Source organism: Tsukamurella tyrosinosolvens (assembly GCF_900104775.1).
Classification (GTDB): Bacteria; Actinomycetota; Actinomycetes; order Mycobacteriales; family Mycobacteriaceae; genus Tsukamurella; species Tsukamurella tyrosinosolvens.
In genome coordinates this window covers 2,599,278-2,653,338 of the sequence record NZ_FNSA01000003.1, presented here as the reverse complement: position 1 = coordinate 2,653,338, position 54,061 = coordinate 2,599,278, and the positions used below count along the sequence as shown (strand labels likewise).

Annotated in this window: 64 protein-coding genes (1 of these 64 running past the window's edge); 33 read left to right on the top strand and 31 right to left on the bottom strand. The window is 68.3% G+C overall.

Annotated features, from left to right (window positions below; all coding sequences use genetic code 11):
• Nucleotides 1-733 precede the first annotated feature (733 nt).
• The 3 genes from BLW32_RS14460 (at nt 734) to BLW32_RS14450 (ending at nt 5,484) form a co-directional block, all read left to right on the top strand.
• Nucleotides 734-2,566, top strand: a complete 1,833-nt coding sequence (locus BLW32_RS14460) for a hypothetical protein (protein WP_068739976.1) — start codon at nt 734-736, stop codon at nt 2,564-2,566.
• 276 nt (nt 2,567-2,842) lie between these two features.
• Complete coding sequence (locus BLW32_RS14455) at nt 2,843-4,393, top strand: FtsK/SpoIIIE domain-containing protein (RefSeq protein ID WP_068739974.1); 1,551 nt, start codon at nt 2,843-2,845, stop codon at nt 4,391-4,393.
• Between the two features lie 86 nt (nt 4,394-4,479).
• On the top strand, nt 4,480-5,484 hold the full coding sequence (locus BLW32_RS14450; protein ID WP_068739972.1) for a helix-turn-helix domain-containing protein: 1,005 nt from the start codon (nt 4,480-4,482) through the stop codon (nt 5,482-5,484).
• Nucleotides 5,485-5,508: 24 nt separating this feature from the next.
• Here the strand turns inward: BLW32_RS14450 and BLW32_RS14445 are convergent, their stop codons facing one another.
• Nucleotides 5,509-6,729 carry an AAA family ATPase gene (locus BLW32_RS14445; protein ID WP_068739971.1) on the bottom strand — a complete coding sequence of 407 codons (1,221 nt, stop codon included), beginning with the start codon at nt 6,727-6,729 and terminating at the stop codon, nt 5,509-5,511.
• Between the two features lie 242 nt (nt 6,730-6,971).
• On the opposite strand from BLW32_RS14445, the gene BLW32_RS14440 reads away from it, so the two are divergent.
• Nucleotides 6,972-7,577 (top strand): hypothetical protein, encoded by a 606-nt coding sequence (locus BLW32_RS14440; protein WP_068739968.1) that lies wholly within the window; start codon nt 6,972-6,974, stop codon nt 7,575-7,577.
• Between the two features lie 54 nt (nt 7,578-7,631).
• Here BLW32_RS14440 and BLW32_RS14435 read toward each other — a convergent pair whose 3' ends face one another.
• The gene (locus BLW32_RS14435) at nt 7,632-8,156 is read right to left on the bottom strand and encodes a hypothetical protein (RefSeq protein ID WP_068739967.1); all 525 of its coding nucleotides are present in this window, start codon (nt 8,154-8,156) and stop codon (nt 7,632-7,634) included.
• 130 nt (nt 8,157-8,286) lie between these two features.
• Entirely contained in the window at nt 8,287-9,735 is a 1,449-nt protein-coding gene (locus tag BLW32_RS14430) for a hypothetical protein (RefSeq protein ID WP_068739965.1), read from the bottom strand.
• Nucleotides 9,736-9,972: 237 nt separating this feature from the next.
• Here BLW32_RS14430 and istA point away from each other — a divergent pair, with 237 nt between their 5' ends.
• Together istA and istB are read left to right on the top strand one after the other, a co-directional pair.
• The gene (istA, locus tag BLW32_RS14425) at nt 9,973-11,730 is read left to right on the top strand and encodes an IS21 family transposase (protein WP_231703188.1); all 1,758 of its coding nucleotides are present in this window, start codon (nt 9,973-9,975) and stop codon (nt 11,728-11,730) included.
• Nucleotides 11,727-12,554 (top strand): IS21-like element helper ATPase IstB, encoded by an 828-nt coding sequence (gene istB, locus BLW32_RS14420; protein WP_068526535.1) that lies wholly within the window; start codon nt 11,727-11,729, stop codon nt 12,552-12,554. The genes istA and istB overlap by 4 nt, the downstream gene beginning before the upstream one ends.
• On the opposite strand, the gene BLW32_RS27105 is transcribed toward istB, so the two are convergent.
• From BLW32_RS27105 to BLW32_RS27100, 12 genes are all read right to left on the bottom strand, one after another.
• Entirely contained in the window at nt 12,551-12,802 is a 252-nt protein-coding gene (locus BLW32_RS27105) for a hypothetical protein (RefSeq protein ID WP_133298647.1), read from the bottom strand. The two genes, istB and BLW32_RS27105, sit on opposite strands and share 4 nt — an antisense overlap.
• 291 nt (nt 12,803-13,093) lie before the next feature.
• Nucleotides 13,094-13,417, bottom strand: a complete 324-nt coding sequence (locus tag BLW32_RS14415) for a hypothetical protein (RefSeq protein ID WP_068741683.1) — start codon at nt 13,415-13,417, stop codon at nt 13,094-13,096.
• A gap of 19 nt (nt 13,418-13,436) precedes the next feature.
• Nucleotides 13,437-13,679 carry a hypothetical protein gene (locus tag BLW32_RS14410; RefSeq protein WP_139286175.1) on the bottom strand — a complete coding sequence of 81 codons (243 nt, stop codon included), beginning with the start codon at nt 13,677-13,679 and terminating at the stop codon, nt 13,437-13,439.
• On the bottom strand, nt 13,676-13,849 hold the full coding sequence (locus BLW32_RS27600) for a hypothetical protein (RefSeq protein WP_156486405.1): 174 nt from the start codon (nt 13,847-13,849) through the stop codon (nt 13,676-13,678). Before BLW32_RS27600 ends, BLW32_RS14410 begins: the two co-directional genes overlap by 4 nt.
• On the bottom strand, nt 13,846-14,439 hold the full coding sequence (locus tag BLW32_RS14405; RefSeq protein WP_068741685.1) for a hypothetical protein: 594 nt from the start codon (nt 14,437-14,439) through the stop codon (nt 13,846-13,848). The genes BLW32_RS27600 and BLW32_RS14405 overlap by 4 nt, the downstream gene beginning before the upstream one ends.
• Nucleotides 14,439-15,017: a hypothetical protein gene (locus BLW32_RS14400; RefSeq protein ID WP_068741686.1), complete on the bottom strand. Its 579-nt coding sequence runs from the start codon at nt 15,015-15,017 to the stop codon at nt 14,439-14,441. Before BLW32_RS14400 ends, BLW32_RS14405 begins: the two co-directional genes overlap by 1 nt.
• Nucleotides 15,017-15,622: a hypothetical protein gene (locus tag BLW32_RS14395; RefSeq protein ID WP_068741687.1), complete on the bottom strand. Its 606-nt coding sequence runs from the start codon at nt 15,620-15,622 to the stop codon at nt 15,017-15,019. Before BLW32_RS14395 ends, BLW32_RS14400 begins: the two co-directional genes overlap by 1 nt.
• Nucleotides 15,619-15,993, bottom strand: a complete 375-nt coding sequence (locus tag BLW32_RS14390) for a hypothetical protein (RefSeq protein WP_068741688.1) — start codon at nt 15,991-15,993, stop codon at nt 15,619-15,621. Before BLW32_RS14390 ends, BLW32_RS14395 begins: the two co-directional genes overlap by 4 nt.
• A 3-nt stretch (nt 15,994-15,996) precedes the next feature.
• Complete coding sequence (locus tag BLW32_RS14385) at nt 15,997-16,569, bottom strand: hypothetical protein (protein WP_068741689.1); 573 nt, start codon at nt 16,567-16,569, stop codon at nt 15,997-15,999.
• Nucleotides 16,566-17,036, bottom strand: coding sequence for a hypothetical protein (locus tag BLW32_RS14380; RefSeq protein ID WP_068741690.1), 471 nt, complete (start codon nt 17,034-17,036; stop codon nt 16,566-16,568). Before BLW32_RS14380 ends, BLW32_RS14385 begins: the two co-directional genes overlap by 4 nt.
• Nucleotides 17,037-17,166: 130 nt before the next feature.
• Entirely contained in the window at nt 17,167-17,904 is a 738-nt protein-coding gene (locus tag BLW32_RS14375; protein WP_068741691.1) for a hypothetical protein, read from the bottom strand.
• An 82-nt stretch (nt 17,905-17,986) separates the two neighbouring features.
• Nucleotides 17,987-19,027: a helix-turn-helix domain-containing protein gene (locus tag BLW32_RS27100; protein WP_068741692.1), complete on the bottom strand. Its 1,041-nt coding sequence runs from the start codon at nt 19,025-19,027 to the stop codon at nt 17,987-17,989.
• A gap of 303 nt (nt 19,028-19,330) precedes the next feature.
• Here BLW32_RS27100 and eccB point away from each other — a divergent pair, with 303 nt between their 5' ends.
• From eccB to BLW32_RS14355, 3 genes are all read left to right on the top strand, one after another.
• A complete protein-coding gene (gene eccB / locus BLW32_RS14365) occupies nt 19,331-20,920 on the top strand; it encodes a type VII secretion protein EccB (protein WP_068741693.1) in 1,590 nt (529 codons plus the stop codon).
• A 13-nt stretch (nt 20,921-20,933) separates the two neighbouring features.
• Nucleotides 20,934-25,238: an FtsK/SpoIIIE domain-containing protein gene (locus BLW32_RS14360; protein ID WP_068741694.1), complete on the top strand. Its 4,305-nt coding sequence runs from the start codon at nt 20,934-20,936 to the stop codon at nt 25,236-25,238.
• A 163-nt stretch (nt 25,239-25,401) separates the two neighbouring features.
• On the top strand, nt 25,402-27,198 hold the full coding sequence (locus BLW32_RS14355) for a helicase HerA domain-containing protein (RefSeq protein ID WP_068741695.1): 1,797 nt from the start codon (nt 25,402-25,404) through the stop codon (nt 27,196-27,198).
• A gap of 22 nt (nt 27,199-27,220) precedes the next feature.
• On the opposite strand, the gene BLW32_RS14350 is transcribed toward BLW32_RS14355, so the two are convergent.
• The 5 genes from BLW32_RS14350 to BLW32_RS14325 form a co-directional block, all read right to left on the bottom strand.
• Nucleotides 27,221-27,658 (bottom strand): DUF6283 family protein, encoded by a 438-nt coding sequence (locus BLW32_RS14350; RefSeq protein ID WP_068742301.1) that lies wholly within the window; start codon nt 27,656-27,658, stop codon nt 27,221-27,223.
• Between the two features lie 267 nt (nt 27,659-27,925).
• A complete protein-coding gene (locus BLW32_RS14340; RefSeq protein WP_139286173.1) occupies nt 27,926-28,183 on the bottom strand; it encodes a hypothetical protein in 258 nt (85 codons plus the stop codon).
• Complete coding sequence (locus BLW32_RS14335) at nt 28,176-28,712, bottom strand: hypothetical protein (RefSeq protein WP_068741698.1); 537 nt, start codon at nt 28,710-28,712, stop codon at nt 28,176-28,178. The genes BLW32_RS14340 and BLW32_RS14335 overlap by 8 nt, the downstream gene beginning before the upstream one ends.
• A 105-nt stretch (nt 28,713-28,817) precedes the next feature.
• Nucleotides 28,818-29,609 (bottom strand): LppX_LprAFG lipoprotein, encoded by a 792-nt coding sequence (locus BLW32_RS14330; protein ID WP_068741699.1) that lies wholly within the window; start codon nt 29,607-29,609, stop codon nt 28,818-28,820.
• A 48-nt stretch (nt 29,610-29,657) separates the two neighbouring features.
• Complete coding sequence (locus BLW32_RS14325) at nt 29,658-30,434, bottom strand: HNH endonuclease family protein (protein WP_082791409.1); 777 nt, start codon at nt 30,432-30,434, stop codon at nt 29,658-29,660.
• A 633-nt stretch (nt 30,435-31,067) separates the two neighbouring features.
• On the opposite strand from BLW32_RS14325, the gene BLW32_RS14320 reads away from it, so the two are divergent.
• The 24 genes from BLW32_RS14320 (at nt 31,068) to BLW32_RS14205 (ending at nt 46,729) form a co-directional block, all read left to right on the top strand.
• The gene (locus tag BLW32_RS14320; RefSeq protein WP_068741700.1) at nt 31,068-31,847 is read left to right on the top strand and encodes a hypothetical protein; all 780 of its coding nucleotides are present in this window, start codon (nt 31,068-31,070) and stop codon (nt 31,845-31,847) included.
• 3 nt (nt 31,848-31,850) lie between these two features.
• Nucleotides 31,851-32,102, top strand: coding sequence for a hypothetical protein (locus tag BLW32_RS14315; RefSeq protein WP_139286172.1), 252 nt, complete (start codon nt 31,851-31,853; stop codon nt 32,100-32,102).
• Nucleotides 32,099-32,326, top strand: a complete 228-nt coding sequence (locus BLW32_RS14310; RefSeq protein WP_068741702.1) for a hypothetical protein — start codon at nt 32,099-32,101, stop codon at nt 32,324-32,326. Before BLW32_RS14315 ends, BLW32_RS14310 begins: the two co-directional genes overlap by 4 nt.
• Entirely contained in the window at nt 32,326-32,577 is a 252-nt protein-coding gene (locus tag BLW32_RS14305; protein WP_068741703.1) for a hypothetical protein, read from the top strand. The genes BLW32_RS14310 and BLW32_RS14305 overlap by 1 nt, the downstream gene beginning before the upstream one ends.
• Nucleotides 32,578-32,615: 38 nt before the next feature.
• On the top strand, nt 32,616-33,185 hold the full coding sequence (locus BLW32_RS14300) for a hypothetical protein (RefSeq protein WP_139286171.1): 570 nt from the start codon (nt 32,616-32,618) through the stop codon (nt 33,183-33,185).
• 392 nt (nt 33,186-33,577) lie between these two features.
• The gene (locus BLW32_RS27590; RefSeq protein ID WP_083379597.1) at nt 33,578-34,342 is read left to right on the top strand and encodes a hypothetical protein; all 765 of its coding nucleotides are present in this window, start codon (nt 33,578-33,580) and stop codon (nt 34,340-34,342) included.
• A gap of 151 nt (nt 34,343-34,493) precedes the next feature.
• The gene (locus BLW32_RS14290; RefSeq protein WP_068741706.1) at nt 34,494-35,048 is read left to right on the top strand and encodes a hypothetical protein; all 555 of its coding nucleotides are present in this window, start codon (nt 34,494-34,496) and stop codon (nt 35,046-35,048) included.
• 74 nt (nt 35,049-35,122) lie between these two features.
• A complete protein-coding gene (locus tag BLW32_RS27900; RefSeq protein WP_074850583.1) occupies nt 35,123-36,757 on the top strand; it encodes a DNA cytosine methyltransferase in 1,635 nt (544 codons plus the stop codon).
• Nucleotides 36,758-37,055: 298 nt separating this feature from the next.
• Entirely contained in the window at nt 37,056-37,301 is a 246-nt protein-coding gene (locus BLW32_RS14280) for a hypothetical protein (protein ID WP_068741707.1), read from the top strand.
• Between the two features lie 30 nt (nt 37,302-37,331).
• A complete protein-coding gene (locus BLW32_RS14275; protein ID WP_068741708.1) occupies nt 37,332-37,607 on the top strand; it encodes a hypothetical protein in 276 nt (91 codons plus the stop codon).
• Between the two features lie 28 nt (nt 37,608-37,635).
• Nucleotides 37,636-38,016: a hypothetical protein gene (locus BLW32_RS14270; RefSeq protein ID WP_068741709.1), complete on the top strand. Its 381-nt coding sequence runs from the start codon at nt 37,636-37,638 to the stop codon at nt 38,014-38,016.
• On the top strand, nt 38,013-38,429 hold the full coding sequence (locus tag BLW32_RS14265) for a hypothetical protein (protein WP_139286170.1): 417 nt from the start codon (nt 38,013-38,015) through the stop codon (nt 38,427-38,429). Before BLW32_RS14270 ends, BLW32_RS14265 begins: the two co-directional genes overlap by 4 nt.
• Entirely contained in the window at nt 38,429-38,890 is a 462-nt protein-coding gene (locus BLW32_RS14260) for an SLOG family protein (RefSeq protein WP_082791410.1), read from the top strand. The genes BLW32_RS14265 and BLW32_RS14260 overlap by 1 nt, the downstream gene beginning before the upstream one ends.
• Before the next feature lie 15 nt (nt 38,891-38,905).
• Nucleotides 38,906-39,517 (top strand): hypothetical protein, encoded by a 612-nt coding sequence (locus BLW32_RS14255; protein WP_068741711.1) that lies wholly within the window; start codon nt 38,906-38,908, stop codon nt 39,515-39,517.
• Nucleotides 39,514-39,957 (top strand): hypothetical protein, encoded by a 444-nt coding sequence (locus BLW32_RS14250; protein ID WP_068741712.1) that lies wholly within the window; start codon nt 39,514-39,516, stop codon nt 39,955-39,957. Before BLW32_RS14255 ends, BLW32_RS14250 begins: the two co-directional genes overlap by 4 nt.
• A 32-nt stretch (nt 39,958-39,989) precedes the next feature.
• A complete protein-coding gene (locus tag BLW32_RS14245) occupies nt 39,990-40,250 on the top strand; it encodes a hypothetical protein (RefSeq protein ID WP_068741713.1) in 261 nt (86 codons plus the stop codon).
• Nucleotides 40,250-40,420, top strand: coding sequence for a hypothetical protein (locus BLW32_RS27585; RefSeq protein ID WP_156486406.1), 171 nt, complete (start codon nt 40,250-40,252; stop codon nt 40,418-40,420). The genes BLW32_RS14245 and BLW32_RS27585 overlap by 1 nt, the downstream gene beginning before the upstream one ends.
• Complete coding sequence (locus BLW32_RS14240) at nt 40,420-40,668, top strand: hypothetical protein (protein WP_068741714.1); 249 nt, start codon at nt 40,420-40,422, stop codon at nt 40,666-40,668. The genes BLW32_RS27585 and BLW32_RS14240 overlap by 1 nt, the downstream gene beginning before the upstream one ends.
• Complete coding sequence (locus tag BLW32_RS14235; protein ID WP_139286169.1) at nt 40,665-41,600, top strand: DNA adenine methylase; 936 nt, start codon at nt 40,665-40,667, stop codon at nt 41,598-41,600. Before BLW32_RS14240 ends, BLW32_RS14235 begins: the two co-directional genes overlap by 4 nt.
• Before the next feature lie 31 nt (nt 41,601-41,631).
• Nucleotides 41,632-42,168, top strand: coding sequence for a hypothetical protein (locus tag BLW32_RS14230; protein ID WP_068741716.1), 537 nt, complete (start codon nt 41,632-41,634; stop codon nt 42,166-42,168).
• Nucleotides 42,165-43,139, top strand: a complete 975-nt coding sequence (locus BLW32_RS14225) for a hypothetical protein (RefSeq protein WP_068741717.1) — start codon at nt 42,165-42,167, stop codon at nt 43,137-43,139. The genes BLW32_RS14230 and BLW32_RS14225 overlap by 4 nt, the downstream gene beginning before the upstream one ends.
• A gap of 200 nt (nt 43,140-43,339) precedes the next feature.
• Nucleotides 43,340-44,350, top strand: coding sequence for a hypothetical protein (locus BLW32_RS14215; protein ID WP_068741718.1), 1,011 nt, complete (start codon nt 43,340-43,342; stop codon nt 44,348-44,350).
• 61 nt (nt 44,351-44,411) lie between these two features.
• A complete protein-coding gene (locus tag BLW32_RS14210; protein WP_068741719.1) occupies nt 44,412-45,707 on the top strand; it encodes a hypothetical protein in 1,296 nt (431 codons plus the stop codon).
• The gene (locus BLW32_RS14205) at nt 45,704-46,729 is read left to right on the top strand and encodes an asparagine synthase-related protein (RefSeq protein WP_068741720.1); all 1,026 of its coding nucleotides are present in this window, start codon (nt 45,704-45,706) and stop codon (nt 46,727-46,729) included. The genes BLW32_RS14210 and BLW32_RS14205 overlap by 4 nt, the downstream gene beginning before the upstream one ends.
• A gap of 247 nt (nt 46,730-46,976) precedes the next feature.
• Here the strand turns inward: BLW32_RS14205 and BLW32_RS14200 are convergent, their stop codons facing one another.
• The 11 genes from BLW32_RS14200 to BLW32_RS14145 all read right to left on the bottom strand — a co-directional run.
• Complete coding sequence (locus BLW32_RS14200; protein WP_068741721.1) at nt 46,977-47,306, bottom strand: hypothetical protein; 330 nt, start codon at nt 47,304-47,306, stop codon at nt 46,977-46,979.
• A 135-nt stretch (nt 47,307-47,441) separates the two neighbouring features.
• The gene (locus tag BLW32_RS14195) at nt 47,442-48,065 is read right to left on the bottom strand and encodes a 5' nucleotidase, NT5C type (protein ID WP_068741722.1); all 624 of its coding nucleotides are present in this window, start codon (nt 48,063-48,065) and stop codon (nt 47,442-47,444) included.
• Between the two features lie 268 nt (nt 48,066-48,333).
• Nucleotides 48,334-48,696, bottom strand: a complete 363-nt coding sequence (locus BLW32_RS14185; RefSeq protein WP_068741724.1) for a hypothetical protein — start codon at nt 48,694-48,696, stop codon at nt 48,334-48,336.
• Entirely contained in the window at nt 48,693-49,547 is an 855-nt protein-coding gene (locus tag BLW32_RS14180; RefSeq protein WP_068741725.1) for a hypothetical protein, read from the bottom strand. Before BLW32_RS14180 ends, BLW32_RS14185 begins: the two co-directional genes overlap by 4 nt.
• A 66-nt stretch (nt 49,548-49,613) precedes the next feature.
• Nucleotides 49,614-50,027, bottom strand: coding sequence for a hypothetical protein (locus tag BLW32_RS14175; protein WP_139286167.1), 414 nt, complete (start codon nt 50,025-50,027; stop codon nt 49,614-49,616).
• Nucleotides 50,024-50,494: a hypothetical protein gene (locus BLW32_RS14170; RefSeq protein WP_139286166.1), complete on the bottom strand. Its 471-nt coding sequence runs from the start codon at nt 50,492-50,494 to the stop codon at nt 50,024-50,026. Before BLW32_RS14170 ends, BLW32_RS14175 begins: the two co-directional genes overlap by 4 nt.
• Entirely contained in the window at nt 50,491-51,654 is a 1,164-nt protein-coding gene (locus BLW32_RS14165; RefSeq protein WP_068741728.1) for a hypothetical protein, read from the bottom strand. Before BLW32_RS14165 ends, BLW32_RS14170 begins: the two co-directional genes overlap by 4 nt.
• 70 nt (nt 51,655-51,724) lie before the next feature.
• The gene (locus BLW32_RS14160; protein WP_139286165.1) at nt 51,725-52,615 is read right to left on the bottom strand and encodes a hypothetical protein; all 891 of its coding nucleotides are present in this window, start codon (nt 52,613-52,615) and stop codon (nt 51,725-51,727) included.
• Nucleotides 52,612-52,965 (bottom strand): hypothetical protein, encoded by a 354-nt coding sequence (locus tag BLW32_RS14155; protein ID WP_068741730.1) that lies wholly within the window; start codon nt 52,963-52,965, stop codon nt 52,612-52,614. The genes BLW32_RS14160 and BLW32_RS14155 overlap by 4 nt, the downstream gene beginning before the upstream one ends.
• 2 nt (nt 52,966-52,967) lie before the next feature.
• Nucleotides 52,968-53,369, bottom strand: a complete 402-nt coding sequence (locus BLW32_RS14150) for a hypothetical protein (protein WP_068741731.1) — start codon at nt 53,367-53,369, stop codon at nt 52,968-52,970.
• Nucleotides 53,366-54,061, bottom strand: the 3' portion of a protein-coding gene (locus BLW32_RS14145; RefSeq protein ID WP_068741732.1) for a tRNA(His) guanylyltransferase Thg1 family protein. 6 nt of this gene lie beyond the right edge of the window; the window shows 696 of its 702 coding nt (coding positions 7-702); its start codon lies off the right edge, out of view; its stop codon occupies nt 53,366-53,368. Before BLW32_RS14145 ends, BLW32_RS14150 begins: the two co-directional genes overlap by 4 nt.

Here is a 54,061-nt window from a genome sequence, read left to right as displayed (position 1 = left end):
CAACAAAGCAACATCTTCTCGTGGCACGTCGCACGTTCCGGAACCGTCGCGCCACAGGGGGGACCCTCTGCGGGAGCCTGTGAAACAACTTCGAGATCCGTAGAACGTTCAAGATCGCCAGTGTGAATCTCCGCGGGCGGGTGTGCTCGAGCAGCTATATGCGGGAAACCTTTTTATTAGCAAGAGTAAAGATAGGTATCTAGCAGCAGCGACTCGAATTGTCGCGCGGATCGAGTCGAGCTGGTTGCGATAGACGAAATCGGACATGTGTGCAGTCCGGCGGAGGGGCCCCCATCTGACGCGACGGCCGTGAATTCGTGCAGTTGAGCGTGGTTTCCGTCTTCTCGTTGTCAGTTTTCGCAGGTCAACGAGGGAACTTCCGTGTAGGTCGCGGGATGATTGCGCCGGAGTCTCGGAGCTCACGTACCCGTTCCCGGAGTATCGAATGGATAATCGAATCGGCTTCGCAGATGCGAACGCGACTTGCAAGCTTCGCGAGGCTGTGTACAGGTGGCTTTCCGGCTCGCCTGGGCATCCGTGTGTGCGCCTCGTAGCGTTGATCGCACAGCGCCAGACCACGGCGCCCGGCCTCCGGAACATGACCCTCGCCCCGCCCGGCGACGGCCCCGGAAGCAGAGCCGGTTGAAGGTTCCTCGCGGATCGGTCGCACTCGACACGCCTTCCGGCGGCCGGGGGCGGACGGTCGCGCACACGGAAAGGTGGTGACCGGCCCATGAGCCGCACCCCGAAGATCACCCGCGCCGCTCGGCGCATCCGCGACACCTACTCGATCCCGCTGACGGCGGCCAAGTCCATCGCCCAGGCGCTCAACGCCCGGGGCTGGCTCGACGGCGACCACGAGGACGCGATCCGCTACACCGTCGACGTCGCGCTGGCGCGTGGCGGGCGGATCACTCTCGCCGAAGCCGAGGCCTGCCTCGTCCGAGCCAGCGCGATCGGCACGCTGGTTCCGCAGGAGCTGATGCTCGGACGCGGCGGCTCCGGCAAGCCGGTCTACGTGGACCTGTCTGCGGCCGCCGATCCGGTCACCCTCACTGGCCGCCCCGGTGTCGGCAAGGTGAACATGCCGCTCACCTCCGCGCTGCACACGATCGAGCACTACCCGCTCGCGCAGGTGTACTTCTTCTCCGAGACCGGCAGCCGACCGGACCCGGTGCCGGATCGCCTGCACATCTACGATGCGTCCACCGGAACGGACGCCGCAGCGGAGTACGTCCGCGACGTGACCGCGGAGATCGCCCGCCGCGAGGCGCTGGTGAACGAGGACCCCTCGCTGTTGCGCCACCAGCCGCTGCTGCAGCTGATCGCGCCGATCGAGCTGCTGAAGAAGATCGACGACTTCGGATCCCCGCGCGCCGGAGTCATGCCGTCGGGGTACGCCAGCGACCTCGCGCTCGACCCCGGCACGAAGTGGTTCGCAGACATCGCGCCCGCAGAGCCGGCGAAGCTGGCGGATCTCGAGGACTCCGAGGAGCTCCTCCTCCGCGTGGAAGAGATCGTGCGCGGCGAGCGCAGCTCCAGGATGCACACCGTCCCGGACGCGCATGACAGCCCGGCGCCGCACTGGCTCGCGGACCAGATCCCTCCCCAGCCGAACGGCGCGGCGGAGTACCGGCGCCTGATCCTGGGGCGGTCCGCCGGCGACAGTTCGACTCCGCACGCGATGGTCGTGGGGCCGTCGCCCAAGACCTCGGGGCGATCGGCCGCCGCCGCGAAGGCGATGCTGGACCACTACCCTGACGCGACCGTGATCTACCTCGGGCGGGTGGACGAGGCGGACGCCGAGCTGCTCGTCGGTGCCGACACCTTCGACGTGCGAGACGGCGAACTCACGTACAGGCTCTTCTTCGACCTCCTCGACGAGCTCGTCGGCGACGGCAACGAGGCCCTGAAGGAGGGTGGGAGCCCTCCGCTCGCGCTGGCCATCATCGGGCCGGAGGCGAACCTCCCGAAGTACCTCGCCGCGTACCCCGAGCGCGCCGACCGGACGCGGGCCGTCATCGCACGCGCGGCCAACGGGTGGAGTGCCGGTGTGCGCCTCTGGGTCGAGGTGCCGACGTACGACACGATCGGCATCGCCGAGCGCGAGGAATCGGAGACGAACTTCTCGCTCCGGGTCTCCCTGGGGGAGCTCGATCACGAATCCGTGTCGGAGCTCTTCCCTGCCAGCGGTGTCGAGAACAAGTCCCGGGACCCCCTCCAGCCGGAGACCGACCACCACGTCGAGGTCGCCGCCGACGGCACGCTCACGTTCTCGTGCACCGCACCGGTCGGTGCTTCCTGCCGCGAGGTCTGCGCGAACGGCTGCGAGGAGTACCACGCCGCGGACTGCGACCGCACCATGATCGACGGCGGCGAGTGCGCCGGTCTGCTCTGGCTGAACGGATCGGGCACCGAGCTCCAGGCGTACACCGGTGAGCTCACCGACCGCCGCGTGTGGGTGTCCGGGCCGATCGAGGCGTGGTGGGACGACTACCAGGAGATGTTCCTGTGGCGGTTCGCCGGCGAGGAGGGCGACGAACCGAGTCTCGATCTCGGCTTCTAGCGCGGACACGCAACGGCCCCAGTACCAGTTTCAGGTGCCGGGGCGGGTGCTGAATCGGTTCGTGTCGCGTGCCGGTGATCCGGTGCCGGGGGTGCGACAGTTCGGCCAGCGCCGGACCGCGGCGCCCCGCCCCGGACACCGGCACGTCGACCGCCCCATGACGAGCCGCCGGATCAGAGCGGGTCGAAGGTCGTTGTAGCGATCGGTCGCGAGTAACCCCGCCTCTCCGGCGGCCGGGGGCGGCCGGTCGCACAACGGAAAGGTGGTGACCGGGCCATGACCCGCACCTCGAACATCGGCGACGTCGCACGCCGGATCCGCGACCAGTACAAGATCCCGCTCACCGCGGGAAAGTCCATCGCCCGCGCACTAGCTGCCACCGGCGCGCTGGACCTCGCGCTGGGCAGCCACCCGATGCAGCGTGCCGTCAACGTCGCGCGGGAACACGGCGGGAAGATCACCCTCGAACAGGCCACCGCGGCGGTCGGCGTCTTCCTCCAGGACGGCAAGGGCCTGGACTACTCCCAGTACTCGGGTGACCTGGACTGCCAGGCCACCGTGGAGTTCATCCAGCACACCTTCGAGCACATCACTCACCGGTATTCGCTGCGGTCCAGCCCGGAGCAGATCGCCGCGCAGTGGAAGGCCAACTGCGACGTGGAGCCGCGCCTGACGCTGGGCCAGTTCCAGGCCTCGCTCGGAGAGCGCCTCGCCCTCACCGGGTCCCCTGGCACCGGCAAGAGCTACGCCCTGCAGAACATGCTCCTGACCCTGTGCTCCGACCACGGGCCCGACCAGGTGCAGCTGCTGATCGGAGAGTCGTGGCTGCCGGCGATCGGCCACCACCTGGCGCACCTGCCCCACACCATCCGCGCCTTCGACCACATGGAGGACGACCCGGAACCGTTCCTGCGCAAGCTCCGCTACGAGCTCGCCAAGCGACGCAAGCTGTGGCGCCTGCACCGCGACCAGGGCGACGACAGGTACGAGAAGCTGCCCGCCTTGCTCGTGGTTCTCGACGGCTTCACGGACACCGACGCGCTGCGCAAGGACGTGTTCCGAGTGCTCGACAACATCCGCGGTTACTGGGATGACACCAGCGTCCTGATGACCCAACACCGTGAGGGAGCGCGCCAGCTGCGAGGTGCTCCCCGGCACTGGCTGCACTTCGGCGACCACGCCAGCTGGATGGATCAGACTCTGCGGGAACAGCTCGGGCATCCGCAGCTCAGGTACTTCGCACGAGACTCCGACGCCAGCCACGTGGCGATCCACACCGCCCGCGCTCGCAGCGCGTTCCCGTCCACCGCACCGGCGGTCTCACGGGTCGTCGACAGCCCCCGGTTCGACGACACCTTCGCGACCGCCATGGCCGCCGGCATCCGTGCGGCCGGTGACGTGAATGATCCCCACGCGGTGCCACCGACCCCGCGGCCGGAGATCCACGGTCCCGAGCAGTACGGGGAGGACCGGGTGCCGCGGGGCGCACACATCCACGACGTGCTCTTCCCGGGCCTGGCGGTGCGCACCGTCATCGGGACCGCGAACGATCCGCAGGTGACCATCGAGGAGATGGACCTCCCCGCTCTGCTGCCCGAGCACGCTCCGGGCGACGACGCGCTGGTCGTGGTCTGGCTCAAAGAGCGGGTCTACCAGCCGAACTGGGAAGACCGCGTGTGGGTGCGCGCCCACGCGGCGGGTGCCGTCGACCCGGCGGCGGTGAAGAAGGCAGTTCGTGAGGCGCAGATCGGTGTCCGGCATCCAGACACCGATCGCGAGTCTGCGCTGTGGGAAGAACTGAAGGGCCAGATCCGCGGCTTGAGATGACCTCTCCAACTCGCTGAGGTGGGCATATTGAGCTGCGAACTTGACGTATCGCGTCAAGTGATTGACGCGATGTGTACAGTTGAGGCATGAACGCGGCACAGTCGAATCTCTCCGAGGTCATCGACCAGCTCCGCCCCGCGGACACGTCACGGGCGGAGCTGGCGGCCCAGCTCGGCGTTACGCCGCAGACGCTCAGCCGCTGGACGGACCGGATGCCGCCGCCGGAGACCGTGCGCAAGCTCGCTGGAGTGCTGGGTGCGCCCTACAGCGTGGTGCTCGCCGCGGCGCTACGCAGCGGCGGATACGTCGAAACCCGCGCGGACCTCCTTGAGGGGCAGCAGGTCACCGTGGTGTCGCGGGACCCCGACTGCGCTGAGCTTGAGGACGCCAACGAGGGCGTAACAGCCGCGGCTTTTGTCGACGAGGCCAAGGCTCAGGAATGGGCACGAGTTCGCGGTGCTCTCGACCTCATCGACGGCGGGTACGGGACCCGTGAGGTTTCCGTCAGTGAGGTCACCGTTGGTCAGGTGAGATCGCCGGAGTTCGCGGAGGTCTTCACGGCGCGATGGGACCACGCCTCGGACGTGATCACGGTCGGAGAGCCGTACGTGCTCCCCGAAGTGCCTACGCGGCTGGCGCAGTCCGAGGACGGCGCAGGTGCGGTGGATGTGAATGAGCTGCGCTCGAACGGCAAGGTGTTCGAGGGCCGTGTCGACGCGCTCGATCCCGCCGCCGCGCGGGTCGCGCTCGGAGCAGCGATCGCTCGCTTGCGTAGCGAGGGAAAGCTGCTGGGGCCGGCCGAAGCAACGGGCCTGCAGTTCACGGATCGGATCGCCCACGTAGGGAGCCGTGTGATGTACGACGCGACCCGAGACTCGGGGGAGCCTGCGCCGGAGCTCACGCCCGCACTTCAGGCACTGCTGAAGAAGCTGGAGAAGGCCCCGTACGAGCTGGGCGGGCACGACGGTCAGGACCTCAGCGGACTCGCGAGGCGCCAGATTTCGTACGTCTGGGGCGGTGGAGGGGCGGTGGATGCGACCTCGGGGCCGGACCCGATCGTCTCGCGAACGTTGGACGACGAGAGGAGGTAGCTCACTGGCGCGCGGACGCGGTGATCAGAGGGCGAAGCGCCCTCGTGTGTTCACCGCCGGCAGCAGCTCGAGCCGCGCGACCTTGTACTTGGCGTACTCCTCGGGCGCGTCCCCGAGGTCGACCCGTCCGTCTCCGGACCGCGCGCTCTTGAGGAGCTCCTGCTCCCACTCGGACAGGCCCTCCAGGCCGCGCTGGCCGTACCCGAAGTCGAGCTCGGTCTTCTGGATGTCATGGCCGTCGAGCGCCAGGACGCCGGTGCGGTCGTTGAGCACGACGTCCGACGGGGCGAACGTAACGCCGAGCTCCTCAGGGGACATCCCCTTCTTGGTCGCCGGAAGGTCGACCCACAGAAGCTGCTCCTGTGCGAAGAGGTCGACCTCGAGGCTCTTCTGCTTCAGCGTGGTGCCGTCGGCGAGGTACAGCGTGACGTCGAAGACGAGATCGACGGTGTCGCGGATGTTCAGGTCCGCAACCAGCTCGGAGACGGCGGCATCGGGCCCGGCGATGGTGATCTCGGTCGCGATCGCGCGAAGGTGGTCGTAGTTCAACCGGGCCCGGTAGGCGAACGAGACCACATCGGAGACCTGCTTCGCCGAGGCGCCTGCGGCCTCATTGGTGATGTAGTCCCGCACCGCCTGAGTGTCGGGATAGTCGAAGGAGATCAAGTAGTGCAGCCGCCCCGGCCTGTTCAACAGGTACTGGCTCAGCTTCAGTGTGTCGTTGACCGTGAGGATGTAGAGCCGCTTGGTCGAGTCGGTCCCGTCGAACAGGGTGAGGAACTGTGCCTGCTGGTCGCCGTTGTCGTCGGAGCGGGGGAAGTTCTTCTCGAACTCGTCGAAGACGATCACGACCTCCCCGAGGGAGCCGAGGAAGTCCGACAGGCCCGGAGTGGCGTGGTTGACCAGGATGACGGGCAGCTGGAACTGGTCGCGGGCCTGGCGGGCCAGCTCGACGGTGGTGGACGACTTGCCGATGCCCTTGTCGCCTTCGAACAGCACGCCGAGTGCGCGAGTGCTGTGCTCGTACGTCCGCAGCACCTTGGCGATCGTGGCGTCGCGGCGGCCGTAGACCCGGTAGGTCGGTGGCTGGAGGTCGGGCAGCGTCACGATGCTGTAGCCGGCGAGCTGGCTGAAGGTGAGCGTGTATGTACCGGGCTGCAGCTCCTGGGGAGCTGCGTGTGCGGAGGTGACGCGGTACGTGCCACCACCGTGGTCCAGCACCGTGGTCGGCGTGCTTACGGCCATGTGCAGCGTTCTCCAATCACTCGAAGTCTCTAAAATAGAGAGTAGAGCAAGTGGGATCGCTGGGCAACACGGTCGTCACAAGGCATCGCGGGCGTGCGGCCTCGTTCTGGACCACCGTCCGGCGGACTCCCGCCTGCGCCATGTCGCCGGCCTATCGGCAGAATCGTGTCCGTGAGCGATGACGTGAAGAACCAGCATCTCGCGGCCGACGATCCAGCGCGCAACCGCTGTGGAAGTGAGACGTGGTGAAGGGGCGCCTGGCGTTCGCGGCGGTCGGAGTCGCTGGCGCGGGGATCGGCTTCGTGCTCGGGTGGCTGATCACCGGGCGCTACGCGGCCGCCAACGTAGCCGCGGCGGGGACCTGGGTGGGCGCCTTCGCGACGATCACCACCATCCTGTGGGCCATCCACTCCTTCCGCGCCGACACCGAGGCCAAGCGGCGCGAGCGACTGGAAGCCGAGGAACTGTCGGCACAGGGTGTGCGGTACCGGCTCCTGGGCGGTGGTGGCCATGGGGTGGACGGCGAACTGACGATGACCTCCGTTACTGTGCGCATGACCAACGAGAGCACGGAGTTCGTCAGTTGGAACGGGATCGGTATCGAAGGTGTGAGTCCACGGACAGGATTGCCGCAGGTGGACGTCATGGCTCCGGGTACGACGCAGGTGGTCCAGATTCAGACGGACCCGTTCGTTGCTCCGGAGGACCAGTTCAGCGGCCGGCCGCTCGAACGTAAGTCGCGCCTGCACTTCCGGGTCGCCGGGGCCGCGTGGGTCCGTGACGGCGAAGAGGACCCGGTGCGGGGCGCCGAGGCTGGTCCTCTCCCGTGGTTTACCGGGACTTCCTGAGGTAGCCGAGGACCGTCTCACGCCGGCAGCGGCTCGTTCGCTCGCGGTGCCGGTCTACTCGGCGCGTCCCACCAGCTGGCGGAACCCGCTCCAGAGACGTGAACGGAGGTTGGGCTCCACAGCCTGAAGTCGGCCAGCCGTGTCCCGCGACCACTGCCGCCCGCTCGCGTCGACGAATTCGAGTCGAATCTCGACCTCTTCGGGGCGCATCGAGCGGTCGGGAATCTCGAAGCGATACTTCGACGTGCTGCCTGGGCGAAGGACTGGCGCCTCGTCTTCGGTTGGGACGGGCACGACAGCGAAGGTAGGGAGTTTCGCGCCGAGCTCGCGAACGTCGATGACGACGTTCGCGTACATGATCGGGAGCTCGGAGTGGTTGAAGACGGACCCTCGGATGACCGCGATGCTGTCGTCGACCGGGTCCCGCGCCGTGGTCACCGTGAAGGTCACAGACGACGATTGCTCTCGGCGTCGATCCGCCTGGTTGATCTGCAAAATGCGGTATCCGAGGAGCAACGAACCGCCGGTCAGAAAGGATCCGACCCACTGGCCGACCGTTCCCCACTCTATCGAGAACACGGTGGGTAGCCGATTGCCTGGGGCATCATCCACGTCCTCCTGCAGCGTCAGCGCGGTCTTCTTCGGTGACAGCGTAGAGGGCGATCACCGGCCCGTGACGTTCGCCCCAGGTGGAGCCGACCGCGGCCTCTCACGCGGCCTGAGCGGTGACACCCTCCAGTCCCCAGGTGTGCGTAGCGCGCCGAACACCAACCCCCAGCAGAGCCTCGAGCACGGTGCGCACGCCCTCGAGGCCGACACACTCGAGCGCGGGTCGATTGCTCCGCCCGAGGAGCTGCGTCAGCTCGAAGACGGGATGGCCAGCCTCATCGGCGCAGACGCGGATGTGGCCGTTGAGGAGGATCTTCTCCTGACGGCCCGCGACGGGGGAGTGCAGCGCGAACAGCACTGATCGCTCGAGCTCCTGGGTATAGGTGCCGATGCAGTTCCCCATAGCCGCGCCCCACTCCCGCAGCTGCTCTCCTGAGGCGGCGATCTCGAGCCGCATGCCGGCGAACGCGGCCGGCTCGAGATCATTGAGCTGCGCCTTCAGGTGCTGTGCGGCGGTGATCGCCGCAGCGTCACGACGACGCTGTTCCAGGCGAAGCTGTTCCGCCCGTACCTCCCGCTCAGCCTTCTGCCGCTCGCTCTCGATCCGAAGCCGTTCCGCCCGCGCCGCCTGATCGGCCATGGCGGCCTCCAACAGAGTCGGGTCAGTCCGCCAGGTCTCCCAGTCGATGACCGGCAGGCCGCGCAGCTGGCGGTCGTAGTTGAACTCCTCGAGCATCTGCGACGCCTCGCGCTCCTTCAAGCGGGCTTCGGCCGCGGCGACGCGGCGGGGCGTCCAAAGGAGCGACTTCGGCTGGTCGAGGCGCAGCGCAAGCACGAGGTCGTGCAGATCCCCGGGCGTGCGCACGTTCCGGGCGCCTCGCGCTTCGATCAGCGCGGGAAGGCGCTCGAGGTCGATCCGTAGCTCCTTGCGCGAGCGGACCGCCCGGGCGGCGTCCAGCAGGGCGTGTTGGTGCTGGCCGTACGGCGCCGCGATGACGCGCCGGAGCACCGAGGCAGGGGTGCGCACGAGGATCTGCCGGACGGTGCGCATCTCCGATGACGCGGCCCGCAGGTACACCTCGGTGTGCTCTCGAGGTATCGAGCCGAGGGCCTCGAGGATCCGCTCGGGGTCGACCAGGCCGCGGTAGAGGGAGAACCAGGACAACATCCCCGCTCCGTGGCGAACCACCTCCCGCGCGAGCGGCTTGCGGTAGGCGCGCCGGCCGAAGAGGTTCTGCGCGACCTGGCGTGCGTCGCGGGCATCGAGCCACGGGTCCTGGACGAAGGCCTGAGCGTTCGAGATCACGTCGAGGTTCGCGGTGAAGCCATCGGAATCCGATGACGCGAGCAGCGGGAATCGTTCGCAGAGTCGCGGTCGGGGCCCGAGCAGGTCGTTGATCCGGTCGCGGAGCTCCTCGCTCTCCGTCCGGGGGACGCCCGAGAGCGGGACGCCCCGGCGGTCGATCGCCTGGTGCGCGTTGAGTGATCCGTCGTCCCACAGCCGGTCGCACTGCGTGTAGACGCCGCCGGTGCTGCGGCGAATGAGCAAGCCGCGCGCGGTTCGGTGATACGCAGTGACGGAAGCGTTCTCCCAGTACGTGGCGATCTTGCCTGAAGCGCGTCGGACTGCCTGGCGGTGGCTATGACAGCTTGAAGAGGCCCCGGCTCGACGGCTAGACCTGGCCCCGTTTGCGACTCGCCGGTGGTGTTGCGACGGTTTGATCTGGCCCCACCTGATGGTTGCTCGTGAACATCGTTTCCGAGCCGAAGCAGGTGGTGGCCAATGATGGGATCGAAGGTGGAGCTGTTCGCGCAGATCCGGCGGGACGCCCGGGTCGAGGGCATGAGTATCCGGGCGTTGGCTCGCAAGCATGGCGTGCACCGGAGGACGGTGCGGCAGGCGTTGTCATCGGCGGAGCCGCCGCCGCGGAAGACGCCGGAGCGGTCGTCGCCGCGGTTGGACCGGTTCAAGGCGGCGATTGATGAGATGTTGCGGTCGGATCTGGATGCTCCGCGTAAGCAGCGGCACACCGCGACGCGGATCCGGGAACGCCTGGCGATCGAGCACGATGCGGTCGAGTTGTCGTATTCGACGGTGCGGGACTACGTGCGGGTCCGGCGGGCGCAGATCGAGGTGGAGGCCGGCCGCCGGACGGAGGTGTTCATCGCCCAGGACCACGCCCCGGGCGCGGAGGCGGAGGTCGACTTCGGCGAGGTCTGGGTGATCCTGGGCGGGGTGAAGACCAAGTGCCACATGTTCGTCTACCGGCTCTCGCACTCGGGCAAGGCCATTCACCGGGTCTATCCGACCGGCGGGCAGGAAGCGTTCCTCGAAGGGCACGTCGAGGCGTTCCGCGAGCTCGGCGGGGTCCCGACCCGGCATATCCGCTACGACAATCTCACCTCGGCGGTGGTCGCGGTCCTGCAGGGCGGAGACCGGCGGCGACAGGAGAACCCGCGGTGGACGTTGTTTCACTCGCACTACGGATTCGATCCGTTCTACTGCCAGCCCGGCATCGCCGGGGCGCACGAGAAGGGCGGCGTTGAAGGCGAGGTCGGATGGTTCCGCCGCAACCGGCTGACCCCAATGCCGCAGGTCGAGTCCCTCGATGAGCTCAACGAGCAGATCAAAGCCTGGGAGGACCGCGACGAGGGCCGCCGGATCGACGGACGACTGCGCACCATCGGCCAGGACTACGAGCACGACCGAGCAGCGCTCGCGCCGCTGCCGGTGGAGGATTTCGACCCGGGCCTGATCCTCACACCACGGGTCGATCGGTCGGCGATGATCACCGTTCGGATGGTGAAGTATTCGGTGCCGGCGCACCTGATCGGCCGCCGAGTCCGCGTCTCACTACAAGCCTCCCAGCTGCTGGTCTACGACGGCCGGACCCTGGTCGCGCGGCATCCACGGGTCGCCGGCCGCGGCACCGCGAAGATCGACCTCGACCACTACCTCGAGGTGCTCAAGTTCAAACCCGGTGCCCTGCCGGGATCAACGGCGTTGGCGCAGGCCCGCGCTGCCGGGGTGTTCACCGCCAGCCATGATGCGTTCTGGGCCGCCGCCCGACGAGTCAACGGCGACACCGACGGCACCAGCGAGCTGATCGACGTCCTGCTGCTGCACCGCAGCCTGCCCGCCGCGGCGGTGATCGCCGGCATCGATGCTGCATTGCGGGTCGGGGCGGTGAGCGCCGAGGTCGTCGCCGTTGAGGCTCGCCGCGCCGAAGCCCGCCTGCTCGCGCACGCCTCGGTCGCTGCCGACCAGACAGGTGGGGCCAACGCTGGCCGTCATCTCGATCGCCATGCCGAACGACGCGAGCAACGAGTTGTCAGCCTCACCCAACGACGGCTCGCAGACCCCGCGGCGGTGATCGCCGGCCTGCCACCCGACCGGCGACCGCTGCCCAGCGTTACGGCCTACGACCGCCTGCTCCCGCAGCACCGGCGACGCACTGCCTCCGACGCGCTACCTGCGTCGCTGGACCCACCACCGATTGAGTCGCTGGACCCACCACCGATTGAAAGGCCCACCCGGCTATGACCGCAACCGCCAATAAGAACCAGACGAATGCGCTGGCCCCGTCGTTGCGCCGCCGGGGCGGCCTCACCGAAGAAGCCGCCCTCGCCGCCGTTGACCAGGCCTGCCGGCGCCTACGCCTGCCGACAGTGCGGTCGATGATCGACCAGCACCTCACCGCCGCCGCCAAGCAGCAATTGTCCTACCAGGGGTTCCTCGCCGAACTCCTGCTCGCCGAAGTCGACGACCGGGACCGCCGCTCCACTGTTCGCCGCGTCAAAGCCGCGGGGTTCCCGCGGGAGAAGTGGCTGGCGGACTTCGACTTCGACGCCAACCCCGACATCGAACCCGCCACCATCCACCAGCTCGCCACCGGCGACTGGATCCGCCACGGACTGCCGCTCTGCCTCATCGGCGACTCCGGAACCGGCAAATCCCATCTGCTGATCGGATTGGGAACCGCTGCCGCCGAGCAAGGCTTTAGAGTCCGCTACACCCTCGCCACCAAACTAGTGAACGAGCTGGTCGAGGCCGCTGACGAGAAGCAGCTCGCGAAGACCATCAACCGCTACGGCCGCGTTGACCTGCTCATCATCGACGAGCTCGGCTACATGGAACTCGATCGCCGCGGCGCCGAACTGCTCTTCCAAGTCCTCACCGAACGCGAAGAGAAGAACAGCGTCGCGATCGCTTCCAACCAGTCCTTCTCCGGCTGGACAGACACCTTCACCGACCCACGACTCTGCGCCGCGATCGTCGACCGGCTCACCTACCGCGGCACCATCATCGAAACCGGCACTCACAGCTACCGCCTGGCTCACACCGAAGCAGCAGCTACCGCGGGCTAAGCGCGGCGTTCGTCCTTGACTACCGACAGATGCCGGCGCAAGGCCCGGTTCTGGTGAGTGACATAAACCACGGTCCACCGGGTCGTCAGGTTCGGCAGTGGCTCCCCGTCTTTAATCTTCACCCGGACCGATACCTGATCACCGAGCTGATCATCACGCGCGATCACGAACTCGGCATACGCACGCACCGACTCGCGATCCCAACCAGTCGGCGCAACCACACTGCGCACCCGCGGCCGCCCATCCACACCCCGGACTCTAGCGGCTCAGGGCCCCACTCAGGTGGGGCCGAATGAAACCGCCCTACCGGGGCCAGATCAACTTGACATAGCCATGGCGGCGTCCCTGTGCAAGCGTCACGGTGATGCCGCCGCCTGCCCCGTTGAACGCGGCAACGCGCGTGCATCCGCCGATGTTGATGGGGGAGAGTGTTGGCGTTGTCGACAGCATCTCTGCGAGGTCGGCATCCGTGGGACGCGCGGACACGGACGAGTAGAGCACCTGCGCGTCAGCCCCTCCGCTCGCGGTCCTTGTGCCGGTCACCGAGCGCCCTCCTCAGCGGCGGAAACGGACAGGCGGACGATCCGGCCGTGTCCTCGGCGCACCTCTTCTGCGGAGCCGTGCGGGAAGCTGATGTCGAAGATCCGCTCGTGCTGGATCATGACCGGCGGCTCGTTCTCGTGCCCGGTGCGCACCCAACCGAGGTGATCGCCCGTAGGGTCTTCGGTCACGGTGACCCGTGTGTTGAGGGCGGCGAAGTGAATCCGGTCCTCGGGGATGGCGACGTCGACTCCGGTGTACGGGGCACCTCCTCCGGATCCCTTGCGTGCGAATCCGGGCCAGGTCTTGGGTGCGTCGGTCATGGGTCTCCTTGTTCGATGCTCAGTACCCTGGGCGGGGCCCGGATGTGAAGTAGGTCCAGGCCTTCCACGCCTGGCGCGCGGCGCACGCCCTATCGGGGCTGCTGAACTCGTTGCATACGTTCGGACGCCCGACGTAGCTCGCCACCCACCCGTGCCCGAGTTCCCTCCGGACGTGGCCGATCCGCGCGTGGGTGGCGAGGTCGATGAGCGTTCCGTCCGCGGTGATGGCGTACGGCGGGTCGAGCTGCTCGGTCATCGTCACGCTCCGAGGTTCCCGGCGAGCTGGAACCCAGCCGCGGCGAAGAGGAGCAGCGCCCCGACGACGATCACTGCGGCCGGCCAACGCGCCTTCCCGTCGGCGAAGACGCCGGCGATCCCGCCGAACACCACGATGAACCCGATGATGACCAGGGTGTTTCCGACAGTGCTCATGCTGCAGCTTCCATCCGCGGCAGCGCGTGCACCAGACTGCGCAGGGCGTGCGCCCGCGCGACCGCGTCGACCCACTCGGGAGAGTTCACCGGTGCACGGCGGGCGGCGGCGCTCCACGGTGTCCGCGCCGAGCGCCAGCCCAGGTGCCGATCCTCACACGGAGTCCGTAGCGCCAGTGCGTGTTCGCTGCGGTAGGACGAAGCGAACAGCGCGCTGCTCGCCGCGCTGGGGATGGTCGAAGCGAGTGCATCCAGGCCGCCGGCGAGGGCGAAGGCGTACGCGTGCCGGCTGGTGACGAGATCGAGCTCCGCGTCGAGGAACCCGGTGACCATGCGGTCGGCACCGGCGGCGCGGTACTGGCGCTCGACTTCCTCGGCCAGGGCGAACTCGAACGCCCGCAGGGCGCCCGCGGTCGCGTGGGCGCCGCCGTCCCATCCGCTTGAGGCGTGCGCGTCCCAGAGGTGCAGGCAGATCGCGGTCCCCTGCGACTGGGAGGCGCGCCCGTTTCGGGTGCGGTTCCAGCGCGCGAGCATCGGCTCGCGGCCTACGGGGTCTGCGTCGAGGGAAATGACGGTGTCTGCGGTGATCATCAAGCTGCCCGTACCTTCGCCGCGTGCACGATCGCGATTCCGTACCCAACGAAGACCACTCCCGTGGCCGTCGCGGAAGCCGGATGCGCAGGATTGTGGGTGGTCAGCCACCAGCTCAGCCAGCCGCCGAATACGATCGCGATCACGCCGACGGCTCCCACGAGCGCAGACGGCACCGCCCGTACCAGCCGCCGGATGGGGAGCTGCTCACGCTTTCGTTCGGACCGTTCCCAAGCTCGAGCAGCGAGTTCCCCACCCCCCAAGGCGGCGAACATGAGCGCGAGCGTCCCGAGGAGTGGAAGAGCGCCGAGCACGAGCCCTGTGACTCCTTCGCCAGGACCGGAAGTCGCCTGGAAGAAGAACGCGAACGGCACGAGCGCGAGCGCTGCGACTGCTACTACGGCAGCCACGCTGTGGATCCACGCGATGGCGTTGCAGCGGGGAGACTTGATCATGGATTCCTCCTGGGATTCTCTGTCACTGCGATACTCGGTCGGGTTCGACTCGTGACCTGTGGCGCGCTCGATCTGCCGGCGCCGGTCGCGATTGTCCGGCGTCAGGTGCTTGGTGCGCCCCATCAGAAGGCTCCGATCGGCAGGAGCTCGATGCCGAGTCCGTCGCCGGCCGCAGCCGCGAGCACCACGTCGCGGACGGCGGTGTGGAGCTTGCCGAAGGCGTCGAACAATCCGAGCGACTCGATCACCTCGTGGGTGCCGGCGAAAAGTTGACGCTCCGGGTCGCGGGCCAGGTACACCAGCTCGACGAACGCGACCAGATTCGACTCGAGAAGATGCTCCATCACGACGTAGGTCGTCATGCGGATCGAAGCCGGCACGCCAGCGGCGGCGGAGCGGTACTCCGGCCGGTCCTGGGGCGCCTCGGAGTTCTGGGAAGACGACGTCGCCGGATCTGTGTCCGGCCCGGCCGGCAGTGCCCGCAGGGGTTCGACCACTTCGCCGTCGATCACGTCGTGGGACATCCGCCCCCGACGAGTGAACTCCTCAGCGTGTGCGTGGATGCGCGTGCTGTGCGACTTTCCGCCTCCTGCGTTGCCCGAGAACATCGCGTAGATGCCGGTCTTCCCGCTTCCACCCTTGAGCGTGAGGATGGGGATGTACGCGGGTAGGTTCTGGGCCGCGGGCAGATGCCGGATCGCTGGCAGGTTCTGCTCGTCGGAGCTCATCGCGTCCTCTCCTTCGAGGTCGCCCGCTCCATCACCGTGCCATCGGCGTTGAGCGCCCGGCCCGCCACGTAGCGGCCTTCGGCTGGCACCTGGTCGGCGGGCAGCCAGCGAATCGCGTGCACGTCGAAGTACGGCGGATCGTCGCACCCGAGGTCGCACTGATGCTCCGGGTAGCCGATGCGGAGGTAGAACCAGCCGTCGGGATCCGGTTCGGAGGTCCAGGTGTCGGCCGACTCGGCGAAGAACCGCGCGGTGTCACGCTCGCCGACCGGATCACGCAGCTCGTAGAGCCACGAGACCGGGCCGTCGACGGTGTCGGAGCGGCCGCGGCGAGCCTCGCGAACGAGAGCAGCGGAAGCGGGATTGATCACGCGTCAGTCCTCTCGCAGCAGGATTCGGGGGAGCTCGAGCAGCTCCTTCAGGTGTGCGTCGCACCGGTCGTGTTCTGCGATCTGCCCACGGAAGAGCTCCTCGTTGCCGTTCGGGTCGAGCTCGCCGACCGCGAGAGAGCCGTCCTCGACCGCGCCGTAGCCTCCCGGCTCGAGATAGCAGGACCTGCCCTCGAACAGAGCACGCACCGGCGCCAGATCCGGCCCGACATACTGACTGCGCTTCTCGCGACCCAAGCGCGGCATGGGACTGTTCCGGGGTGAGTGCAGCATCGGGGCCGCGCCAACGCGAGGGAGATTGGCGATCGCGAGGTCGCCGCGCTTGTCTCGACCGACGAGAACGGTGACGTACCCGTACTGTCCGGGCCCGTACACGCTCGAGGTGTGCCGGTAGACGTCCAGCCGGCCGAAGGCCTCGAGCTCATCCAGACGGACCTTGTCGAGCTGAGCTGCCATGCGCGGGGTCAGCTTCACGGATCCGGTGTCGAGCACTCGCACCGTCGCGGTGTGCTCGCCGACGCGGGCGGTGGTCTCTGAGATGGGGTTGTTGTCGGTCACGCTGCCGCCTCCTCGACCCACGATGCGTTGTCAGGTAGCTGATGTCGAAGGGCGTCGGGGATGGAACCCTGCTTCCAGACGTCGTTGCTGGCGCGGACCACGCCGGTCTCCAGGTCGCGCCACTGGAAGTGGCGTCCGCCGAATCCGACGAAGAGGTGGTGTTCGTGGACGGCCGGGTCAACGCCGAGGTAGCTGGCGACGAAGTGCTCGCCGTCCACCCGCAGCACGTATCCGCCGTCGGGAGTACGGTCGCCGGCCGCGTGCCATGCGAGCTTCTCGTCCCACGCCCGCGCGATGATCTCGAGGCGGGCGGCCAGTTCGATGCTCGCCGCCTTCTCGGTGAAGTGCCAGGACGTGGAGCAGCCTCCGTCGCCTGCGACGTGCGCAGCGAAGCGATAGCCGTCGCCGTAACCCTGGTCGTCGGGGTCGAGTGTGTAGACCCGCGTTTCCGGGTGTTCGGTGCACATCGCTTGCCTCCGGTCGAATCTCGCAGGTGCGCCGGCTACCTGTGCCACGCACACTCGTACTCTCTAAAATAGAGAGTAGAGCAAGGTGGCGAGATGCGCCAGTCGCGAAGGCGCCGGAGTGCCTACCGGGTCAGGCCGCGGGGTCGGCCTCTTCGCTGATCTCCGGGAACACTCCGTCGGCGAACGCCCGCAAGAACACCGTGTCCACGTCAGCGGGCGCGATCGAGACCGCAGACGTGGTCGAGCCGCCGGCCAGTGTGCGGGCGAGGATGGCTTCGTGTGCGCCGACGGTGAAGCTGTACCTCCCGGCGCCGTTGCCGTGCGGGCGTACCCACGAGAGCGTTATGCGCGTGCCCGCCGCCGATACCCGCGGGGGCGCCGCCCACGCGTTGTCGTCCAGGGCGCCCAGTACGCGAAGCGCTGCCCGGACCGCGGTGGTGCTCACAGCGTGAGCTCCCGCGATCACGGCGATCTGCGCGACCGTGTCCGCGATGTTCTCCAGCGGGGGCGTCTGCACGAGGCCGCGACGGGTGAGCTCGTCCGTGACCTGCGCTGCGGTGAGGCGGTGGGCCTGCATCGCGCCGGCCGCGGTGTCATGGACCCAGAACACGGCTGCGTCGGTGGCCAGCGCGCCGATCGCTTCCAGAGCCGCGGCGACCTTCGCAGTGTTGCGGAAGAGGCGACTACCCGGGACCAGATCGCGCGCCATGGCGCAGGATCCGTCACGCGTGAGGGCATCGACACACGATTGGACGCCGGCCGCGGTGGCGAGCTGCTCGGTGTCGAGCGTGTCGGCGACGGTGCGCATACGCACCTGCCCGGCGGCGTCGCGGGGGTGATCGACGTCGATGACGTGGACGTCGTACATGGGGTGCTCCTGTTCTCGTAGTCGCGCGTGAAGACACGCAGTCTCCAGACGACGACGAAGTGCCGGCGAAGTCGAGCAGCGACTAGAACGCCGCGCGCACGGCCTCTTCGAAGTTCCGGATGGTCGCTGAGACCAGCTGCCGGCGGACGCGGTCGGAGCCCTTCACTTCCTCGGCGAGGCGATCGAGGAGGAATCGGAGCAGGTCGCGCTCGGCGACCGGGCTCAGCGGATCGATGCCCTGCACGAAGTCGCGGAAGGACTCGGAGATCTGCTCGATGCCGTCCCAGCTGTCGGCCATCGCCCGGGTGGTCGCGATCGTGGCTGGCGTCGCCTGCTCGGCGGTCAGCTCCTCGAGGCGGTCGCGATCCGTCTGCCGACGAGTGCGCGCGTACTCGATCGTGCGGGCCGCTTCCTCGGCGATCTGCCCGAACGTCTGGAGCTTCGGAATCCGCGGGTCGCGGCTTCGGATCACCTCGAGGGCGCGGTCGAAGTCGGCCTGGATCCGGTCTCGCTCGGCTGCAGCCTCGGCGTCGAGGCGCTCCGCCTTGGCGGCAGCATCTTCGACGATCTGCTCCGCCTGGGCCTGGGCTTCGTCGATCTTCGCCTTGTTGGCCTGCTCGGACTGGTAGTGCCGCAGCGCGGACTTCATCCCGAGCCGGTCCGCGAGAAGGTCCTCCTGCGAGGCGCCATCGGCGTGCAGCTCGTCCCAGGTGCGGGGGCGCGGGGGAGCGTTCTCGGGTGGTGCGCTCCGGCGAGCGTCCTCGGGCTCGGTCACGCGGTACCGCGTGATCGCCCGTGCCACGCGCATCAGTTGGTCCGCCGTCGTGCCCAGGGCGGTCGCGATCTCGGGGAGCTCGGTCGCGCGGACCGGTCGCTCGCCGCGTTCGATGCGCGAGAAGACCCGCTCGTCGATCTCGACGATGCTGGCCAGCGCATGTTGCCGGACGCCCAGAGCCTGCCGGCGTGTGCGGATCGCGGCGCCCAGCGCCACGTCGGTGATGTAGCTGTCGGATTGCTCGACCGCGGTCAGGTCGGACCGCGCCGCGAGCGAGTCGTTCGAACGGTGTTCGATTCCACCAGCAGGGGTGTCGGCGCTCTGGGCGCTGGATGTCGGCGATGCCATGTAGTGCGCACTCCTTCTCGTCGCTCTCTGTTTTAGAGAGTAACGATGGCGGTGAGGCGCATCAAGCTGTGCGACAGAACCACCTGACGACACTTGGCTACATCTGGCCACATCTGCAGCACCTGTGAACGGCGCGCGCGTATCCCGGGCGCGCGACTCGGGCGCACTGCTCGCCTCCATGTGCGAGCTCCGTTGGAGATCGCGCCGCACCACCGCGGACGAAGGGATCGCTGCCAACCTCGCTCGGCGAACGGACACGCCAGGCGCTTCTCGCCGGCGACGCACCGAAGGAGGTAGGGGCCCGTGCCCTGGTATCTGACAACCAAGCGAGGCCGCAAGGGGTACATCCGCGAGCTGCTGCGCCTCGATGAAGCGCTCTCGCGGCATGACCCGCGGGGACTCGGTTCCCCGCAGACCCGCATCCGCAGCGGGGAGGGCTTCGGCTACGTACTCGGGATCCTGCTGGTCCTGGTCGCCTTCCTGGTGGGACTGCTCAGTCCGAAGCCGGACTCAAGTCTTTCGGAGATCGTGATCACCCGCGAGGGAGGCCTGTTCGTCCAGTTCAACGGCGCGATGCACCCCGTCAGCAACCTGGCCTCCGCGCGCCTGATTGTCGGGAAGGCCGCCGACGCGAAGGTGATCAGCGCGAGCACGCTGTCCTCGATGCCGGCCGGTGAGCCGATGGGCATTCCGAACGGGCCGCAGACCCTCGTGCCGCGAACGGACGACGACGCGGTCTGGTCCGTCTGCGACTGGCGGGATACCGCGGTTCCACTGTCCCTGGTCAAGGCCGGCGACATCACTACCGCCGTGATCGCCGGCACCGACCTGCTCGACCGCGGCACCGACCTCGGAGACTCGCGGGCCATCCTGGTCAAGTCCGCCAACGATCGCGACAAGCTCTGGCTGATCTACCGGGACACCCGCGCCGAGATCGGCAGGGACGACTACGCCGCGCAGGCCGCACTCGGACTCACTCCCGCAGTGATCGATGCGGCCATCACCGTCTCCTCCTCGCTTCTCACGGCGATCGGCACTTCGCCGGTGCTCACGGCGCCGAAGCTGGCGGATCAGGGAACGCCGAGCACCAAGGTCACCGGCTCGAACGTCGGCGATGTCCTCACGGTCACCACGACCTCGGGCGGACGCACCTTCTACCTCGTCGGAAAGACCGGCGTCCAGCAGGTCTCGCCCGTGCTTGCGCAGATGATGGTCAACACCGGCTCGGCGCAGCGCCTGGTCGACGACCCCGCATCCGTGCAGGCGCAGCCGCGGGTGAAGCTCGTCGACGACGGACGGTTCCCCTCCTCTGTCCCCACCCTCGTCACCGATTCTGCGATCTGCTGGAACTGGGCCAAGACCCGGGGCGACCTCGTTGCGCGGGCCTCGATCTTCACCAAGCCCCGCATGCCGCTTACTCAGTCGGGACGCACCGCCGCGGTGACGCTCGTGCCGAACAACGGCTCGACCGACCAGGCCACGGCAACCGTGACGCGCCCCGGCGCCGGGTTCTACGCCCGCGTCGTCGGCAACGGTGACGACTCGGTCGCGCAGGAGCAGCTCGTCTGGGTCGACCCGACGGGGTGGCGCTACCCGATCGACGCGGTCGTCTCCTCGAACAGCTCGGGCGGAGTGAGCTTCGACCCCACTGTCAAGGCGCTCGGATTCGATTCCCTGACGCCCACTCCGATCCCGTGGGCCGTGGCTCGCCTGTACACGCCGGGCCCGAGCCTGTCGATCAAGAACGCCCAGGTGAAGACCGGATCGATCGTCGCCGAGCGCCAGACGCCGTTCGCCCCGACCAACCAGGGGCGGCCCGCCCAGGCCACGCCGCCCGCCGATGCGTCCGCCGACCCTTCCGCCGCTCCGTCCTCCGGCGCGCCCAAGCCCTGACAGAAGGATTCCGATGTACACCGAATTCCGTGTCACCCCGAAGAAGCCGGTGACCCTGAACGCATCGCCGATCGAGATCCCGGCCGCGCTTCCCGCGCCCCCGCCGGACAAGCGGCCCATCTGGCGCCGCGCGATGCCGCTGATCGTGCTCGCCGGCATGATCGGCATCTACGGCCTGATGTTCACCATCGGCGGCCGCAACATCAACCCGATGATGCTCCTGATGCCGCTCATGATGCTGCCGATGATGCTGCTCGGCTTCGGCGGTGGCGCCGGAGGCAACGACCCCCTCGCGGAGCTCGAGAACGACACCGAGGACTTCGACTACGAGCTCGCCCAGAAGCGGATCGCGATCTACAAGCAGGGGGAGGCGATCCACGGAATCCGCAGCGGCAACTACCCGAATCCGGCCGACCTGATCTCGCTCGTCGGGTCCGAGCAGATGTGGAGCGTGCTCAACGACCCCGACCGGAAGATGGGATCGGTCGTCTCGGACAAGGACAAGCAGGCAGAGCCCGCCGCCAAGGCACTGACGACGAACCCCCAGATGCGGACGCGCGTCGGGATCGGGGTGCTCCCGATGTACCCGCGCCTGGAAGCACCGCCGCAGGTGATCGTCGAGCAGACCGACCGCGTCACCCTCGCGCGCCAGCAGCGCCTGATGAACATGCTCTCGATCGTCCCGAACTCTCCGATCGACCTCCGACTCGACGAGTTCCCCGCGTACGTCTTCCGCGGCGACCGTGACGACCTCGAGTCCCGCATGGGACTGGCGCGCGCGATGCTCATGTCCCTCGCGTTCAACCACCGCCCCGGCGACCTCGAGATCGGTGTCATCACCGACGAGCCGGAGGCGTGGGAGTGGCTCAAGTGGCTGCCTCACACCGAGGATCTCTCGCGCGTCGAGCAGGGCGTCGGCGCGCGTCTGCTGGCGTGGCGGAGCATCGACGAGTTCGCCGCCAAGCACGCCTCGCAGATCGAAGCGCGCAAGGCGGCGAACGCGGGCGGCGCGGCGCCGGCCGGCGTGATCGCTCCTAACCTCCTGGTGGTGGTCGATCTTCCCGATCAGGTCGTGAGCTGGCCGGCGAACATGTCGGACGGCGTCAAGGGGATCACCTGGCTGGTCACCCGCTACGGCACCGACCTCGTCAGCGACGAGAAGTCGCGCATCCTGGTCCGCAACGGCCGCGTCTCCACCAAGGACGAGTACGACGCCGCGGCGGCCGACCACGTCACCATCCCCGTCGCTCAGGCCTTCGCCCAGGCGATGCAGCCCTACCGCCCCCGCGGATACGGCGCCGGCGCGACCCTCGAAGAGAAGCCTGACCACATCCCGGACTTCTTCGAGGTGCTCGGGATCGCCGACATCGAGACCCACGACATCAAGAAGGTCTGGGCGGCCAACGCCTACACGAACGAGATCCGAGTGCCGTTCGGGTACATGCGCAACGGCGACGAGCTGCTGCCGGAGCTGAGCTACCTCAACTTCTACGAAGAGAACCGTGACGGTAACGGGCCGCACGGTGCGATCGCCGGCCGCACGGGTTCCGGCAAGAGCTACTTCCTCCGTGCCGTGGTGCTCGCGCTGGTCGCGATGTACGGCCCCGACAAGGTGGCGTTGATCCTCGCGGACTTCAAGGGCGGAGCGACGTTCCTCGGAATGGACAAGCTGCCGCACGTCGTGGCCTCCATCTCGAACCTCGAGGAGACCGCGGAGCTGGTCGAGCGTCTCGGCGCTGTCATCGACGGTGAGGTCACCCGGCGCGAGGAGTTCATCACCAGTGAGAAGGGCTGCAACGACATCTTCGCCTACCGCGAAGAGCAGGCGAAGCATCCGAACGACCCCGACTGGCCCCCGCTGCCCGACCTCATCATCATCATCGACGAGTTCGGCGAGTTCCTCAAGGAGCAGCACGGCTACCTCGACCTGCTCGTGCGCGTCGGTCGTGTCGGCCGCTCGCTGGGAATGCACCTGGTCATGTGCAGCCAGTTCATCGACCAGGCTGTGCTCGGCGACCTGCTCCAGCACCTGAGCTTCCGCTACTCGCTGGCGGTCAACAGCGCGACGCACTCGACGGTGATGATCGGCACCGATGCCGCCGCGACGATGGTCGGCAAGAAGGGCGGCCTCAAGGGCAAGATCCTCCGCCGGTTCACCACCGACGCCGCGCCGGTGGAGGTCGCCGCGTTCCATCACGAGGCGCCCTACGTCAAGAAGACGGTCACCAGCACCGGTGAGCTCAGCAGCGACAACCACGCACCGGTCCAGGACCCGATCCTGCCGTTCTCCCTCTTCTCGTCGCGGGACTTCACCCCGAACATCGTCGACGGCGAGGTCGTGGAGAACCGGGAGGAGACCGGGCTCAAGATGGCCAACGTGCTCCTCGAGAAGATCGAGCGCTTCGAAGACGAGCGCGTGCTCGATCTGTGGAAGCCCTCGCTGCGTGAGCCGCTCTCGCTGATCAACCTCAACCTGAACGAGCGGGAGACCGAGGGCCTGCGAATCCGGATCGGCGACATCGACGTCCCCGAGAAGCACACCCGCCTCCCGTGGTCGCTTAACTTCGGCGGCAGCACCCCGCACTACGTCGTCTCGGGTGCAGCCAAGTCCGGCCGCACCACCCTCCTGCAGACCATGGTCATCTGCGGTGCCCTGCAGCACGGACCGCAGCGGCTCGCCTTCATGGCGATCGACAATGGCACCGGCAAGCTCAGCGAGATCGCCACGGCGCCGAACGTCGCCGCGTACGCCCGGCCGAACGACACCAAGACCGCCGACCGAATCCTGGGCGAGGCCGGCAGGCTCATCGCCCGCCGCACCGAGCTCATGGACGAGCGCGGGGTGTTCAGCGTCGACGACTACCTCAAGTCGAAGGCGGCCGATCCGGTCGCTGACGATGCGTACGGCTACATGGTCATTCTCATCGACGGCATCGGTGGCTTCCTCGGGGAGGATCGCGCGGAGAACGCGGAACGACTCATCCCCCTGCTCGACGCCGGTGCGAAGGTCGGAGTGCACATCGTCTACACCGCGGACAACGCTGCCTCGGGGAGCTCGGGCAACGTTCCGACCTACAAGATCGAGGTCCCCGGCAACGTCATCCTGCCCAACACGGACTACAGCGGTGCGCGGATCAAGGCCGAGGTGCGGATGTCCCTTGGCGACCTCATCCCCGGCGAGGAGCAGCCCGGCCGCTCGGTCGACACCGTCACGCTCAAGCAGGCGCGCACGGCCGTGCCCATCAACATCCGCATCCAGCCCGACAGCATGAAGAAGGGCATGCCGGTGTTCAAGGTGCGCGACTACGGCGCGCAGATCCGCGAGATCGCGTCCAACCTGGCGCAGGCGCTCAACCTCGTTCCCGTGCCTCCGGTTCTTCCGGCGCCGGCTGTCATCGACTACGACTTCATGTGGGACCACATCGCCTCGATGGTCAAGCGCGACCGGCACCCGCTGTCCACGCTACTGCCGCTCGGCTTCCGGATGGACACGCTCGCCGTCGCACCGACGCCGACGATCGATCCCGCACGCGGTTGGTACTCGCAGAACCTGCTCATCTTCGGCGAGAAGCAGAGCGGCCGCACCAACATCCTGCGCACGACTCTGGAGTCCGTGATGCGGCAGTACACCCCGGACGAGGCCGTCATCTACGTGGTCGACCCACTGCACCAGCTGCTCGGCGATCGCGACCGGCTCTACGAGCGCGGCTTCATGCGCCGGGCGAAGTTCGAGGAGCGCGCCGAGCAGGACGGCACCGTCACCAAGGTCCGCACCCGAGGCCCGGGTTACGTCACCTCGCGTGAGGACATCGACGAGCTCGCCCAGACGCTCGTTCGCATGATGGCCAAGCGGCGACCGCACGACGACTCCGATTCGGACGACCTGCAGAACCGCACGTTCTTCCGCGGGCCCGAGGTCTACGTGTTCATCGACAACTTCAACGCGCTCGTCGAGGGCTACATGCACAAGAGCCCGTTCGACGAGGTCAAGGTCGGAGGCCTGTCGGTGGCCGCACTGCTCGCCCTCGGCGCCGACCTCGGTGTCCACTTCATCATCACGGACAACCAGAAGTTCTACGAGCGGTCGTTCGACGCCCCGCTCTACGCCGCGCTCCAGGGCGCCATGCAGACCCCGATGCTGCAGCTCGCTGCCTCACCGCAGGTCGGCCAGCCCATCCGGCAGGCGTACCACCTCAAGCCGGACCGCTGGCGTCCCGGCCAGGGGCGTCTGATCGTGGACGCAGCCGACTACGTGATGGTGCAGGCGGCACTCATGGGCGCCGCCGAGCAGCATGCTCAGGAGCCGCCCGCGGCGTAGCTCACGGAGTCCTCGCCCGACCGCCCCGAATCGGATTCTCGGTTCGGGGCGGTTCTCTGTCCGCGCCCGGGCGAGACTGGGGCAATCCAGGTTTGCGAATCGGTGACAAATCTCTAAAATGGAGACTAGGTGTTGGCCGGGCCACGCCGGAGAGGACAGCGACGTGACCACACGCGCGAGTACCAGTCGGCCCCGAGGTGACGTGATCGAGCTCGCCGATGGAGTCGAGCTCCCACTCGACGTCGTCACGGCGACCATCGCGGTGCTGGCCAACCGTGGCGGGGGCAAGAGCTCCTTCACACACCTGCTCGTCGAGCGGATGTACGACATGGGGTTGCCCGTGATCGTCATCGACGTCAAGGGCGACTGGTACGGAATCCGGTCCGACGCCGCGGGCGACGGACCGGGCCTGCCTTTCACCATCTTCGGTGGCGACCACGGAGACATCGAGATCGAGCCGGGCGACGGCGATGCCCTCGCCCGGCTCCTCGTCAAAGACCGCATCCCCGCGGTGATCGACCTCTCACACATGAGCAAGGGCAAGGCGCACAGCTTCGCGACCGCCTTCGCCGAGAGCCTCTACCGGTACAACCGCGACCCTCTGCACCTGGTCGTCGAAGAGGCCGACGTGCTCATCCCGCAGCGCCAGTCGGCGGACACCGCGCGCCTGATCGGCGCCATGGAAGACCTGGCCAAGCGCGGGCGCACGCGAGGTATCGGCATGACCGTCGTGAGCCAGCGCCCCCAGGAAGTCGCGAAGAGCGTGCTCGACCTCATGGAGACCGTCGTGCTCCTTCGCATGTCCGGGCCGCGCACGATCAAGGCGATCCAGGAGTGGATCAGCGTCAACAACGACCGGAGCTCGGACACCGCGAAGGAGGTCATCAGCTCGCTGCCGACCCTCGAGACCGGTACCGGCTGGGTGTGGTCACCGAGCTTCCTCGGCATCCTCACACGTGCGCAGTTCCCGCTCTTCCGCACATTCGACTCGCACGTCACCCCGAGGGTCGGCGAGATCCGCAAGGTGCCACGGACTCGCGCGGACATCGACCTCGCACGGATCACCACCGACATCGTCGCAGCACGGGACACAGTCTCCGGGGCTTCCGGGCGCGCCCGCGGCGCATCACCCGCGCAACGACAGGCCCTCGACGCCGCGAACCAGCGCGCCGACGACCTCACGCGTCGACTCACCGAGAGCGAGAACACCGTCCAGAGCCTGCAGCGCCGCGTCGCCGAGCTCGAATCGGCGGTCGCGGCCGATCGGACCCGCCAGGTTCTTCGTTCCGCTGTCGAGGCGCTGAGCGGCGCGCTCGACGCTCTGGACGCCGCCGAGCCGACCAAGAAGCCCGTGGTCGCCGAGAACCTCGAGCCCGCTCCCGGTGGAGCGGAGCGCACCGTGAATCGGCCGGCGGCCCCTGTGCCGGCGCCCCGCCGTGCGCCGGCATCAGCGCGCGCTCAGGGAGTCGATGTTCCCAAGTTCCCGACGGGCGCGGCCAGGATGATCGAATCGCTCGCACGTATGGCCCCGCTGCGGCTGACACAGCGACAGTGGGCGGTCGCCGCGCATCTGAAGCAGAAGGGCGGCACCTGGAGCAACTATGTCAGCCTGCTCCGCAGAGCCGGCCTGCTCGACGAGACCTCCGCGGGGGTCACCCTCACGGACAAGGCTTGGGACCTCGTCGGTCGAAACCAGCCCCCGCTGAGCGCGCAGGAGCTCCAGGCCCACTACCTCGACGTGCTCCCCACCGGCGCGGCGCGCATGCTCGAAGCGGTGATGAACGCCTACCCGGCGGCGGCGCCGCGGGCCCAGGTCGCCACGGAGGCGAACATCGAGATCGGCGGAGGAACGTTCAGCAACTACCTGTCGCTGCTGCGCAAGAACGGCCTGGTCGAGACGACCCGGGAGTCGATCCAGGCGACCGAGATCCTCATGCACGGCGCGTCGATGGGCGGCTGAGGCCGCCGGCCGGTCGAGGACTTCAGTCCTGCTGCACCTCGGGGCGAAGGCGCGTGACCTTCTCGATCAAGGCGACCGCCTCCGGGCTCGGGTTCTCGATGTCGCGCATCCCGTGCGCCGCCGCCTCGCCGCCGGTGGCGAAGAGCGGAACGGGGGAGCGGTACTCGATCACCGCTGTGAGTTGGTCGTCCGTGCGCGGATTCTGGTCGCCGGCCCACAGACGCAGAGCGAGCAGCTCCCAGCCGTGGCAGCCGACCCAGCCCGCGCACATGCGGGCACGGGGGTCTTCGACCCCGAGCTGGTGACACCGAAACACCGCTTGCGGCTGGTCATACGTCTCCGCGTCGTAGCGTTCGAGCTTGGCGTAATCGCCGGGCGACCAGATCCCGGACGGCACGTCGCTCCGGTACGGACACGATTCGCACGGCCGCGGGGCCGGACCGTCGATCGAACTGCTCACCACAGGCCTCCGATCCCCTCGAGTGCGACAGCAGGACGAAGACACATCATCGCCGCTCCTCCGACTGAACCTGCGCCCAGCCCTGCTTGCACTCCGATCGAAAGCAGCGATCCGACGCTGCGACGCCCTGGGCCGGCACCGCGGTGAAGTCGGCGATCACCGCGCGTCCACACAACGACAACGCGTCACCGTCGAGGAACAAGTGGTACTTCTTCGTGGAGGAGGTGTCGGGGTAGTTGTGCCAGGACGCGTCCCGCAGAGCAGCGATCACAGCGCTGTCGCCGGCCCGTGATCCGCGGCGGGGAGTGTGCAGCTCACGTCCACGCAGCCGTGCTCAGGATGCGCCACAACGTGACCGAACACCGCGCAGATCGCGCAGTGGCCGGGCAGGCCGATACTCTGGCGCTCCTTGTTCTGACCGCCGAGACGGTGCCCTGCGCGCTCGAACTTCTCCTCGCGAGGAAGTGCGTCGAACCATGCCAGCACGCGGTGCGGCACTTCGAGGCCGTGTTCGGGGTTACTCATCGTTGTCTCCCTCCGATACGGGCTGTCGCCTTCGGCGCAGAACGTCTTGAACGGCCTTGCTGGCCTCCTCCCGCCGGCGCTGCCACTCCGGGTTCGCGGCGATGTTCGGGACGTACCTCGATTCGCCGATCGACCTCCCCTGGCGGTCGAAGTGTGCGGGGAGCGGAGCGTCCACGATGCCCGTGAGAACGCCATCGACAATCTCAACCGCAACCTCCTCGCCGTCGAGCTCTTCGATGGCGAGGACGGTGTAGGCCCTCGGCAACTCGAGGTAGGGGTGCGTGTAGCTCAAGTCGTATTCCTCCTCCGACTGCGACTTGTAGGCGACTCGCACGCGATCGCCAGGAACGAGGTGCCGCATTCCGGCGCCCAACGCCTTCGTCTGGTAGCCGAGTCCGCCGACGATGACCGTGTCGAATGTGCCCACGAGATGCCCTTCGTCGTCGAGATCAGTGATCGCCAGGAGCGTCTGGGTGAACCGGGCACGGCCCGAAGAGACCGGGCGTGCCCACCATGTCCGGATGAACATGCCACTCGCCGGAGAGCGAGCACGCAGTGGCAGGGTCGTCTGCGCAGCTGTAGACGCAGGTGCAGTCAGCGGTGTCGAGGTTCATTTCCTGCTCCGTTCCCGGTGTCAGCCGGCGGCGATGGTGAAGGGCTCGCCCTTGCTCAGCTTGAGCGTGATCGAGCTGTCGCCGGCCTTGATGATGAGCTGGACGAGGTCATTCGGCTTGTTCGGCGTGAACCAGAGCGTGACCGGCACCTCGTCGCGTTCGCCCAGCGATTCGCGGGGGACCAGCACCGCGGCCGCGGCGGTGGGGAGCGTGCCGGCCACCTTGACGGTGTCCTTACCGTCGAGCTTCGCCGGGCCGCCGTCGATCTTCGCTGACTCGGTCGAGGCGATCAGCGCCGCGAGGCCGCGCTGCGGGTCGAGGAGAACCGCAGGGTCGAACTTCCCGCGGGCCGGGCCAGCGTCGACGAACTTGCCGTCCGTGCCCTTGATCCAGAGCTTTCCGTCGATCGTGCGGAAGTCGGACTGCCGGTATGCGCCCTGGATCTTCAGATTCGCGGTGCCCCGTGAGGCGACCGACGGCGTGGTCGTGATCTCGGCCGCGTAGGACTTGGCGAGCAGGTTCTCGATCCCGGTCGTCGAGTACTCGGCACGCACCGATCGCAGGATGCGAGCCGACTTCGCTGCTTCGTCGATCAGGCTCGATGCATCAGCGCCCGAAGCCTGCGCGGCGGCCCCTGATGTTTCGGGAGAGGCGCTCTCGGACGGGAGCGCGACGGGGGAGGGCGATGCAGAGGCTGCCGGCGCGGCGGTGGCCTCGTCGGGACCGCAGGCGACGAGCGTCGTCGCGAGAACGACGACACCGAGACCGGTGGCGATGCGCGTCAGGGGAGCGAGGGCATTGGTCTTGTTCATGCCGCGCAAGGTAGAGCGCTCGGGACTGGAGAACGGTCCGCGGCGCGATCAACAGCGGCCGGCGAAGCGCTGCATGGTCGCCTTCTCCGAAGCAGTGACCGTGAGCCGGTACTTGTTCTTGACCATGATCTGAAGCTTGACGTAGCGGCATTGGAATCCGGGGTTCGGGGGCAGCCACCGGTCAGCCGTCTTGGACCCCTTGCTCATGTTGGCGCTGCCGTCCGAAGCCAGAAGATTCGCAGGATCGTTGGCGATCCGAGTCCGCTGCGCCACGTCCCACGCCCACGCGCCGGAGTCCCAGGCGTTCTCGAGCGCAACGAGATGGTCGACCTGCACGGTGCTCGACGTTTCGGCTCCGCGTGTGAAGGAGATCGCGCGGCCGGTGTACGGATCGGCGAGGGTTCCGGTGGCGATCGCGTAGGGGCACTTGGAGGTCTTGACGTACGTCTTGTTGGTCAGGTCCCTGTGCAAGATGTCGTTGCGGGTATCGCACCCGTTGCCGCCGCCCTCGACGTCGACCTTGTCCGTCCACGATTCGCCGAAGGCTGCTCTCTGGTACTTCTTCCCCGGGCTCGCGCTCGACACGGCGAGAGTCGACGGGTCGGGGCTGTAGGTTCCGGTCCCACTCGAGACGGCCCCCGCGCCGGCTCCGGCCGCGGCCGTCGATCCCGACTTCGTGAGGCCGCCGAACACGGACCCGGCGTTCACCCCGACCTTCGACACGATCGAGCTCGCTCCGAGCGCGATCACGAGGATGCCGACAGCGACGAGCAGCAACTTGCCGGCCGCCGAGAACTTCGAACTGGACTTCTTCGCTTCCGCCATGACCGCGGATCGTGGTGGTCGCCGCGGTCGATCTACGAAGACGGCGCGGTCTCGCCCGCCCCTCGAGGCAAAGGTCGCGGCGATCGTTCACCGCCGCTGGCGCGGCAGAAGCCAGCGGCGGTTCCGGCTTCTCGTGCTGCCGCTTGGAGCGCCGGATTGATGGGGCGAGACGGCATGCTGCCGGTCTGCGGAACTTGCACGAAACCGTCGTTGACCTGGGAGAGAGCTGGAGCGTCGGAGACGCTGATCTCGGTTTGTAGCGCAGAACTGATGCGGCAATTGATTCGGGAATTGAGGCGGCGATTGATGGGGGCATTGAGCGGCGGTTGGAGCCTTGATTGGATTTTCGGCTGCGCGCCCCGCGCCCGCGCATACGCACGCACGTTGGGAACACTCGGCGGCGATCGAATGCGTGCGCGAAGAAGGGGTGGACCCTGCCTTTTGGGGAGGGCTTTGAGCCGGCGATTTCGCTGCCGAAAGAGGTGCTCGGCGGAACCGCGCCCTAGGGCCGGGAGGGCGGCCCCTCGCAGTAGCGTCCGGCCACGCCGCGCGCGGGGAGTAGCTCGCGCCGGCGCGGCCAGCCCGCCACGCGCGAGCCGGACCGGGACCCATTCAACGGAAGGACCTCGCCCCATGCCCGCAGTCATCGACACCCAGGACTTCGTCACCGCGATCGCCGCGGCGAAGACGATGGCCTACAGCGGCAACGACGACCCGACGCTCGCCGCTGTCGTCGTCGGCTCGGCCCGACTCGAGCTCGGCGAGAGCGGCGAGCAGGAGTCGCTCATCTTCATCGCGTCCGACGGCACGAGCCCCGGGCAGACGATCTTCAACTGCGAGGGCGAGCTCCCGCTGATCAAGTTCTCGATCGACCAGGCGGACGGTCTCGCCACCCAGGCGAAGAAGGTTGCCGTGGCCGTGCGGAAGGCCGACAAGGAAGCGAAGTGTTCCGTGGAGCTGTCGATCCAGGACGACGGAGAGACTCTGTACATGCGCACGCTCACCGACGGCGCACCGAGCGCCGCGGACTCGCGCCACTACATCCCGCTGCAGAACGTCAGCGACTTCCCGATCATCGCCACGACCGCTCGGCTCAAGGCGAGCGGCTCGCAGGAAGTGCTCGGCAAGAGCGGCGAGGACGAGGATCTGAAGGTGGTTCCCCTGGAGTCGGGAGCCCTTCAGTCCTTCACGCCGGACGTGCTCAAGAAGCTCGGCGCGATCGCGTCGGTGTTCAAGCAGCCCGTCGAGCTCTACACCCGCGCGCACCCGGCCTCGGTCGTGACGGTCACCTGTGGCGGCGTCTTCCGCGGCGTCCTCGCCGCGCACGAGTACAACGCCGACATCGACGTCGATGAGCCCGAGGTGCCGGTGGTCGACGACTTCGCGCGACTGCGCGACCTCAAGGCGGCGTAGCTCATGTCCCCGCAGGCACGCGCGCACGAGGACGGCTCGATGGTCTGGCGATCTGGAACCGTCGTCGTGCGCGCGGGGGAGTGGGGAATCTCCGCCGAGTTCCTCGACACGGACACGGGCGCATGGGAAGTTGTTAGCCACACGGAGGTCGTGGCGATCCTCAGCAGCGGCGACACAGCTGGTCTCGACGCAGAGTTGATCGCGCTCGTGCGCGAAGCAGCGGAGGCGCTGCGGCAGGGAAAGGAAACGGCATGACCGAACGATTCACCTTCGCGCTCGACGAGCGCGATCAGACTCCGCAGTGGATGAGCGACGAGCTCCTTGTCCAGGTCACCTCCGACGGCACCATCGTCGCCTTCGCGCGCCCGAACGAAGACTTCGACGACTACGCCGAGATCGACACAGACCTGGCCGACCCCACACTGGCTGCGATGGTCGAGGCCGCCGCCAAGTACGTCGGCGCGGGTGGGCAGTTCTGATGAGCGACACCGGGATCCTCTTCGAGGTCTATCGCGACGGAACTCCGCAGTGGCGAGCCCGAAACCATCTCGTGCAGCTTTCGGGCGACCGGGTCCGCGTGTATCGCGTGATCGGCGATGACGTCTACTTCGACGAGATGCCACAGGCGCAGGTCCGGACGATCACCCCTGGCTCGGGACACGATCAGGTGCTGATCGACATGGTCGCTGAGGCACACACCTATCACCAGACGCACCCGGAGTCCTCGTAGTCGTGTACGAACGCGACCCGGCACCTCACGGCATCGAGATGTCTGCAGACGCAGCCCAGCTGTGGGGCGACGCCGAGGTACGTTCCGTCGACCGGACGAGCCCGCGGGCGCTCCGCCAGCTCGCGTACGAAGCGGGGATGGTCTGTCGAACCGACGGCGGTTACGACGAGGCCAGCTACCCCTATCATTCGGCCGACGAACGCCGGGAGCTCGCACCTCTCCCGCTGTCTCAGATCCAGCCGATCGGCGCTGACCCCTACCGGATGTCGCTCAACGGCTTCGGTCGCGCCTACCTGCTGCGCGAGGGCAACATGGTCATGTCCTTCGCCATGAACTGGCCGGAGTACGCGACCGCGCAGATCGAGTGGACCGCGCCCGGCGACTACGAGCTGATCAAGGTCGCGCCGACACTCAGTTGCTCCGTCGGACCGATCTGGACCGCCGCTTCTTCGCGTCGGCGCGACCTCGGCCGACGGCTTCTCGACGCGATAGCGGCGGACCCGAATCGATACCCTGGCCCGCTCTCGGTCCTGCTCCCCTTCAGCGACGCCGGCGCCGCACTCTTCCGTGCGGCGTGGGGCGATGCCCCGCTCTACGCACGGAGCTGATTCCGCCGAAGCACCGCATCACGTCCGGCCGATCTGTCGGCAGCAGGAGACGTGACTTCAAGGGCGACCCGCGTTGAACACCGCCGTGAGCTCAGCGCGGGCTCAGCCGGCGCTGGCGACAGAGCATCGCTGATCCGGTCCCGTATCTCGCCCAGCTGAGGGGCGAGACCTTGGGTCAAAAGTCGCGACGTGCCCAGGGCGCGAAGGCACCCAACTCTTCGAACGACACGCCGAAGGAAGGAAGGGGTGAACTATTCGACAGCAGGCATCGGCGACGCAACAGTAACCGCATCGGTGCACTCCGACGGTTCTTCAAGACGCAATGTGCGTCTCCGAGTCCCTACGAGCGCTCCGGTTCGACCAACCAGTTCACACTCGAATCGAGGACTCTCGTGTCTGCTCCCATCGCTGCCCCCGTCGCCCAGGCACCCGTCGCTGCCGCACCGGCGGCCGCTGCTCCCGTCGCCCAGGCGCCCGTGGCCGCCGCACCGGCCGCCGCTCCCGCTGCTCCGGTCGCGGCTGCGGCCCCCGCCGCGGTGGCCGCTGCCCCCGCCGCCGCCGTCCCCGCCGCGGCTCCCGTGGCCGCTGCTCCTGCTGCGGCCCCCGCCGCGGCTCCCGTCGCGGCCGCACCGGCCGCGCCCGCACCCGCGGCGCCGGTCGCGACCCCCGTCGGACTCCCCGCGGGATACGCGGCCGCCGGATACGCCTCGGCCGTCGGCGCGACGCCCGCCGGCCCGCCCGAGCTGGGAACGATCGCGCAGTCGGGAGGCGCCTCCGTCCCCGACGAGCACTTCTACAAGCCGATCCTGTTCCGGATCCTCGGCCTCGAGCGCCGCACCTCGCAGTACGAGCAGGAGCCGTTCGACGCTCCGATCGTCGACTACATCGTCATCGACCCGACGACCGGCGCCACGGAGGTCCGCTCGAACGTGGCGGTCCTGCAGAAGCTGCTCCGCCGGGACCTGATCAACGAGTACACCCGCGGCAACGCCTGGGTCGTGGCGACGGCGGTCCAGACCACGACCAAGTCCGGCGGAACCGCGAAGGTGCTCCGCAAGCCGGAGGTCGAGAACTGCGGCTACCCCTACGACGATGCCGTGAAGTACCTGTCCGCGAGCGCGGTGCAGAACGGCTGGTGGGCGCAGGCTGCCGCCTGACCGCCCGACCGTAACGGCCCGCGTCGTCCCCGGATGGCGCGGGCCGTTGCCGTCTCACCGAACCGTGTTGCGTCGATGTGCGACGGCGCATCCGATCTAGGGTTCGGCGCACTTCAAAGACCGCATCCACTCTCCGAAAGGCCCGTTCGCGATGACCGAGACTGCCACCTACTTCCGCTCCCCGAACCCCGAGACGGGCTCGGAAGCGCTCACGGTGTTCTTCACCGCCCCGCTCTGCGACCTCACCGAGGCGGCCCAGTACGACCTGGACAAGCTCACCGAGGATCTGATCAGTGACGCTCGCGACCAAATGGCCGCCGCCGGCCTCGCGTCCCGACCGAACATCGCCTACGGCCGAATCCGCATCCTGCAGGACATCGAGCCCGACGAGAACGGCGTGAACCACATCCCGCAGGTCTACGCCACGGTGATCGCGTACCTCACCGACGCCGAACCCGGCGACTCTCGACTGGACAGCCTGCTCGACGCCCCGTTCCGCGGGGACCGGACCGGCGCCGACATCGAGTTCACGATCCCGACGGTCGAGAGCGAGGCAGAGATCGAGGAGGAGATTCGCCAGGACGCCAGCCGCGGGCAGAAGCAGATCGCCGAGGCGGACGCGGAGCGGGCCCAGGCCGCAGAAGACAAGGCGCGCCTGGAGAAGGACCCGTTCGCCGACGACGACTTCGACAACTTCTTCGACTGAGGTCACACCGGGCCGAGCCGCATTTGCGCGCTCGGCCCGGACTCTGTCCAGCCACCGACTCACGAGGGAAACGCGTGCGCGCACCTGAACAGAACTTCCTGAACCGCCGCCTCCGGGCCGCCGAGACGTTCGCCGGCTCTGGCCGGCTCGGGGTCGCCGTCAAGGAGGTCTTCGACAGCGAGCTCGTCTGGTTCTCGGAAGTCGACCCCGGAGCGTGCAAGGTGCTCGAGCGCCGATTCCCGGGCGTGCCGAATCTCGGCGACATCACCGCGATCGACTGGGCCGCAGTTCCGCCCATCGAGATCCTCAGTGGCGGCTTCCCCTGCACCGACCTCTCGCCAGCGGGCAAGCGCGCCGGTATCGGACCCGGCACCCGCTCCGGCCTCTGGTCCTACATGGCAGATGCGATCAGCCATCTGCGCCCGCTGTGGGGCGTCGCCGAGAACGTCCAGGGACTGCTGAGCCTGGGCATCGACGTCGTCCTGCGTGACCTCGCCGACCGGCGCTACACCGTGCGGTGGATTCAGGTCTCGGCAGCGGAAGTCGGTGCTCCGCATCTGCGCAAGCGGCTGGCGATCCTCGCGTGCCGAGAAGCCCTTCCGCAGCCCGTCTCGGCGAAGCCTGTCTGCAGGCTGGTCGAAGGGGAGTGGGTGACGATCGGCGGCCGGCGCGACGGCCAGGCGTTCACGGGCAAGTGGCCGCGCACCGGAACGATGATCGGCGACACCGTCTACTCGGTCGACCCCGCCATCGCGGCCGCGCCCTCCGAGCCGATCGAACCTGCACCGAACCTGCTTCTTCCCACGCCGACGGCGACCTCCTCCGGCAATCCGCCGGAGGTACATCTGCGCAAGAAGCCGGGCCGCAAGCGCGTCACCGACCTGCGCATCATCGCGGAGAACGGCCTGTTCGCCACCGGTGGCGAGCTCCCCGACGCGTCGATTCCGCTGCTGCCGACTCCGATCGCTACCGAGTCCAAGGGGCGTACCAAGCCCTCCGGCCGCACCCGCGCCGATGGGCGCACACGCACGGCCGCTGACGGTCGACTCTCCGACGCTGTCGATGCTCTGCTGCCGACCCCGCGCGCGATGGAGCACAAGCAGACGATGGGGTCGCGGGGCGCAGCCCGGCATGTCGAGAAGGGCATGGGCGGTCTCACGGAGGTGATCGGCGTCGAGCTGCTCCCCACTCCGCGCGCCACCCGCGGCGGGAGCACCACGGAGATCGCCTACGCTCTCGGGGCCGAGCGAGATGACACAGCTCGGCCCCAGGGCGAAGCCCTTCTCCCGACTCCGACGGCCTCGGACAGCGTCCGGCGCGCCGACTTCGCGCGCGCGGAACGCCGCGGCACCGGCAGTGACGATCTCGTCACGACAGTGGTCCGAGCCGCCCGAGGGCGCGGGATCGACTGGGGCAAGTACACGCCGGCAATCCAGCGGTGGGAGCGGATCCTCGGACGCCTCGCTCCCTCACCCACCGAGCCGAATCGCAACGGGCGCGATCGTCTCGCCGCCGTACTTCCCGAGTGGATGATGGGCTGGCCTTCCGGCTGGGTGACCGACCCCGAACTGGGGCTGAGCCGAGAGCAGCAACTGCGCGCCATCGGCAACGGCGTCGTTGATCGGCAGATCGCCCACGGCCTCCGTCAGATGCTGCGGTGGCGCAACGTGGAAGAGCCGGCGCCATCTCTTGACGAGGCCGCGGCTTGAGTGGTTCCCGTAGCGCGGGGTCCGGTTCGTCGGTGAACGTCGACGGACTGCGTCCGCGTACTCCTGACGCGGTGGCTGCGGAGATCCTGCAGCACCGCGCGGAGCTCCTCGAGGCGGCCGGCTACATCACCGAAGCGCGTCGCCTCCGCGGGCGCGCAGCCGCGCTGGACGGCGTCGATCAGCTGTAGGACCGGCGCCGACACGCCCGAGCGTCTTGGAGGCCCTTGTGCGCCTGGGCGATTCTCGCCTATCTCTAAAATAGAGAGTTTGTTATAGCCGCCCTACCGAGGAGAACGCCATGAGGACGACACCCAACACCGCACATGCACTCGCCCGCGCCGCGCACGACGCCGAGCTGCCCGCGGACCTCCTCGGCACCGCGCTCATTCTCCTGAGCGCACTCGGAGGGGTGTTCCTCACCCCGGCGCTGTATCCGCTCTTCCCGCTCGCCCTGGTCCTGCCGGTAGTGGTTCGGCTCATCGGTGGCGCGGCTCGCGGTGCCGACCTTGCGGACCCGCGCGCTCTCCGCGAGATCGCCGCCTGAGACCGAACTCGACCACAGGAGCTCTGCAGCATGACCTTTCCGACATCGGTGCTTCGCCGCATGGCCCTCGCGGGCGCACTCACGGTCGGCGTGGGCGGCACGGCCACTTCCGCGATCCCCGGAATGGAGCACTGGCCCCCGAGCGCCGTCGCGATCATCGTCGCCGTGACCGCTTTCGCCGGCCTGCTCCGCAAGGTGCTCACCGTCGTGCTCGTCGCCGTCGGTCTCACGATCGCAGCTCTACTGCTCGACGCCGCGACCGGCGGCTCGGTGCAGGACCTGCTCTCCGGCTGGATCAGCCGGTAGAGCCTTCCGCCCAAGGAGGACCAACCACATGACCACGAACGCACACCCGTCGATGTTCACCGCTACGGAGAAGTTCCGCAGCACGGCGATCGTCGCCGGCTACTCGATTCCCGCCCTCGTCCGCATGACGGCACGCGAACAGGCCACGCTCGCGTTGAGCCAGGTCCACAGCGACGCGGACGGGCACCTCTACCGCGCATGGCGCCGCATCGGAAGCGCGATCCAGATCGCCCAGTACATTCCCGCCGTCCTGCTCTTCCTCGTCTTCCTGGCGTCGCCGAACTTCATCGTGCTCGCGGCGCTCCTGGGCGCGATCGCACTCGAGACCGCGGTCCAGCGCGTCCGCCTGCGAGCCATCCGCCGCACCCTGGCCATGCGCGCCCACCCGGCGGGGAAGGGGCGGTCATGACGACAGCAGCGCACGACGCAGAGCTCGGAGACATGGGCCGGGGGATCCCCGACGAGTTCACCGGGAAGGACATGCTGGTGCGCGTCCATGGAGCAGCCGACCGCGTGTCGTCCACGTATGGCACGGCGACCTCGGTCCGTATCGACCTGCTGGTCTTCGACGAAAACGGGCCTTCCGAGCACCGCAACATCTGCGAGAAGCGCAGATACGTCGCCGGGCCCCTGGCAGAGCGGTACCGTCTCGGCCTGCCGTACCTCGCCTGCAGATACACCGTCAAGCCGACCAAGGCCGGCTCTCTCGCCGGGATCGTGGAGGCGCTGCCCCAGGAGACCTACGCCGAGCGTGAGGTCGTAGCCTCACTTCGTCGAGCGGCGATCTCCTTTGGCTGGGACCTCGCGAACGGCCAGACCTGATGCGCATCCTCATCACCGGATCCAGATTCTGGTCCGACCGAGCCGCGGTCGAGACCGCGCTCCGCTACGTCGCGGCGGGACTGGTCCCGGAGGCAGTCACCGTGGTGCATGGGGCGTGCCCATACGGAGGCGCCGACACGATCGCCGGCGACATCGCCGCCCGATGGGGCTGCGCCGTCGACGAGCACCCGGCCGACTGGGACATGTTCGGCAAGGCTGCGGGCCCGATCCGCAACCAGGAGATGGTCGACCTCGGCGCCGACGTCTGCCTGGCGTTCCCCGAGACCGGCTCCCGGGGGACCTGGGACTGCGTCCGCCGCGCCGAGAACGCAGGAATTCCTGTCGGGGTCGACTACACCGCCATCCCGGTGCCGACGAACGCCGTCCGGCTCGCGCGTGACGTCGCCACCGGAAACCTGGTCCAGATCCCCTGGACTCCACTGCAGACCAACCACACCTAGAACGAGGAGAACCCCATGAACACCTGGAAGAAGTACGGCGCCGCCGGCGCGGTGGTGCTCGTCGCGCTGGCCCTCGCCTCGTGCGAGAACAACGCGGCGAGCAACAGTGAGCAGTACAAGAAGGTGGAGGAGAGCGCCGGCAAGCGGCAGGCCTACCAGCCCCGCAACGACGTCGAGTTCAACAACTACAACGAGGCGCAGAAGCTCTACGACGAGCCGAACACGATCCAGTGGTGCACCGCCACCTGGAGCAACGGCAGCGCACCGCTGTTCACCGTTCCCATCAAGGGCAAGCTGACCAGTTCGTCGGTCTCGTACTACCCGTCACAGGAGCTCTCGAACTCCGATGGCCGCACCTACAACCCCGAGCTCCGGTCGGTCGACGGGATGTACCACGGGAACCCGCCCGCCTACCGGTACGGCTTTACGCCTGGCGGCGTCTACGTCGACTTCTCCGGCATGGAGGTCATGTGCTCCACGCAGCCGATGAAGTTCCAGCGTCAGGACACCAAGATCACCTACGAGCCGGACCCGCAGCTCGCCGACGCCCAGCGCCGCGCGCAGGAAGCGCTCAAGGCGGGCAACCCCGACGAGGCGCAGCGGATCCTGCAGGAGGCCTTGAAGTGAGCTACGACGACGAGCCCTCGTTCGGCAAGGCGATCATCATCGGCATTGGCGTGTTCGTCGCGGCTGCCCTCCTGTTCGGCGTCATCAGCTGGAGCGCCGGGTGGTTCGGCAAAGCCGGCGAGGTCACGGGCGCCGACAACGTCGAGAAGCAGCACACCCAGGTCATCGAGACCTTCAACTCGGTGCAGGCCGCGGCGAACAACGCTTGCGCTGCTGGTAAGGCCTCCAAGGAGGCCGGCGACCCGGTCATGCTCGAGCGCCCCGAAGTCGCGTACGGCGCCACGGTGCGGTCACAGGTCGCCGACTACAACCGCCGGCAGGCGAACATCTTCGAGTCGAAGCTCGTCGGCCCGGCCGGGTACCCCCGCGAGCTCCCGACCCCCGCCGCCGACGAGAACTGGTGCGGCTACGCGGCCAAGGTCACCGCGTCGAAGAACTAGGCGACCACCCGGCGCTCGCGAAAGGAGAACCCATGCGTGAGAAGCTGTACGGCACTTCGCCTGAGGACGGCCACCGCGCCGACTCCGGATACCGAATCACCGAGCGAGCGCCAGGCACCTGGCGCTGGGTCTGGACGGAGCCCGACGAGGAGGACGAGGTGAGCGATCCGTACGCCAGCGCATCGGAAGCCTTCGCCGCAGCCGCCGCCGACTGGGACTCCAGCGGAGAGGGAGGCAAGCTCAGCGCCACCCTGCGCGCCCAGGCGACGCGGCTTCGGAACAACGGCCGCTGATGGCCCGGTGGAAGAACCACGACCGCATCGTGACCGATGGAAGGGCGGGGAGGGTGATCGACGCCAGTGAGCAAGAGTCGATGGCGATGCTCTTCATCGAGTTCGACGACCACCCCGGCAGAGGCGAGTACGTGAACAAGTACTCCGTGACGCGAGAGCAGGGGACGTGATGTATCGCTTGCGATTCGTCGGTGACGACGTCACCGCGCTCACCGGCTTCCTGTGTCACCTTCCTGATGACGTGTTCACGGGCCAGTACGGGAACACCGCCATCGAATCCGAGGCCGCGACCTTCGCGAGCGAGGACGACGTCCAGGTCGCACTCGGGACCGTGCGCCGGCTGTTCGATCCCGATCAGGAGTTCGTTCTCGAGGTGGCGTGCGCGGGTGGCTGGACTCCGCTGGAGGTTCTCTCGTGACCGACGCTCCGCGGTGGATCAGCCCACTCAGGTACCCGGGCGGGAAGGCTCGCATGGCCGGCGCGTTGACCGGGATCTGGCACAGCCAGTTCACATTCCTCGACCTCGCCATTTGGGTCGAGCCTTTCGCCGGCGGCGCCGGAGCCGGGCTGCATCTGCTCGAGACGAACGTCATCGAGGAGCTGTGGCTCGTCGAGAAGAACCCGGCTCTGGCGGCCTTCTGGAGGATGGCGGCCCACCGGGGAGACGAACTCGCTGCGGCGGTACGCGCTCTTGAGCCCGACATGGCGCAGTGGCACCGTGCCCGAGAGATCGTCGCCGCCGCGTACGAGCAGGAGTCGATCGACGACGCGTCCGTGGCGCTGGCGGCGCTGGTACTCAACCGGTGCTCGCGGTCGGGGATGGTCAACCCGCGGGTCGGGCCGATCGGCGGGAAGAACCAGACCGGTCGGTGGACGATTCGCGCCCGGTGGAACGCGGACGGCATCGCCGAGCGGATAGAGCGCGTGTACCGCCGGAGCGACCAGATCCGGGTCGACGAGGGGGACGCGATCACGCGAATCCAAGAGCTCGACGGAAGTGTGGGCATCGAGGACGAGGTGATGCTGTTCGTCGACCCGCCGTATCTGGTCCAGGGCAACGGCTTGTACGCCAACGGCATGTCCGAGCAGGATCATCGCGACCTCGCGGCGGCTCTCACGGGCTCCGCTGCGCACTGGATCCTCACCTACGACGCCGACGACCGCGTGCCGGCTCTCTATCCGGCGCACCGAGTCCTGGCCTACGAGATTCCGAACACCGCGAACAGGCAACGGATCGCCGAGGAGTACGCGGTGTTCTCACCCTTCCTCGACGTCCAAGAAGACCTGCATCTGTTGCCCAAGGGGTCATCCCGCTGGGTCCAGCGCATCAACGAGCCGGCGGCCGCGTAGCGGCGATCTGAAGCAGAAGGAGACGATGAGCATGAGCCGACCGAACACCGAAGCGGCACCACTGACGTGGTATCAGCGCGCCGACGACGTCATCGCCGCCGTCGAGGAGATGCGCGAGCGACCGTGGTCCGGCGAAGAGGAGCGCACCGAGACACAGCTGGTGCGCTACATCGCCCCGAGGCTGCAGGCGGACGAGATTCCGGGACTGCGCTTCTCGACCTTCAGGAACGGGCGCGAGTACGGCGCGATCTACGCCTCCGGTGAGCACCTGTTCACCGTTTTCGTGCACCGTTCCAGCGGGGAGACGCTCTTCAACGGCCGCCGGATCGCCGACGCCCACGCCGACGCGGACGAGGAGTCGGCACTCTCGCCGTACCACCCGTGGATCGCCGACCGCGGCCGGCTGGGCATCGGCGGATGGCAGCGCCCGGACTTCGAGGCCTTCTACTTGCTGATCAGCGATCTGCTGTACGAGGCGAACGGCGCCGCGCCCGGTGCCGACACCCTCGACATGCTCGAGCATGTCTTCTGGCCAGTCCTCGAGGACGAGATCTGGTGGGACCGATGAGCCAGGAGTCGACGGACCGTGTACTCGCTGCGATCGACGTCGCGATGGAGGAGCAATCGATTGACGATCTGGTCGACTGGCAGCTGTCGAAGCACGATGAGCGCTCCGGATACGACTGGAACGTGAACCAGCCGACGTGCGGGCACTGCGGCCGGGACGAGCACCACCTCGCGATCACCGAGCGGATCGAGCGGATGCGCCTGCGAGGCGAATTCGAGCCCGACTACACCTACGCGGAAGATGATTCGGCGATTCTGTGCCCCGGCTCATTCGTTCCCGGTCCCGCAGGGTTCCGGCGCGCGCATCACACGTCGTTCTCTCCGATCTTCATCGGGCTGCGGCTCGACGATGGCGCCCCCGCCGGCTATGACCCCTTCGCGCTGACGAGCGAAGTGATCGATCAGGCGCTGACCGTTAACGGGATCCCGAACGATCCCGCCTTGCGCGGGCAGTGGCAGCAGCTCCTGTCCGGCATCATCGACGAGTTCATCGAGTTCATGCACCGTAGTCGCGGGTCGATGATCATGGACGACGCGTGGGAGCTGGTCTCGCGCTTCGACGCCGACAGCCGCCGTGGCTCGCGGGGGCTGTACCAGCAGGCTCCAGCCGCGCCTCGGCCCGCGGACAACTTCCGCGTGACGCTCTTCGGCAGAGGGGGTATCGCTGTTCGGCTGCCGAGGTGTTGTGCGAGCGAGCCGGTTCCCGCCAGCGAAGGCTTCGCGTTCACCCTGGCTGCGGTCGACGAGGGAGCCGGGTTCGGCGCAGCGTCTGCGCTCGCTGCCGGAGGCCGCGTGGTCATCGAGGACCGCCGCGATGCTCGACGCAGGATCGGCGGCACTCTCGACACGTGGACAGAGCACGAGGACGGCACCGCCACGATCACGGTGCGCTCCGCCCGGAGATCGCTGCCAGCTGCCCCAGCCGCGCCGGCCGATCGAACGCGCCGCGCGCACGAGAGGCCGTGGCCGTGACCGCCAGCAATGAGCACTGGCTCACTCGACAGGCGCGCATCTCAGCGCGTCGACTCGCCGAGGCCGATCCGCACCTCCTGAGCCCGGTAGGACGCGACCTGCGCGATGACGCGATCAGGTGGCTCGGCGATCGAACGAGACGCCACCTACGGCTGATCGCGGCCGACAACCCGAACACGTCGGACTGAACGGAACCTTCCATGTACACCTTGACCTTCGGCGCAGAGGCCTTCACCGCCGACGACGAGCTGTTCGCTGAGGAAGGGATTCCGGCCGCGCGGCTCGAGCTCGACTTCAACGAGTTCAACCACCGCACCGGCCACGACATACGGTCGCCGCAACGCGCGATTGTCTACGAGCAGCGGATCAACGAACACCTCGGTGCCGAGGGAGAGCCCCTCTGGCCGATGCAGGGCCCGCTCGGCGGCAACCTCACCTGCAGCCTCTGCGGTGGGAGCAGCTCGACGGTCAAGCTCCCCGGATCGCTGACCCGGGCCGATGCCGAGAAGGCACTCGAAGAGCACGGCGAGCTCACCGCTGAGTTCCGGCTCTCAACCTTCGACCACAGCGGACCAGGCCCGATTCCGGTGCAGACCGTTCTGGAGGGGCGCTGCGCCATGGCCGAACCCGGAGCCCTCGACTTCGACGTCGAGATCGACGTTCCCTCCGGTCGCCTCGGCCTGGTCGACTACATTCCGGACGAAGCCGACAGTGCCCTCGGCGACGAGCGCTTTCTCATCAACTCTGAAGCCGGCCAGCTGCAGTACGCCCAGGCCATCCATGCCACGTACGGCCTGGCCCGCATGCCGAACTACCGGTCGACGTTCCCGTGGACCCTGTCCGATGATCCCGAAGGACTCGACACCTTCGTGCTCAGCACCGCGTGGCCGGAGGAGTGGGACGACAGCCCTGACGACGCGCATGCGCGCGCCGAGATCGGCTTGCACACGTGCATCGCTGATCGGCTCGAGCCCGCCGGCTCGCGCGTGGCCGACGCTGTGTGGGCGACGATCGCCGGCGACATCACGAACTTCGAGGCCCTGCCCGGCTACTCCGATGGCGACTACGCATCTCGTCTGGTCACGCTGCCGGTGGCGCCGGGAAGGTGGAGAGTCCGCGGCCACGTGACCGGTCCAGACGAGATGGACAACGCGCGCATCCTCACCCTCACACGGATCGAGAGGCGCGATCCGAGCTCGGCGTCTTCGTAGCCGATCCGAGTGACCCGCGCCTCGGCGCGGGTCACGAGGCAGGTCGCCTTACGGTGCCCGCATGCTCTCGCACATCGTGATCGGCCGGATCTCCGCGGAGAACGTGGCCACCACCCTGTCCAGTGCCCTTGCACAGCTCACCGGCACTGGTGACCTCGCCGTCACGGTCGTAGTGGAGCGTGGCCAGAGCCTCGGGGTGACGGACCCCCGGCTGACGGTCCTGGAGGCCGATGCAGAAGCGCCGATCGCCGAGCGAGAGAACCTCGCCGCGTTCAGCCGGCCCGACGCGACCACCCTGCGGTTCCTCGAGGACGGCGACCTGCTCCTGCCGACGGCGACCGGAGACGACGTCGCCGCGCTCACCGACGCCCCGTGGTGCGCCGGGGGAGCTGCCGACAGTGGGGGATCCGTGATCAACCGCCGTGGCGCCGGCACGGTGCCCAGCCGCACCGTGCTCGAAGAGTGGGTCGCCGACACCGCCGCGCTCACCGTGCACCCGAACACCGCGGCCTACCAGTTCAAGTTCTTCGCCGCGCTCGGAGGGTTCCCGGCGGTCTCCTACGGACACCGGACTGCGTTGATGGCCCGCGCGAACGAGGTGGCCGCCGGCCACTACCGCACCAGCCAGATCCTGGTGCTGAGGCCGTACATCGAGACGCTCCGAATGCGCCCGCGCACCTTCGGCGCCGACCGCCCCCTTATCGCCCGAGCGCTACTCGAGGGGCGCGACGCCGCTTCGACGGCTGCGCCGTCGATGTCTCAGGAGCAGGTGTGGACACGCATCTCCGACGAGGCGTGGAAGACCTACACCGAGGGCACCGCCACAGAGGTGGCGCCGACCGACACCCTGTGGGAGGTGCTCACGCAGGCACGCAAGTTCCACTACCGGTTCGCGTGGGCGGCGCTGGTGCGATACGTCGACTCCGCGGAGGGTCGCTTCGATCACGACGACTACCTGCGCGCGATGTACCTGACTGCGAAGGCCGCATGGCGCGGTGACTGGACCACCGCGATCCTGTTCACGCAGGAGCACCAGGTTCCCCGGATCGTGCATCTGCTGCTCACCGCCGTCTTCGAGACCGGCACTGCCGACCCGGTGGTCCTCGAGGCTGCGGTGAACCTCACCCAGGGCATCCTCGACGCCGATTCACGGTCCGCGGTAGCTCTCTACCGCATGGTCTCGTTCAACCGCCTCCTCGGCAGGTACGAGACCGCCGAGCGGTGGCGCCGCCGTGCCCTTGACGCGATCTCCGCGCTGGACAACCCGGGCCTGTCCGACCATCTCCGCGAGCGGCTGCTGGTCGAGGCCGTCACGATCGCACCGCACCTGCCCCGCGGCGAAGAGATCCCCGCGTGACCGAGTTGCGCTGCGGATACCCGCAGGCCCCGACCGAGTTCCTCACAGAGACGGTCGACTTCACGGTGCCGACGACCTGCCGACGCGACATCACCGAACCCCAGGCCGCCGCTGAGCTGCTCCTCACCACGCTGCGGGAGCGGATAGGCTCCGTGCTCGCCGCGGCGCCTGATCAGGCGCGGGTGGTCTTGATGATGGGCGCCGGGGTCGACTCGGGAGCAGTCGCCGGCGTCCTTGCCGAGCTCGATCGGCCCTTCGACGCCGTCACCGTGGCCACGACCGCGCAACCCGACGAAGCTGTCGCAGCGTCCGCGATCTCGGCGCTCGATGGCGCCACACATCACTCGCTGCTTCTGGACACGGCCGAGGTGACCGCCCTGTCCCGCGAGGCCCTCGCGCGGCTCGGGCTCGGCGAGTTGTGGGCGGTGGCCGAGGCGATCCCGCTCCTGGCGTTGCGACGGTTCCTCGATGCGCAGAGCGGCCGGAACCCCACGAACACGGTGCTGTTGACCGGCAAGGGCGCCGACGTCCTGCTCCTCGGCGGTGCCGATGCGCCCGGTCCACTCCACGAGACGTCCACCACGGAGGCCGTCGACGCTCAGGTCCGCGGTCTGGCGATCCGAGCCTACGGCCGGGGCCTGGTCGACAACTTCGACGGGCGCCTGCTGGGCCGGTGGGCGCCTACGCTGCACCGTGCCTACCAGTCGCGCACCTTCTGGGACGCCGGCACACGGCTTGCGCCCTCGGCGATGTTCCGCACCAGCGATCCGGTGCCGGCCGGAGGCCTCCCGGCGGACAAGTACTCGCTACGCCTGGCCTGCTCGACGTTGCCGACCTCGGAGTTCGCGTGGCGGCCGAAGGACCCGCTGCAGCGTTCGTCGGGGCTGCACGCCGCTCTCCATGACGCCGCGCGTGTCTACGCCGCGGAGCTCCCGGCCGCAGGCACGTTCCGGGACCCGTACGCCGAGAGCTCCGCGGACATCTCCGCTCGCCTGTTCCTGGAGTTGCTCCTCCGGGGCTGATCAGGCCGCGCGAGTCAGACTCGGCGGTAGCCGCGGTGGTACTGCGCGGGATCGCCGCACGCTTCGCATTCGCCGTGGCTGTCGACGTCGACAGCGCGAGCGTTCGCGCAGGTGCTGCAGTTGGAGAAGTCGTGTCCGGTCGGTGGATTCACGGCTTCCCACTCCGTGATCGTCCAGCCGTCAGGAACCCCTCGGGCTTCACGCGCCGTGCCGCAGTCGTAGTGGACGGGATCTCGGCCGGCGGCGCTCACCGGAACAGGAACTCCGCCCACTCCTGGACCGGGGCGTCGTCGGCCGGGCGATCGGCCCAGGTGTCCGCGACGGCTCGGGAGATCGGCTGGGTTGTGACCGCATGGATGTAGCGGTCGGTCGGGTACGTCTGCTCGGCCTGTGCCCGGGCGAGTTCGACGTCCTGTGGATCCGCGCCGATCAGCGCGACGTGGGAAGCGTCGGCCACGTCACGCACGGCGATTACGTGGACGATCCGGAACGGTTCGGGGTCGCCGCCGTCGCGGAAGCGGTCCAGCTTCTCGTCGATGCGAACGAGGTAGTCGAGGAGGTGGTCGGTGAGTGCCATGCGCGGGAACCTAGCGGCTCGCCACCGCGTGGACAGGGTCTGGCGCAGGTCGGTGGGAGGGACGTGGCGCTCGCGCGGTCGCTACCGTTCCGCGTGTCCGCGAGCGGCCGCGGAATGGCCGAGAAGGTCAGGCCTTCAGGCTGTGCGACCGAGAATCTCGCCCTCCAGGACCAGGTCCGCGAACTCGCTCACGGTGCGCACCCTGGGACCATCCACATGCCGGTTGTACGTCGAGTCCAAGACGACCGCTGCGCGCCCCGCCCCGCGGATCTCTTCGATGTTGTGCGGGGCATCGTCGAGGTAGATGTCGCACCCCACGACGCTCTTGGTGCGGACGAAGTGCGCCTCGTCGCGCTCGATCCCATGCTCATCGAGCCACCCGAGCGTGTCCTGGATTCCGCGGAAGGCGAGCTCGTGCGGTAGCCCCTGTGGGCGCCGGCGAAGGCGACGGCCAGGGTGCCGCGCGGTGACTATGTCGACCCGGTGGCCGGCCGCGCGCATCGCCCGGATCGCCGCGGGCGCGCCGGTGTCGAGCAGGCTCAAGGTTCCCAGGCCGCCGTCCGCCAGACTTCTCATCGCCTCGGACGCGGCCTGCGCGTCCGGGAACCACCCGGGCTCGACGAGATCGTAGGTGGTCGGGCCCGCGCCGGCACCCTCCATCGGCAACCCGAGCCAGCGCCCGACGCTGGCGACGCCGCCCATGTAGTCGGCGAGGACACCGTCGATGTCGATACCGACGTGCAGGGGGACGGCGGTCATCGGGCCCCACCGTCCCATCCGATGTGGGTGCACTGCGCGAGGAATAGCCACACGGTGGCGGGTGCCAGCAAAGTCGCGGGTACCAGGATCCACAATCCAGCCAGGTCGCCGAGGACGACAATCACCGTGCCGCAGACGATCCAAAGAGGGGTGGTCGACCCCAGGATCGCTATCAAGTGCCCGGCTCGAGAGATCCGCGTGTTGTCGCGGTCGATCCAACGGCGGTACCGGTTCATCACGCGCGCGTGCGCCCGCAGCTCGAGGACGCTCACTGGTGCCGGTCCCAGGTCGAGGGAACGGTCTGGAACAACCCACGGGCACCGGGGGAGAGGCCGCTCTCCCGCGCCGCGACGCTGGCCGCCACCGCGCCCATGGCGGAGTTCCGCTGCCGGCGCAGTGTGCTCGCGGCTCCGGACAGCAGTTCGGATGCCGCCTTGATCTCGTCAGGGGCGCCGGCGGGGATCGCCGCAGCGATCCACTCGGTCGCAGCGTCGACGGCGTCCGAGGCGCACGAAGGGCAGCCCGCCCAGCCGCCGCAGCGCATCCGCACCCCGTCCGGCCGCGGGTAGACGTGACCGCATCCCTCGTTGGTGTCTCGGTGCGGGTAGTGCGGGTAGTCGATGTTGTTCATCGGGACTCCTTCAAGGTCTCGGTCGCCTTGTTGGCGTCGAGGATCAGCTGCTGGATGCGTTCCACCGGCCCAGAGCTCGGCCAGTACACGGATGTGCGGTCGAGGCGTCGTCGCGTGACCTTGACGCCTCCTCGGCTGAGGTCGAGGGAGTTGCGGCAGCGCCGAGTGAGCGCGTTGAAGAGGCGGCCGTCCGGATCGCGAAGGGTGACGTAGGCCCCGCCTCCGAGCAGGTTGCGGGAGTGGTGGGGGTTGTCAGGTGCTCCGCCGCCGCAACTGAAGAGCGTCGCGATTCCCGCGTTCCACAGAGACGCGATGAGCGGAACGATTCGGGTGTCGATGTGGACTTCGGTCCCGCTGGGCGCGGCCATGATCCGAGCCGCGTGGCGCCGCTCCGTGGACAGCGACTCCGGGTAGGCCCGCGGCGATGTGGACCACTGAGCGGCCTCGGCTACTCCGGCATGTGTCCAGTCGAGGCCGCTGACCATGCGCTGGAACAGGGGTGAGCGCCGAACCGCATCGAGATGCGCTCCGCGCGCCTGTTCCCGCCGTACCTGCGCCTCGATGACTGAGTCCGTGAGCGGCACGGTGTCGTCGGTGTACATCTGCGCGCGCGCGAGCTCCAGGAAGATCTGCCGGCGACGGAGCCGTGCGTAGCGGGCAGCGGCGCCGTCGATGAGCATCCGGGCGATGAACCTGCGGTGGTCCGGCTCCAGGTCATCGACGAGACGGGTGATGCCGTCTCGTCCCGTCCACCACACGTCCTGTCCGAGCAGGTTCGCGCCAGATGCGACTGCACGAAGGGCGAGCGAGTCCTTCTCGCCGGCCGTGGCGCCCATGATCGAAGTGCTCATCGCAACCCCTTTCGGATCTCTAAAATAGAGAGTATCAGTTCGTGTCGCTCGTGCGCGCGACTCCGGCTACGCCGCCTGCGCTGAATGCTCGCGCCGCTGCTTGCACGCGGCGGCGATGTTGGCTCGCGGGTCGAAGATGTTCCGCGAATAGCCGTTGGGCACGTAGAGCCCGAACGCGCGGATCGTCAAGCCGGCCAGCCCGTAGAGCCACCTCGACGGCTCACACTCCGCGCCGCCGGCGTATCGGCCCCAGTGGTCGAGACTGAGGCCGTGCGTCTGCACGGCGGTCGTGACTCCGGCGGACTGGAGTCGGATGGCCACCACGACGTCAGTCGGGTCCACACCCTCCGGCAGGAGGGGTGACTGTTCGCGCACCAGCTGCTCGAGCTCCTCGTCGGAGAAGCGGCGCGCGCCAGCATCGTCGATGTGCACGGACCATCGTCGCAGGGTCGCTTGCAATTCGGGATCTGGCCTGGTCATCGGGTCTCCTCCTTGGCTTCTCGGGTGGATGGGGTGCTTCTGTCAGACGCGGTGCGGAACCGGATGATCACGATGCCCGCGACCGTGAACCCGAGGCAGACAACGAACACCGGTGTCATCGGAAGCATGAGCGGAGCAACGGAGAGGGGCAGGAGCACGCCGACGGTTACCAGCGGCGCCGCCCAGTAGCGCGCGGGCGGCAACTGGCGACGACGATCGGCGCGCGCCGCCCAGAATCCAGTGGGGACCCCGTAACCGATGGCGACGGCCGCGAGGAGCTCGGCTGAAACCTGCAGCAGCAACGAGGCGCGGACGTAGTCCCAGCCGAGCGAGCCGAGCAGCATCCCCAGTGCGCCGAACATCGCCACCGTGGTCAGCGCGTATGCGAGCGGGGTGTTGAGCACACGGATGATCCTCGGTGCAGCTGGCAGAGCGGGGGATTCGGTCGCCGGATCGGGGATCGTCATGCGGACACTCCCACGGGCAGGGCCTTTTGGGCTGGCATCTCGATCTCACGGCGTCTGGTGTCGATGGTGCGGATCCGCGAGGTGATGGCCTCGCGCTCGGCGATCGTCGAGGTCTCGCGCAGACTCGCGAGGATCGCGGCGGCCTTGTCGATCGCCAATTCGCGCTCCCGGGCCGAGGCGTCCTCGCTGGCGACGCGTGCGAGCAACCTGCGCACCCGGTCGACCTTGGAGCTGACGTCGTCGTGGTCTGGAGACCCAGCGGCGGGCTCGGGCTCGCCGGCCCGCAGAGGATCGCGTGTGTGCAGCGCGGTGCTGAAGAACGCCTTGGCGCGCGCGAACTTGCGACTGTTGATGACGCGTGCGCGCGCGGGTTCAGCCGCAGCCGGCGGTGTGAGGCTGCGCTTGAGTGCGTGCGTCGACGCCGCCTCCCACGCCGTACGGGCTGCCCGAGCCGCGTCGAGCGCGGCCTGCACCGTCTCGCCGTCCCGTCGCCCGGCCCTCACGAAGGCATCCTGCATCGCCTCCTGGGCGGTGTAGAAGCACGCCGTGACCGGATCAGTCGTGTCGGCGAGCAACGGGCGCTTGAGGATGACGTCCTCGAGGTCCATCTCGAAGGCGGTGTACTTCGCGTCGAGGTCGTTGCGGATGGTGAGCGCCTCGGCGTACAACTCGTTCAACGCCGCACGCTCCGCCCTACGCGCGCGGTATCCGCGGTGGAGCGCACGACCGGCGAAGAACGCCACGGTGACAGCGACGATCACCGCGGTCACGATTCCGAGCACCACCCCGACGGCGGTGTAGTCGGCCGGCTCCGTGGCCTGAGCCGACTGCGGGCCTTGGACCATGCCGTCAACGACCGCCTGCGGGTAGTCAGCCGCGGGAGTCTGGGGCGGCGCGGGTGTACCTGATGCCGTGTCCGCGGGTGAGTCATCGATCCCGAGCATGTCCGGGATCTCCCCGGGGGCTGTCCCAGCGGCGTAAGCGAGACCGCCGATCATGCCGATGAACAGGAGACCGGTAATGGCGGCATGCAGGGCATTCTTCGCGCGTTGAGGGCCGCCCGCCACGTATGCCCTGAAAGCGGACCAAGAGGCAACACCAGCCACGAGGAGCGCCGTCGCTGCTAGCACCCACTGAACGAGGATCGCGTCGGAACTCATCGCGCACCCACTTCCCGCTGCTGACGCGCCTGAGCCGGAGGAGATGCGGGCAGCAGCGCGCTCCCGGGGATCACGTCGACGCTCCGCTGGGCAGGGCCTTGCGCGTGGGGGACTCGATCGCGAGGCGCCGCTTCTCGACAGCCTCGAACTGCTCGGCGATGCGGGCTCGCTCGTGGTCGGCGGACGTGTGGTTCAGCTTGGCGAGGATGTCGGCGGCCCTCTGGATAGACGTGTCGCGCTCGTATGCGCCGACACTGGGACTCGCCGCGCGCGTGAGGAGATCCCGTGCGCGTTCGACCCGCCGCTGGTCGAAGGTCCCGTACGACTGCGCCCCCGCCTTCACCGCGGCCGCGGAGGCGGTGTCCCAGGCGGCTCGGGCATCGCGCGAAGCGGTCAGAGCGTCGCGCACACGCTGCAGTTCCCGGCCGCGGGCCAGGACGAAGGCGTCGTCCATCGCGATTCGAGCGCGGTGAAACTTCGCGGTGAGCGGCGCGGATGTGTCGGCGAGCAGCGGGCGGTACAGCACCGTCTGGACGAGGCTCAGCTCGAAGGCGCCGTACTCGTCGAGCAGAACCTGGCGGATCGTGCGTGCCTGCCCATAGAGCTCCTCGACGGCAGCGCGCTCGGCTCGGGCGCGGCGAATCCGGCGGACGACCACTACCGCAACCCACACTGCCAGCGCGAGAACGATAGCTGCGACGACGCCCACACCGAGCGCCCACCACGGGAGCGGAGCGGACGTGTCGGTGGATCCGCTGGCAGACGGGGGCAGTGCCGCCAGCGTGGCGGGCACGGTGGGAGTTGTCGAAGCCGGCGGCGGTGAAGGCGCCGTGCTCGGCTCGTCACCGCCGATCCCCATGCTCTTCGTGATCGAGGACATCATCGACGTCAGGAAGGTCAGAGTAGCGATCAGGACGAGTCCGACCATCGCCGTACCCACAACGCGGTAGTCGCGATTCATCGAGTCAACTCCTTGTCGCGGCCCCACCGGACCGGTGTGCAGGGTGTCGCGCGCACCGGCGCCCGCCAGTACGCGAGAGTGAGAGGCTGGCCATGACCCTCCCGAGCAGCGACCCAGTGGGCGTGCCATTCGCCCTCGTTGTCGCACCCGAAACCGTCGAGGTTGCTGCAGTTCTTCACACGCGGACGGAAGTCCATCCAGACCTCGTCGAGTGCAAGCTCCCCTCCGTCCGGCGGCTCGTAGCCGTGCTCGATGAGGTCGGCGCGCAGAATGTCGCGGTCGAGGCCGTGACCGTGGTGGATCCGGTGCCACCCGTGGTCGTCGTTGACGATGTCGGCGGGGTACTTCATCTTCACTCCGATCCGAAGCGGTCGTAGAGGTCGATCAGTCGAGAGTCGTAGTCGCAGGTGCAGATACCGAGGGGGACCCCCACGTCGGCGCCGTTGCACGGGCCGCAGCAGTACCCGAACTCGCCTTCGACGGGGATTCCGCATCCAGGGCACGGGTGCACGCCGGCGTACTCCCGGTACCGGCGGAGAGCCTCGACATGGCCGGTGGGGAACTGCTCGACAGTGGGGTCGATGATCGCTCCGTCAGGCCGCTCGCACCACCAGTGCTCCTGCTCGCCCCAGTCGATGTCGATGTACCAGCCGCGGACCACTCGCAGGTTCGGATCCTGCGCTGCGAGTTCCTTCGCGGCGGTCTGACACTTCCCGCGGAGGTCGGGTCGGCGCGGCTGCAGTCCTGTGCTCACGCTGCCGCCACCTCGGCGCTCTCGGGTGTCCGGGCGTCTTCGATCCACTGCTCGAGCTGCGAGTAGTCAGCTCGTACACAACTGGTCTCGCCGCCTGGGTGGATGAAGGTGCCGTTCTTGAGCTGCGGATCCAGGTGCGCCCAGTTCACCCCGACCCCGTGCAGCATCTCGTGGATCTCGGGGTGCTTGCGGCCGGTGAGTGCGCGGTTCGAGAAGTGCGCACGCGCGAGCATCTGCAGGCTGTTGCGCTCCCAATCGCGCTGGCGCCAGATGAACGCGTTCGGGGCGTCCTCGCGCGGGATCGAGAAGGCGCGGGCATCGAAGGTCGCGAGTCCGTCCCCCGGCCAGGCCCGGTTGAACGCGGCGGTGAACAGCGACGCGGACAGCGACACCAGCTTGTGGGCCTTGTTTCCGAACCAGGGCTGGGACTGCAGGGAGGCGAGGTCGTCGATGAGGAACGTCGCCTCGTCGGACTGAACGTAGGCGAGCCGGAACCCGGCCATATCGGCCGCGGTGAAGCGCGCGGCCTCGACCATGGACTCGACGACGCGAGCGTCGAAGGGACGCTCGCAGCCGCGGGTGAAGGTGTGGAAGGCGCGCCCGTCCACGCGGATCATCACCGGGGTCCGCGGGCTCAACGTGTGGCTGCTCGCGGCCTCGTAGCGCTTGATCCGGTCGCCCAGGGTGTCGGT

Bases quoted from the DNA above. Each gene is read 5' to 3' on its own strand.
- BLW32_RS14460 (WP_068739976.1), top strand. From the start codon at position 734: ATGAGCCGCACCCCGAAGATCACCCGCGCCGCTCGGCGCATCCGCGAC.
- BLW32_RS14455 (WP_068739974.1), top strand. From the start codon at position 2,843: ATGACCCGCACCTCGAACATCGGCGACGTCGCACGCCGGATCCGCGAC.
- BLW32_RS14450 (WP_068739972.1), top strand. From the start codon at position 4,480: ATGAACGCGGCACAGTCGAATCTCTCCGAGGTCATCGACCAGCTCCGC.
- BLW32_RS14445 (WP_068739971.1), bottom strand. From the start codon at position 6,729: ATGGCCGTAAGCACGCCGACCACGGTGCTGGACCACGGTGGTGGCACG.
- istA (WP_231703188.1), top strand. From the start codon at position 9,973: ATGGGATCGAAGGTGGAGCTGTTCGCGCAGATCCGGCGGGACGCCCGG.
- istB (WP_068526535.1), top strand. From the start codon at position 11,727: ATGACCGCAACCGCCAATAAGAACCAGACGAATGCGCTGGCCCCGTCG.
- BLW32_RS14415 (WP_068741683.1), bottom strand. From the start codon at position 13,417: ATGACCGACGCACCCAAGACCTGGCCCGGATTCGCACGCAAGGGATCC.
- BLW32_RS27600 (WP_156486405.1), bottom strand. From the start codon at position 13,849: ATGAGCACTGTCGGAAACACCCTGGTCATCATCGGGTTCATCGTGGTG.
- BLW32_RS14405 (WP_068741685.1), bottom strand. From the start codon at position 14,439: ATGATCACCGCAGACACCGTCATTTCCCTCGACGCAGACCCCGTAGGC.
- BLW32_RS14400 (WP_068741686.1), bottom strand. From the start codon at position 15,017: ATGGGGCGCACCAAGCACCTGACGCCGGACAATCGCGACCGGCGCCGG.
- BLW32_RS14395 (WP_068741687.1), bottom strand. From the start codon at position 15,622: ATGAGCTCCGACGAGCAGAACCTGCCAGCGATCCGGCATCTGCCCGCG.
- BLW32_RS14380 (WP_068741690.1), bottom strand. From the start codon at position 17,036: ATGTGCACCGAACACCCGGAAACGCGGGTCTACACACTCGACCCCGAC.
- BLW32_RS14375 (WP_068741691.1), bottom strand. From the start codon at position 17,904: ATGTACGACGTCCACGTCATCGACGTCGATCACCCCCGCGACGCCGCC.
- BLW32_RS27100 (WP_068741692.1), bottom strand. From the start codon at position 19,027: ATGGCATCGCCGACATCCAGCGCCCAGAGCGCCGACACCCCTGCTGGT.
- BLW32_RS14360 (WP_068741694.1), top strand. From the start codon at position 20,934: ATGTACACCGAATTCCGTGTCACCCCGAAGAAGCCGGTGACCCTGAAC.
- BLW32_RS14340 (WP_139286173.1), bottom strand. From the start codon at position 28,183: ATGAGTAACCCCGAACACGGCCTCGAAGTGCCGCACCGCGTGCTGGCA.
- BLW32_RS14335 (WP_068741698.1), bottom strand. From the start codon at position 28,712: ATGTTCATCCGGACATGGTGGGCACGCCCGGTCTCTTCGGGCCGTGCC.
- BLW32_RS14330 (WP_068741699.1), bottom strand. From the start codon at position 29,609: ATGAACAAGACCAATGCCCTCGCTCCCCTGACGCGCATCGCCACCGGT.
- BLW32_RS14325 (WP_082791409.1), bottom strand. From the start codon at position 30,434: ATGGCGGAAGCGAAGAAGTCCAGTTCGAAGTTCTCGGCGGCCGGCAAG.
- BLW32_RS14320 (WP_068741700.1), top strand. From the start codon at position 31,068: ATGCCCGCAGTCATCGACACCCAGGACTTCGTCACCGCGATCGCCGCG.
- BLW32_RS14315 (WP_139286172.1), top strand. From the start codon at position 31,851: ATGTCCCCGCAGGCACGCGCGCACGAGGACGGCTCGATGGTCTGGCGA.
- BLW32_RS14310 (WP_068741702.1), top strand. From the start codon at position 32,099: ATGACCGAACGATTCACCTTCGCGCTCGACGAGCGCGATCAGACTCCG.
- BLW32_RS14305 (WP_068741703.1), top strand. From the start codon at position 32,326: ATGAGCGACACCGGGATCCTCTTCGAGGTCTATCGCGACGGAACTCCG.
- BLW32_RS14300 (WP_139286171.1), top strand. From the start codon at position 32,616: ATGTCTGCAGACGCAGCCCAGCTGTGGGGCGACGCCGAGGTACGTTCC.
- BLW32_RS14290 (WP_068741706.1), top strand. From the start codon at position 34,494: ATGACCGAGACTGCCACCTACTTCCGCTCCCCGAACCCCGAGACGGGC.
- BLW32_RS14280 (WP_068741707.1), top strand. From the start codon at position 37,056: ATGAGGACGACACCCAACACCGCACATGCACTCGCCCGCGCCGCGCAC.
- BLW32_RS14275 (WP_068741708.1), top strand. From the start codon at position 37,332: ATGACCTTTCCGACATCGGTGCTTCGCCGCATGGCCCTCGCGGGCGCA.
- BLW32_RS14270 (WP_068741709.1), top strand. From the start codon at position 37,636: ATGACCACGAACGCACACCCGTCGATGTTCACCGCTACGGAGAAGTTC.
- BLW32_RS14265 (WP_139286170.1), top strand. From the start codon at position 38,013: ATGACGACAGCAGCGCACGACGCAGAGCTCGGAGACATGGGCCGGGGG.
- BLW32_RS14260 (WP_082791410.1), top strand. From the start codon at position 38,429: ATGCGCATCCTCATCACCGGATCCAGATTCTGGTCCGACCGAGCCGCG.
- BLW32_RS14255 (WP_068741711.1), top strand. From the start codon at position 38,906: ATGAACACCTGGAAGAAGTACGGCGCCGCCGGCGCGGTGGTGCTCGTC.
- BLW32_RS14245 (WP_068741713.1), top strand. From the start codon at position 39,990: ATGCGTGAGAAGCTGTACGGCACTTCGCCTGAGGACGGCCACCGCGCC.
- BLW32_RS27585 (WP_156486406.1), top strand. From the start codon at position 40,250: ATGGCCCGGTGGAAGAACCACGACCGCATCGTGACCGATGGAAGGGCG.
- BLW32_RS14240 (WP_068741714.1), top strand. From the start codon at position 40,420: ATGTATCGCTTGCGATTCGTCGGTGACGACGTCACCGCGCTCACCGGC.
- BLW32_RS14230 (WP_068741716.1), top strand. From the start codon at position 41,632: ATGAGCCGACCGAACACCGAAGCGGCACCACTGACGTGGTATCAGCGC.
- BLW32_RS14225 (WP_068741717.1), top strand. From the start codon at position 42,165: ATGAGCCAGGAGTCGACGGACCGTGTACTCGCTGCGATCGACGTCGCG.
- BLW32_RS14215 (WP_068741718.1), top strand. From the start codon at position 43,340: ATGTACACCTTGACCTTCGGCGCAGAGGCCTTCACCGCCGACGACGAG.
- BLW32_RS14210 (WP_068741719.1), top strand. From the start codon at position 44,412: ATGCTCTCGCACATCGTGATCGGCCGGATCTCCGCGGAGAACGTGGCC.
- BLW32_RS14200 (WP_068741721.1), bottom strand. From the start codon at position 47,306: ATGGCACTCACCGACCACCTCCTCGACTACCTCGTTCGCATCGACGAG.
- BLW32_RS14195 (WP_068741722.1), bottom strand. From the start codon at position 48,065: ATGACCGCCGTCCCCCTGCACGTCGGTATCGACATCGACGGTGTCCTC.
- BLW32_RS14185 (WP_068741724.1), bottom strand. From the start codon at position 48,696: ATGAACAACATCGACTACCCGCACTACCCGCACCGAGACACCAACGAG.
- BLW32_RS14180 (WP_068741725.1), bottom strand. From the start codon at position 49,547: ATGAGCACTTCGATCATGGGCGCCACGGCCGGCGAGAAGGACTCGCTC.
- BLW32_RS14175 (WP_139286167.1), bottom strand. From the start codon at position 50,027: ATGACCAGGCCAGATCCCGAATTGCAAGCGACCCTGCGACGATGGTCC.
- BLW32_RS14170 (WP_139286166.1), bottom strand. From the start codon at position 50,494: ATGACGATCCCCGATCCGGCGACCGAATCCCCCGCTCTGCCAGCTGCA.
- BLW32_RS14165 (WP_068741728.1), bottom strand. From the start codon at position 51,654: ATGAGTTCCGACGCGATCCTCGTTCAGTGGGTGCTAGCAGCGACGGCG.
- BLW32_RS14160 (WP_139286165.1), bottom strand. From the start codon at position 52,615: ATGAATCGCGACTACCGCGTTGTGGGTACGGCGATGGTCGGACTCGTC.
- BLW32_RS14155 (WP_068741730.1), bottom strand. From the start codon at position 52,965: ATGAAGTACCCCGCCGACATCGTCAACGACGACCACGGGTGGCACCGG.